Origin of the sequence: Micromonospora sp. 067-2 (assembly GCF_046549295.1) — a bacterium.
GTDB lineage: Bacteria > Actinomycetota > Actinomycetes > Mycobacteriales > Micromonosporaceae > Micromonospora.
Genome location: NZ_JAJPWB010000004.1, coordinates 115,344 through 173,014 on the forward strand (window position 1 = coordinate 115,344; position 57,671 = coordinate 173,014).

Here is a 57,671-nt window from a genome sequence, read left to right on the forward strand (position 1 = left end):
TCGCCTTTCGTTCGCGACTGCGGGGCTCCGCTTCGCTGCACTCCTCGCGCTCACCGGTCCACCTCGATCTCCAGGCCCGACGGCAGCGGGGCGACCTCGTCCTCGTACGGCTGCTCCTGTGCGCGGTCGACCTCGGCCTGCTCGTAGGCGGTGACCAGGTCGACGTAGCCGGGCACGGTCGCCAGCAGCTCCGTGTGCGTGCCCCGGGCCACGACCCGCCCCTGCTCCACGTAGATGACCTCGTCGGCCAGCGCGATGGTGGCCCGGCGGTACGCCACCACCAGGATCGACGCGGCCGGCACCCCCGACTCGGACGCCGACGAGCGGAGCCCGGCCAGGATGGCCGCCTCCACCCGGGGGTCCACCGCGCTGGTCGCGTCGTCGAGCACCAGCAGGCGCGGCCGGCCGGCCAGCGCGCGGGCCAGGGTGAGCCGCTGCCGCTGCCCGCCCGACAGCGAGGTGCCCCGCTCACCGACCATGGTGTCGAGTCCGTCGGGTAGCGCCGCGACGAACCCGTCGGCCTCGGCCAGCCGCAGTGCCGCCCAGACGTCCTCGTCGTCGATGCCCGGCCGGTCGAGGGCGATGTTGGCCCGGACCGTGTCGTCGAAGACGAACGGCACCTGGGCGACCAGAGCGACGGTGCCGGCGAGCGACGCGGCGGTCAACTCTCGCACGTCCACCCCGTCCAGCTCGACCCTGCCGTCGTCCGGGTCGACCAGGCGCACGGCCAGCGAGGTGATGGTCGACTTACCCGCGCCGGTCGGCCCGACCAGGGCCACCGTGCGTCCGGCCGGCACCGTGAAGCCGACCGCGCCGAGCACCTGCGCGCCGCTCTGGTGCGCCTCGGCGGGCGGGTAGGAGAAGTGCACGTCCGTGAAGGTGATGGTGGCCGGCGCCCCGGTGGCCGGGTCGAGCACCCGCCGCCCGTACGGCATCTCGCCGGTGGCGTCGAGGACCCGGCGCACCCGGTCCCAGCCGGCGACGCTGCGGGGCAGCTCGGCCAGCACCCAGCCGATGGCGCGCACCGGAAAGGCCAGCACGGTGAAGAGAAAGGCGACACTGACCAGCTCCGTGACGCTGATGGCGCCCTGCCGCAGCCGGAACGCCCCGACCACCAGCACAGCCAGGGTGCCGAGGCTGGGCAACGTCTCCAGCAGCGGGTCGAAGACGCCCCGCAGCCGGCCGACCGCGATCAGGGCGTCGCGCAGCTCACCGGCGCGCCCGGAGAACCGCGCCGTCTCCTGCGCCTCGCGACCCATCGTCTTGACCACGAGGGCGCCGTCGAAGCTCTCGTGGGCGATCCCGCTGACCTCGGCGCGCAGCCGCTGGGCCCGGGCCTGCCGGGGTGCCATCCGGCGGGAGTAGACCACGTTGAGGGCGAACAGCGCCGGAAAGACCGCGAGGCCGACCAGCGCGAGGGCCCAGTCGGTGGCGAAGAGCGAGATGATCGCGCCGACCAGCATCACCAGCGTGCCGACGGCGAAGGGCAGTGGCGCGATCGGGTACCAGGCCGCCTCGACGTCGGAGTTGGCGTTGGAGAGCAGGGTGCCGGTGGCGTTGCGGTGGTGCCAGGACAGCGGCAGGTCCAGGTAGCGGCGGGTGACCCGGCGACGGTAGGCGGCCTGGAGGCGGAACTGCATGTAGCCGGCGCCGAGCCGGCGGCCGAAGATGCCCACCACCCGCACCACGCTGATCCCGAACAACGCGACCGCGGCCAGCGCCAGGGTGCCGGTGGCCACCTGGCCGCGGGCGATGGCGGGCACCACCACGTCGCCGACGACCCCGCCGACCACGTACGCGCTGACGATGACCATGGAGCCGAACAGCACACTGCCGACCACCGCCACCGCGAAGATCCGCGGCTGCTCCCGGATCGCCTGCCGGAGGACCCCCAGCCCTCGACCCAGTACGTCCCGACTTGTCCTGCTCGCCACGCTCTCCCCCGCCGTAAGCCACAATTATCTCCCTCATCCTTACCCGTCCGAACCACCCCCGCCGATTCGGACCGGATATGTCAACCGTCACCCGTTCCGAGGTCGCACCGTGCCGCCACCGCGCCTCGACGTCCGCTGCCGCGCGCCGGAAGGCGACCGGGCCTACCATCGGGGCCATGCCGCGGTACGCCCGAGCCGAGCGCGAGGCGCTCGCCGATCTCCTGCTGGCCCTCGGGCCGGATGCTCCGACGATCAACGAGGGCTGGGCCACCCGTGACCTCGCCGCGCACCTGGTGCTGCGGGAGCGCCGCCCGGACGCGGCGGGTGGGCTCGTGCTGGCGCCGCTGCGCGGGTACGCCGAGCGGGTCCGCCGGCGGCTCGCCGCCCGGCCCTATCCCGAGCTGGTGGCACAGGTGCGTCGCGCGCCGGTGTGGAGCCCGGTCAGCAACCCGTTGACCGACGAGCTGGCCAACACCCTGGAGTTCTTCATCCACCACGAGGACGTACGGCGGGCCAGCTCGGGGTGGCTGCCGCGGGAGCTGCCGCACGGCCTTCAGGCCACGCTCTGGAAGCGGGCCGCTCCGCTGGCCCGGTTGACGCTGCGCCGCTTTCCGGCGGATCTCTACGTGCAGGCACCCGGGTACGGCGAGATCTCCGTCGGCCGCGGCGGCGAGCCGCTGCGGGTGGTCGGCGCACCGGCCGAGCTGGTCCTGTTCCTCTCCGGCAGGCAGCGGGTGGCCCGGGTCCAGGTGGACGGTCCGGAGTCGTCCGCCCGGCAGCTGCGCAGCGCCAGCCTGGGCTTGTAACTTTCTGTGCTTATTCGGTCACGATCCGGGTGTGGGGTGCGCCACACCCAGCGATGCGGGCCGATCCTTACTCCCGTACGCTTCACCGCGCCGTTCCGCGCCGGGGCGGCACGAGTGGGGGCGGACCATGCGGAGTTTCGCGATCTCGGCGCTGGTGGAGCCCCCTTTCTCGCCGGGGCGCCATGCGGCCACGGATCGGGTGGCGAGCGAGAGCGTCGAGTGGGCGCGGGCGTTCGGACTGGTCGATTCCGGACATCAGGTATGGCGGCTGCTGATGGCGGATGCCGCCGGCCTGGCCGGACGGGCCTGCCCGGACGGGCCGGTCGACGGGCTGCAGCTGCTCACCGACATGATCTCGTGGCTCTTCGTCATGGACGACGCCTGCGACGAGGACGGCCTCGGCGCTGATCCGGGCCGACTGGCTCCGGCGATCGCCACCCTGCTCGACGTGCTGGACCGGTGCGGGGACCCGGACGTCGTTCCGTCCGCCGCGGGGCCACTGGGTGACGCGCTGCACGACCTGTGCCGCCGTACCCGGGCGCGCGGCCGGCCGGCCCTGCTGCTGCGTTTCGTCAGCCAGGTGCGCGAGTACCTGCTCGCACTGCTCTGGGAGGCGACCAACCGGGAGCGCCGGCGGGTGCCCCCGGTGGCGGAGTACGTCCAGCTGCGCCGACACATCGGCGGCGTACACCCCTGTCTCACCCTGACCGACCTGGCGTCCGAGGAGCCGTCCGGGCCGGCCGGCCGTGCCGAGCCGGCGATGGTCACCCTGGAGATGCTGGCCGTCGACCTGGTCTGCTGGTGCAACGACCTTTTCTCCTACGGCAAGGAGAGCCGGGCCGATCCGGACGCGCACAACCTGGTGACGGTGATCGCCCAGGAGAGCGGCACGGACGAGGCGGTCGCACTGCGGGCGGTGGCGGACCGGTTCAACCGTGGCCTGGCGGCGTACCTGGTCGCGGAGGGGGCGCTGCTGGCCGACGGGGACGACGGCTTGCGGCCGGCGCTGACGGCCCGGCGCAACTGGGTCCGGGCCACCTACGACTGGTCACTGGTGGCCGCCCGGTACGCCTGATCCAGCCGTACCGGTCGGCGGGACGGGGGCGCCGGACGATCACCGGGGCTAGCCGATGCCCGTGGCAGGCAATACCCTTCGGTAACCACCATGACGTGACGATCGTCACGCCACCACCCCCGAAGGCGGCTACAGAGATGGCTCTCGATGTCCCGTACCGCTCCATCCCGGACATGTTCCTCAAGCGCGTGGCGGCCACCCCCGACCGGCACGCGTTCGCCTCCCCGAACTCCGACGACTCGGGTCCGGTATGGCTGACCTGGGACCAGGTCGGCCAGCGCGCCAAGGCGGTCGCCGCCGGCCTGCACGGCCTGGGCGTCGGCCAGGAGGATCCGGTCGCGATCCTCGCCAACACCCGGCTGGAGTGGGTGATCGCCGACCTCGGCATCATGTGCGCCGGCGGAGCCACCACCACGGTCTACCCGACCACCGAGCCGGCGGACGCGACCTACATCATCGCCGACTCCGCCTCGCGGGTGCTGTTCGCCGAGGACCCGGCCCAGGCCGCCAAGATCGCCGGTGCCGACCTGCCCGCGCTGACCCACATCGTGCTCCTCGACGGCGTCGCCGACGACACCGCCGGCGTTCCCCAGCTCACGCTGGCCGAGCTGGAGCGGCGGGGCGCCGACGCGCTGGCCGCGGAGCCGGATCTCATCGACATGCTGGTCGCCGGCATCGGCCCGGAGCACCTGGCCACCCTGATCTACACCTCCGGCACCACCGGCCGTCCCAAGGGCGTCGAGTTGCTGCACGGCGGCTGGTGCTGGGAGGCCGTGGCGCAGGCCGAGGTCGGGCTGCTGCGCGACGACGACCTGCAGTACCTGTGGCTGCCGCTGGCCCACTCCTTCGGCAAGACGCTGCTCTGTGGCGCCATCCACGTCGGCCTGCCCACCTACGTCGACGGGCGGGTGGAGAAGCTGGTCGACCTGCTCTCGGTCATCCGGCCGTCGCTGATGTGCGGCGCGCCACGGGTGTTCGAGAAGGTCTACAACCGCGCGGTCACCACCGCTCAGGACGCCGGCGGCGCGAAGGCGAAGATCTTCGCCTGGGGCGTCCGGGTCGGCAAGGCGAAGGTTGCCCTGGAGCAGGCCGGCAAGCCGGTGCCCGGCGGGCTCAGGCTGCGCTACGGGGTGGCCGAGAAGCTGGTGTTCAGCAAGCTCCAGGCCCGCCTGGGCGGCCGGATGCGGGTGCTGGTCTCCGGCGCCGCTCCGCTCAGCCCGGAGATCGCCACCTTCTTCGCCGCCGCCAACCTGCCGATCTCCGAGGGCTACGGCCTCACCGAGACCAGCGCCGGCAACTTCGTCAACCCGCCGTCGGGGCTGCGGATCGGCACCGTCGGCCGGGCGATGGGTGACCTGGAGTGCCGGATCGACACCGACGGGGAGATCCTGGTCCGCGGCCGGCCGGTCATGCGGGGCTACCACAACCTGCCGGAGGAGACCGCCGCCGCGTTCACCGAGGACGGCTTCTTCCGTACCGGCGACATCGGCAGCCTCGACGCCGACGGCTACCTGCAGATCACCGATCGTAAGAAGGACCTGGTCAAGACCTCGGGCGGTAAGTACATCGCGCCCTCGCACATCGAGGGGATGTTCAAGGCGATCTGCCCGTACACCTCGCAGGCGATCGTGATCGGCCAGGCCCGCAACTTCTGCACGATGCTGGTCACCCTGGACCCGGACGCGATCCAGGGTTGGGCGGCCGGCGGGCCGCTGGAGGGCCGCGACTACACCGCCATCGCCGCCTCGCCCGAGGCGCAGGCGATGGTCGAGGAGTACGTCGCCCAACTCAATGCCAAGCTCAACCGCTGGGAGACGATCAAGAAGGTGGCGATCCTGCCGCGGGACCTGACCATCGAACACGGCGAGATCACGCCCTCCATGAAGATCAAGCGACGCGGTGTGGAGGGCAACTTCGCCGCCGAGATCGACCGGATGTACGCCGGCACCCTCGCCGAGCTCTGAGCTCGACCCGCCGGTGGCCCCGTAAACCCGTCCGAGGGGCGGGGCCACCGGCGTTTCCAGGACTGCTCAGGCGATGACGGCGGGCTCCCGCCACCTCTGCCGGCCAGCCCGGTCCAGGTCGTAACGAACCGCGGCGATCCGCCCGACGGCCTCCACCAGATCGGCCGCGGGAAGGGTGAACGGCAGCCGCAGGAAGCGCTCGAGCGTGCCGTCGAGGCCGAACCGGGGGCCGGGCGCCAGCCGGACGCCGACCTCCTCGGCGGCCCGGGCCAAGGCGGTGGAGACCGGACCGTCCAACTCGGCCCAGAGCGTCACGCCGCCGCGCGGCACGGTGATCCGCCAGTCCGGCAACCGCTGCTCCAGCGCGCCGAGCAACGCGTCGCGCTGTGCGGTGAGTTGGACGCGGCGGTCCGCGACGATGGCCGGCGCATCGGCCAGCAGATGCACCGCGACCAGTTGGTCCAGCACCGGGCTGGCCATGTCCATACCGACCCGGACGGCGGCCAGACGCTGGACCTGCGGCGCGGAGGCGCGTACCCAGCCGATCCGCAGGCCACCCCAGTACGGCTTGCTCATTCCACCGATGCTGACCACCCGGGAGTGCCGGTCGAAGGTCGCCATCGGTGGGGGCAGCTCGGTGCCGTCCAGAGGAAGGTCCACGAAGGACTCGTCGATGATCAGGTCGGTGCCGACGGCGTGGGCGGCGGCGACGACCCGCTCGCGCAGCGATGCCGGCATCAGATGACCGGTCGGGTTCTGGAACTCCGGGATCAGGTAGGCCAGCTTGGGCCGGGTCTGCCGGAGGCTTCCCAGCAGCAGGTCGGACTCCCAGCCGCCGGCATCGGCGGCCAGGCCGTGGGTGGTGATCCGGGCTCGCCGGCTGGCCAGCGCGGCGAGCGCGTTCGGGTAGGTCGGGGACTCGACCAGCACGCTCCCGCCGGGGGCCAGTGCGAGCCGCAGCACCAGGTCCAGGGCGTGCTGGGTGCCGCTGGTGACCATGATCTGGTCGGCCGAGGTGGGCAGGCCACGGGCGGTGTACCCGTCGGCCACCGCCTCGCGCAGCTCGATGACACCGGTCGGGTGGTAGCCGGCCCCGCCCAGGTAACGCGGCAGATCCTCGGCGGCGGCGCGGGCAGCGGCGAGCAGTTGCGGCGGAGCGGCCAGCGCGGCGACGCCGAGGTCGATCATCTCCCGGTCGTCGAGGGGGGTCCACAGGCCGGTGCTGGCCACCCGATGGTTGCCGGGCAGCATGGTCCAGCTGCCCGCGCCCCGCCGGCTGGCCAGGTGCCCGGTCTCGCGCAGTTGCCGGTAGGCGGCGGTGACCGTGGTGCGGCTGATCCGCAGCGCCTCGGCCAACTCCCGTTCGGCGGGCAGGCGGACACCCAGCGGCAGGCGGCCGTCAGCGAGCAACCCCCGTACGGTGCCGGCCAGGGCAGCGTAGTCGGGGCTCCGCCGTCGACCCGGAAGTGCGTGCCACTGGCCGAGCAGCCGGGCCAATTGGACGCCCCGTACTTCATTGGCCATGCCACTCCTCGAATATTGGCTTCTTCGTTCGCCGCGATTGGCCCCTAGAGTGGCACGCATGGCATTGATTGGCAATCTGCGTCATCGGCCGGTGCGACGGCTGACCCAGCTCTACGTCGGGCTGGCCCTCTACGGGATCGGCATGGCCCTCATGATCCATTCCGATCTGGGCCTCAACCCGTGGGACGTGTTCCACCAGGGCCTGGCCAAGCTGACCGGGCTCTCCTTCGGCACCGTCACCATCGCGCTGGGCGCGCTGGTGCTGCTGCTCTGGATCCCGCTGCGACAGCGGCCCGGCCTCGGCACCGTCAGCAACGTGGTGGTGATCGGACTGGTGGTGGACGCGACACTGGCTCTGCTACCGGCCGGCGGCCCGCTCGGCGTCCGGATCGCGCTGCTGGTCACCGGGATCCTCGCCATCGCCGCCGCCACCGGCCTGTATCTCGGCGCCCAGTTGGGCCCCGGCCCTCGCGACGGGCTGATGACCGGCATCGTGGCCCGCCGGCCCGGCTGGTCGATCCGGCTGGTGCGCACGGTCATCGAGGTCACCGTGCTGGCGCTGGGCTGGCTGCTCGGTGGCACGGTCGGCTGGGGCACCGTCGCGTTCGCGCTGGCCATCGGCCCGCTGGCGCAACTCTTCATTCCGCTGTTCGCGGTGCCCGAACCGGGCGACGCCGCACCCGCGACCGGGGCCGTCGCGCCGGCCACTCCGGCCTGCTGAGTCCTCACCGCCCGTTCGTGCACCGGCACACGGTGGTGGTGCGGTGGGCCGGTTTGGTGGGTGGGTGTTCCCTTCCACGACGCTCGCCGTCATCATCTCTGCATGGGGGAGAACGGTTGGCGCTGGACGGACGCCTGGATCTTCGTGTCGCTGGTCATCGCGAGCGGGGCGGGGCGGCACCGCCGGTCGGCGACCAGCCGCCGGCCGGAGGGCGTCCGGCTGACCGACGTGCTCTCCACCGCCGATCACCTCAACCGGGCGATCCCGCAGCGCCACGAGGTCGAGGCAGCAGTCCAGCGGCTGGTCGGCGCGGGGTTGGTCAGCGTCACCGACGGCTGGTTCGGGATCACCGCCGATGGCGAGCAACTCTGGCGCAGCCGGCCACGCGCCGGGGTGGCAACCATGGTGGACACCGTGCAGGGGGTGCTGAGCCGCCGGCACGCGCCGGTCAGCGCCGACTGGAGCCTGGACGAGGCCGACCACGCGGCGGCCGTCCAGGAGTATGCCGTCCGTTCGATCCCCACGCCCCGGCGTTCGCCGGAGGGTCACTCCGGCGGGCACTGAGCCAGCTCAGCGAACCGGGTGGCCGCTGCGGCGCAACGCGTCCTTGACCTGCGTCACGGTCAGCTCGCCGAAGTGGAAGACGCTGGCGGCGAGGACCGCGTCCGCGCCGGCGCCGATCGCCGGCGGGAAGTGCGCCACCGCACCGGCCCCACCGCTTGCCACCACCGGCACGTCCACCACTGCCCGGACCGCCGCGATCAGCTCCAGGTCGAAGCCCGCCTTGGTGCCGTCGGCATCCATCGAGTTGAGCAGGATCTCCCCCGCCCCCAGCTCGGCACCCCGCTGCGCCCAGTGCACCGCGTCGATTCCGGTGCCGCGCCGACCGCCGTGGGTCGTCACCTCGAAGCCGCTGGGCGTGCCGCCGGTCGGGGCGCGGCGCACGTCGAGGGAGAGCACGAGCACCTGCCGGCCGAAGCGCTCGGCGATCTCGGCGATCAGCTCCGGGCGGGCGATGGCGGCGGTGTTCACGCCCACCTTGTCCGCGCCGGCGCGCAGCAGGGTGTCCACGTCGGCGACCTGCCGGACCCCGCCGCCGACGGTCAGCGGGATGAACACCGACTCGGCGGTGCGGCGCACCACGTCGAGCATGGTGCCGCGGTCGCTGGAGGACGCCGTCACATCGAGGAAGGTCAGCTCGTCCGCGCCGGCCCGATCGTAGGCGGCGGCCAGCTCCACCGGATCGCCGGCATCGCGGAGGTCCAGGAAGTTGACCCCCTTGACCACCCGCCCGGCGTCCACGTCCAGACAGGGGATCACCCGTACCGCCACCGTCATGCCGCGAGCCTATCCTCCGCACACGGCACGGCGGCCGGCCCGTTCGGGCCGACCGCCGGAAACGAGGTTCGGGTCACACCCGGACGAGCATCTTGCCCAGGTTCTCGCCGCGCAGCAGACCGAGGAACGCCGCCGGCGCGTTCTCGATGCCGTCCACGATCGTCTCGTCGTAGCTGAGCCGGCCCTCGCGCAGCCAGCCGGCGACGTCACGGACGAACGCCTCACGCACGTGGCCGTGGTCACCGACCAGGAAGCCACGCAGGGTGAGCCGCTTGCCGATGACCAGCGCCAGGTTGCGCGGCCCGGCCGGCGGCTCGGTGTCGTTGTACTGCGCGATCATCCCGCAGATGGCGGCCCGGCCGTGCAGGTTCATGGCCGAGATCGCCGCCTCCAGGTGGTCGCCCCCGACGTTGTCGAAGTAGACGTCGACGCCGTCTGGGGCCGCCGTCCGCAACGAGTCACGGACCGAGCCGTCGTGGTAGTCGAAGGCGGCGTCGAAACCCAGCGCCCGCAGCCGCTCCACCTTGGCCGCCGAGCCGGCGCTGCCGACCACGCGACCGGCGCCCTTGAGCTTGGCGATCTGGCCGACGAGGCTACCCACCGAGCCGGCCGCCGCGGAGACGAAGACCGTCTCGCCGGGCTTCATGGCGGCCACGTCGAGCAAACCGGCGTACGCGGTCAGCCCGGGCATCCCCAGCACGCTGAGGTACGCGCTGACCGGGGCCAGACCCGGGTCGACCTTGCGGGCGCCGGTGGCGTCGAGCACGGCGTACTCCCGCCAGCCCAACCCGTGCAGCACGGTGTCGCCGACGGTGACGCCCTCGGCCTCACTGGCGACCACCTCGCCGACGGCGCCGCCGTCCAGCGGGGCGTCGAGAGCGAACGGCGGCACGTACGACTTCACGTCGTTCATCCGGCCCCGCATGTACGGGTCGACCGACATGTACGAGTTGCGGACCACGATCTGGCCCGGTCCGGGCGTCGGGACGTCGGTCTCGACGAGCCGGAAGTTGTCCTCGGTGGGCCAGCCGTCGGGGCGGCTGGCCAGGTGGATCACACGGTTGCTGGTCACGGGGTGGTCGTCCTCTCGTCCGCGGTGGGTGGCCTGGGCGGGCGACGTCACGCCGCCAGGGTCTCGCGGACGGTCAGCGTGACGTCGATGTTGCCGCGGGTGGCGTTGGAGTAGGGGCAGACCTGATGGGCCTGCTCGACGATCTGCTCGGCGGTCTGCCGGGGCACGGCGGGGAGATCGACGACGAGCTGCACGGTGAGCCCGAACCCGCCGCTGCCGTTCGGGCCGATGCCCACCTCTGCGGCGACGATCGAGCCGGTCACGTCGGCCTTGGCCCTGCGGCCGACCAGCCTCAGCGCGGAGTGGAAGCAGGCCGCGTAGCCGGCGGCGAAGAGCTGCTCCGGGTTGGCGCCGCCGCCGGTGCCACCCATCTCCTTCGGCACGGCCAGGTCGAGGACGACGGTGCCGTCGGAGGTCTCGACGCGGCCGTCCCGGCCGTCGCCGCTGGCGGTGGCGGACGCGGTGTAGACAACCTGCATGATGGTCACTGCTCCTTCTGTCGGGTGATGGTGTCGGTGACCCGGGTGAGGGTGTCGCGCAACGCGACGAGCTCGGCGACACCCAGACCGGTGGCCCGGGCGATCCGCAGCGGGACGTCGTCCACCTGCTGCCGCAGCGCCCGGCCCTGCTCGGTGAGGCTCACCTCGACCCGTCGCTCGTCGCGCGCCGACCGCCGCCGCACCACCAGGCCCGCCCCCTCCAGCCGCTTGAGCAGCGGGGAGAGCGTGCCGGAGTCCAGCAGCAGCTCGCCGCCCAACTCGGAGACCGTGGGGGCGTCGTCGGGGCGCTCCCACAGCACCAGCAGCACCAGGTACTGCGGGTAGGTCAGCCCGAGCGCGTCGAGGATCGGCCGGTAGACGTCGGTCAGGGCGCGCGACGCGGCGTAGAGCGCGAAGCACACCTGCCGGCGCAGCACCAGGTCATCGGTCACCGGTGAACCGTAGCCCGCAATTAGATTGTGCACAACCTATCGGGCCGGAGGGCAGCCATGACGACGGTCACCGACGAAGCCGCCCCACCGCCTCAGCGGTCGGCGAGATACGCCTCCAGCTCCACCTCGACCAGGTGCTCCGGATCCAACAGACCGGCCACCACCACCAACGTCGCCACCGGCCGGACCGCACCGAACACCACGTTGTGCGCCCGGCCCACCTCGTCGGCGTGCAGCCGATCGGTCACGTACATCCTGGTCCGGATCACGTCGCCCGGCCCCGCGCCCACCTCGGCGAGCGCGGCCAACCCGATCCGCAACGCCTGGGCGGTCTGCGCCGCCGCATCCCCGACGTGCACCACCCGGCCGTCGACCGTGGCCGTGCAGCCGGCCGTCCAGGCCAGGTCACCGGCTCGGACCACCCGGGAGTACCCGTACCGCTGCTCCCACGGCCCGCCCGAGCCGAGGCGGGTGACCGTCACGCCTCGGCCAGCGTCCGCAGCGCCTCGGCCACCGTGAACGCGCCCGCGTAGAGCGCCTTTCCGGCGATCACGCCCTCCACCCCGATCGGCTCCAGGGTGGCCAGGGCCCGCAGGTCGTTCAGGGTGGACACACCACCGGAGGCGATCACCGGGGCGTCCGTACGGCCACACACCTCCCGCAGCAGATCCAGGCTCGGCCCCCGCATGGTGCCGTCCTTGGTGATGTCGGTGACCACGTACCGGCTGGCACCCGCCTTGTCCAGCCGCTCCAGCACCTCGTACAGGTCACCGCCGTCGCGGGTCCAGCCACGAGCGGAGAGGGTACGACCACGCACGTCCAGCCCGATGGCGACCCGGTCGCCGTACTCCCCGACCACCCGGTCACACCAGACCGGATCCTCCAGCGCGGCGGTGCCGATGTTGACCCGGGCCGCCCCGGTGCCCAGCGCCGCGCGCAACGACTCGTCGTCGCGGATGCCCCCGGACAGCTCCACCTTCACGTCGAGCTGACGCACCACCTCGGCGAGCAGGTGCGCGTTGGTGCCCCGGCCGAACGCCGCGTCCAGGTCGACCAGGTGGATCCACTCGGCGCCGTCACGCTGCCAGGCCAGCGCGGCGTCCAGCGGGTCACCGTAGATGCTCTCGCTACCGACTTCGCCCTGCACGAGCCGGACGGCCCGGCCGTCAGCGACGTCCACGGCGGGTAACAGGGTGATGCTCAACGTCTTCTCCTCGGTCAGGTACGACGGTCCAGGGCGATCACGACGATCGCGGGCAGTGCGAGCAGCAGCAGGACGATCAGCGCGACACGCAACGCCAGATCGTCGACGAACGTCCAGAGCAGGATCAGTGCCGCACCGGTGAGCAGCACGATCGCGGCTCGCTCGCCCCGGGTGTGCCGGGCGAGCCGGCCCGACCGGCCCCACCGGATCCGCGGCGTCAACCGGCGGACCAGCGCCCGGCGGCGCTGCCGGCGGGACACCCTCCGCTGCCGGGCCGCGCGCCCCCGCGCCAGCTCCGCCTCCCGTTCCGCCCGACGGCGGGCCCGCTCCCGGCTCACCGCGACCCCCGCCGGGCGGGCAGCGGGAGGCAGCGACGCTCAGTCACCGCTGCGCAGTGTGGCAAGCCAGTTGCGCAACAGCGCGGCACCGGTGTCGGCAGACTTCTCCGGATGGAACTGGGCCGCCGAGAGCGCACCGCGCTCGACACCGGCGACGAAGTCGGTCTCGTGGTGAGCCGTGGTCACCGTGGCGCCGGCAGCGGCGAGCGCGGCCGGCTCACCCATGGCGTACGAGTGGACGAAGTAGAACCGGCTCTGCGCCGGCAGGCCGGCGAAGAGCACCGACTCCCGGGGCGACCGAACCGTGTTCCAGCCCATGTGCGGCAACCGGGTGGCGGCCAGCCGGGTCACCCCGCCGGGCAGCAGACCGAGCCCCTTGGTCACCACACCGTGCTCGTCCCCGTGCTCGAAGAGCACCTGCATGCCCACGCAGATGCCGAGCACCGGCCGGCCGGCGGCCACCCGCTCCGCGATCACCGGGCCGGCACCGAGCGCCTCGATCCCGGCCATGCACGCGGCGAAGGCACCCACCCCCGGCACCACCAGACCATCCGCGGCGGCCGCCGCGGCAAGGTCGTCGGTCACCCGCACGTCCGCGCCAGCGGCGGCCAGCGCCCGCTCGGCCGACCGCAGATTGCCCGAGCCGTAGTCGAGCACCACGACGTCGCTCACGAGTTCTCCCCCGGCAGCAGCCAGAGCACCCCGCCGACCGTGGCGAGCACGGCGAGCACGGCGGTGACCACGAGGGCGCCCCTCGGCGCGCCCTGGCGGTACAGCGACCACGCGCCCCCCACCAGCACCCCGGCCAGGATCAGCAACAACGTCGGCAACGCGGCCCCCATCAGTGCCCCCTTCCATTCGCGACTGCGGGGCTCCGCTGCGCTGCACTCCTCGCGCTCATCAGTGCCCCCTTCCATTCGCGACTGCGGGGCTCCGCTGCGCTGCACTCCTCGCGCTCATCAGTGCCCCCTTCCATTCGCGACTGCGGGGCTCCGCTGCGCTGCACTCCTCGCGCTCATCAGAGAGCACCCTTCGTGCTCGGGATCGCACCGGCCGCACGCGGGTCGATCGCGGTGGCCTCGCGCAGCGCCCGGGAGACCGCCTTGAACTGGGCCTCCACCACGTGGTGGGCGTCCGGGTGACCGCCCGGCCGGGCCGCCCGCAGAACGTCGACGTGCAGCGTGATCCGGGCCGCCTGGCCGAAGGACTCCCAGATGTGCCGGGTCATGCTGGTCGGGTAGACCGGGCCGATGTACGGCGCCAGCGCGGGCTCGTCGTGCACCACGTACGGCCGGCCGGACAGGTCCACCGCGGCCCGGACCAGCACCTCGTCCATCGGAACGGTCGCCGAGCCGTACCGTCGGATGCCCGCCTTGTCGCCCAGCGCCTGGTCGAACGCGGCACCCAGGGCGAGCGCCGTGTCCTCCATGGTGTGATGCGCGTCGATCTCCAGGTCACCCACCGTGCGCACGGTCAGGTCGTAGCCGCCGTGCCGGGCGATCTGGTGCAGCATGTGGTCGTAGAAACCGACGCCCGTGCTGATCTCGGCCGTGCCGGTACCGTCGAGGTCGATCTCGACGAGGACCTTGGTCTCCTTGGTGATCCGCTCCACCCGGGCGGTCCGGCTCATCGCACAGTCTCCATTGCAGATAGGAAGGCGTCGGTCTCGGCGGCGGTGCCCGCGGTCACCCGCAGCCAGCCGGGTAGGCCGACGTCACGGACCAGCACGCCCTGTGCCAGCAGAGCGTTCCAGACCGTGGTCTGGTCGCCGCCCGGCTCGAAGAGCACGAAGTTGGCGTCGCTGTCGGCCACCCGCAACCCGCGCTCGCGCAGTGTCGCCACGATCCGGTCCCGCTGCACCATGATCGCGCTCACCGTACCGAGCAGGGCGTCGCGGTGGGCCAGCGCCGCGCGGGCGGCGGCCTGGGTCAGCGCCGACAGGTGGTACGGCAGCCGGACCAGCTGCACCGCCTGCACCACCGCCGCGTCGGCGGCGAGGTAGCCCAGCCGCCCGCCGGCGAAGCCGAACGCCTTGCTCATCGTCCGGGTGACGACCAGCCGCGGGTGCCCGGGCAGCACCGCGAGCGCACTGACCGTGCCCGGCCGGGCGAACTCGGCGTACGCCTCGTCGACGACCACCATGCCGGGCGCGGCGTCGAGCACCGCGGTGATCACCGCCGGGTCCAGTGCGGTGCCGGTGGGGTTGTTCGGCGAGCACAGGAAGACCACGTCTGGCCGGTGCTCGCGGACCTGGGCCGCCGCCTCGGCCGCGGTCAACCCGAAGTCGACGCCGCGCCGCGCGGGCACCCACCGGGTTCCGGTGCCGAGCGCCAGCAGGGGATGCATCGAGTACGCCGGAACGAAGCCGAGCGCGCTGCGCCCCGGACCGCCGAAGGCCTGTAACAGTTGCTGCTGGATCTCGTTGGAGCCGTTGGCCGCCCACACCTGCCGGGCGGTGAGCCCGTGCCCGAGGTATCCGGCCAGGTCCGCCCGCAGCGCCACGGCGTCCCGGTCCGGATAGCGGTTCAAATCGCGCAGCTCGGCCGCGAGTGCCTTGCCGATCGCCTCGACCACGGGCTCCGGCACCGGGTAGGAGTTCTCGTTGGTGTTCAGCCGCACCGGCACGTCCAGCTGCGGCGCCCCGTACGGCGACAGCCCCCGCAGGTCGTCGCGAATCGGCAGGTCATCCAGCGTGCTCACGGCATCACCTCTGTTCGCGACTGCGGGGCTCGCAAACCCGACTCACTCCTCGCGCTCACGGCGCCACCTCTGTTCGCGACTGCGGGGCTCGCAAACCCGGCTCACTCCTCGCGCTCACGGCGCCCCTCCGGAAAAGCGGGCCTGGACCGCCTGACCGTGCGCCGGCAGATCCTCCACGTTCGCGAGGGTGACCACGTGCGGAGCCACCTCGCGCAGCGCGTCCTCCGTGTACTCGATCAGGTGCACACCACGCAGGAAGGACTGCACGGACAGACCGGAGGAGTGCCGGGCGCAGCCGCCGGTGGGCAGCACGTGGTTGGAGCCGGCGCAGTAGTCACCGAGCGACACCGGCGACCAGGCACCAACGAAGATCGCTCCGGCGTTGCGTACCCGCAGCGCCCACTCCCGGGCGTCGACCGTCTGGATCTCCAGGTGCTCGGCGGCGTACGCGTCGACCACCCGCAGCCCTGCCTCCAGATCGTCGACCAGGACCACGCCGCTCTGCTCGCCGGTCAGGGCGGTGGTCACCCGCTCGGTGTGTTTGGTGGCCGGCACCTGCCGGGTCAGCTCCCGCTCGACCGCCTCGACCAGGGCCACCGACGGGGTGACCAGCACGCTCGCGGCGAGCGGGTCGTGCTCGGCCTGGCTGATCAGGTCGGCGGCGACGTGCACCGGGTCGGCGGTGTCGTCGGCCAGGATGGCGATCTCGGTGGGCCCCGCCTCGGCGTCGATGCCGACCACGCCGCGCAGCAGCCGCTTGGCGGCGGTCACCCAGATGTTGCCCGGGCCGGTGACCAGGTCGACAGGCTCGCAGCGGGCGTGACCCGTCGGGTCCACGGCGGCGCCGTACGCCAGCATCGCCACCGCCTGGGCGCCACCCACGGCGTAGACCTCGTCGACGCCGAGCAGCGCGCACGCGGCCAGCACCCGGGGGTCGGGCAGGCCGCCGTTGTCCTTCTGTGGCGGGCTGACCACCACCAGTGAGCGCACCCCGGCCGCCTGGGCCGGGACCACGTTCATCACCACGGTCGACGGGTACATGGCCAGCCCACCGGGGACGTAGAGGCCCACCCGGTCGACCGGCAGCCACCGTTCGGTGACGGTGCCGCCGGGCACCACCTGGGTGGTGTGCTCGGTGCGCCGCTGGTCGTCGTGCACCCGACGGGCGCGGGTGATCGACTCCAGCAGCGCGGCGCGCACCGACGGCTCGAGCACCCCCTCGGCCTCGGCGATCGCCTCGACCGGCACCCGCAGCACCTCCGGGGAGACCCCGTCGAACCGCTCGCTGGCCTCCCGGATCGCCGGGTACCCATGCTCCCGGACCGCCTCCACGAGCGGCCGGATCCGCTCGACGGCCACCGACACGTCGAGCTGGGCACGGGGCAGCAGGCGGCGTGGGTCACCGAGACCATCGCGCAGGTCGATCCGATTCAGCACCCTTGCGAGTCTAGGCGGCCGGTCGGGAGCCTCTCCGGCCCGCCCGCCGGTCGGGGCGGTGAGCCGGGCCGGAGCCACCCGCGTTCCGGGCGGCGGGCGAGGATCGGCGTGCCCGGGGCGAGCGCGTCCCCACAACACGCCCGGACACCCGGTGAACGTTCGTCGACGCCGCACTAGGCTCGACCACGTGACCGTACGGCTGCCGGTGTTCCCACTCGCAACGGTGCTCTTTCCCGGGTTGGTGCTGCCGCTGCACATCTTCGAGGAGCGCTACCAGGCGCTGATCCGACACCTCGTCGACCTGCCCGAGGGTGCCCCCCGCGAGTTCGGGGTGGTGGCCATCCAGAGCGGCTGGGAGGTCGCGCCCGCCGGGTCCGGCGGGCGGTCGACGTCCGGCGGTGGCGATGTCACCCTGCACGAGGTGGGCTGCACCGCCGAGTTGCGCCAGGTGACTCCGCTGGCCGAGGGCGGCTTCGACATCGTCACGGTCGGCCGGCGCCGGTTCCGGATCGAGGATGTGGACGAGCGCTCCGAGCCGTACCTGACCGCCGAGGTCGAGTGGCTGCCCGAACCGTCCGGGCCCGACGAGGTGGCCGAGCTGCTGGCCGCCCGTGTGATCGCGGTGTTCCGGCAGTACCTCGGCCTGATCCGGTCCGATCCGGAGGAGATCTCCGAGCAGCTGCCGGAGGACCCGACCGTGCTCTCGCACCTGGTGGCGGCGACCGCCGTGTTGACCGTCGACGACCGGCAGCGGCTGCTGGCGATCGACGGCACCGCCGCCCGGCTGCGGGCCGAGCTGCGGTTGCTCAACCGCGAGGCGACTCTGCTGCGCCAGGTGCGGGCGGTCCCGGTGCCGCTGGCGGATCTGGGGTCCCCGCCGACGCCCAACTGAACGCCGCCGGGTCGGGCTCCGGGCGCAGGGACGGCCAGCGCGACCAGCCGGCCAGCAGCGTGTACGTGATGGCGGCGCCGAACGCCGGCAGGAGCAGGTCGCCGTGCGGCACCGGCAGCACGCCGAGCAGCCAGTCGACCCCACCGGCCCGCAGGTCGGCGGGTTTGGTGAAGGCCTGGCCGGGCGGGGCGTCACGCAGCAGCCGGTCGAAGGTGGCCAGGCCGACCCGCCGCCCCACCTGCCAGGCCACCGGCGCGGCGGCCAGCGCGCCCAGCACGGCGGCGAGCAGCCCGACCGGGCCGCGCCACCTGCGCAGCACGAACCACAGGACCAACGCCGCGAGCACCCCGAAGGCGAGGCCGAGGAGGCTGAACCAGCCGTCGGCGGCGATCGGCTGCTCCGGCTGCGGGTCGGCGTAGATCGCCCCCTCGGCGGTCTTGAGCACCGGGGTGTCCGGCGCGAGCGCGGCCCAGAGCAGCCCGAGCAGCGCACCCACCACGGCCAGCGCGAGCACCGCGCCGAGCACCGTCGCCGCGGCGCGCAGCCGGCGACGCGGCTGCTCGGCGGTCAACTCCAGCGAGCTCTGGTACGCCGTCGAGGGCGGGAAGGCAGCGGGGTCGAACCCGGCCGGTGGCAGCGGTCGGCCTGGCGGCGACACGGCCGGCGGCTCGACGGACGACGGCGTCGCCTCCGACGCCCCGGCCGGCGTAGGCCGACCGGTCTCGTCGACGGGCCGCTCAGGGTCGGGGGTGTCCGGGCTCACCCGATGATCCTCTCAGGCCCGGTGCCCGGCCGGGGCGCCGGTGCCGGCAGACCAGCTCACCGGGCGAACGGCTCCACCATCATGGCCGCGGCGCGCAGCCACGCCTGCCGGGTCTCCGGCTGGAGCTGGTGGTACTCGATCGACGAGCCGGTCTCCAGCGCCGGGTCGTACGGCACCACGGCCACCCCGCGCGTGCGGGTGGCGAAGTGCCGCTCCAGGTCGTCCTGCAACTCCAGGCGGCCCGGCGTCGGGCAGGAGATGAGGGTGATGGCGTTGTCGGCCAACTCCCCCATTCCCTCCTCGTGCAGCAGATCGAGCATCCAGTCGGCGCTGAACGCCGCGTCCTCACGGGGGACGGTGGTCACCACCAGCTGGTCGGCAGCCTGCATCACCGTGCGCCAGTTGGCGCTCTCCACGTTGTTGCCGGTGTCCACGCAGACCACATCGTGCGTACGCCGCAGCAGCTCCAACACGCGTCGGACGGTGAACTGGTCCAGGCGCTGGGCGAAGCGCGGGCTCTCCTCGCCGGCCAGCACGTCGTACGAGCCGTCGGAGGCGTGCCGCAGGTAGTCGTCGAGCCGCTCCAGCAGGGTCGCACCCTCCAGGATCTCGATCTGGGCCAGGTCGCTGATCAGGTGACGGATGGTCCGGGCGTGCCGGGCGCTGCCGGCGCGCAGCCCGAGGGTGCCGCGCAGCTCGTTGTCGTCCCAGGCCAGCACGCCCTGCCCACGGACGCTGCCGACGGTCGCCGCCGCCAGCACGGTCGCGGTGGTCTTGTGCACCCCGCCCTTGGGGTTGGCGAACGCGAACACCCGGGGCGTGCCCAGGTCCCGGCGGAGCACCCCGCTGGCCCGCTCCAGCTCCGGGTCGGCGCTCTGCGGGCGCCACTCGATGCGGGCCGGGTAGCCGCGCTCCGCGATCGCCGAGCCGACCGCCGGAGCGGGTGGCGGCGGAATCGCAGCCGGGGGCGTGACCGGAGGCGAGGGCGGTGCGGGCACCGGATAGCCGATCTCCGGCTGGTAGCCGGTCTCCAGCAGCGCGTACCGGGACTCCGCAGGCGGGTTGCCGTTGCGGAAGCCGTTGTCCAGCAGCGCGTAGCGCGACTCGACCGGCTCCGCCCCACGCGGCGGTGGCTCGGGTTCGGCACGGTACGTCGGCTCGGCCGCCGGCTCCGACCGGTAGGCGGGATCAGCCCGGTAGGCGGGATCGGCCCGGTAGGCGGGATCGGCCCGGTAGGCGGGGTCGGCCCGATGGTCCGGATCGGCCCGGTACGCCGGCGCCTCCCGGTACGTCGGATCCGCCCGATAGTCCGGCTCGGTCCGGTACGCCGGGCCGGCCCGGTAGTCCGGCTCAGTCCGGTATGCCGGCTCCGCCCGGTAGTCCGGCTCGGCCGGGTACGCCGGCTCCGCCCGGTAGTCCGGCTCGGCCCGGTACGCCGGCTCCGCCCGATAGTCCGGCTCGGCCCGGTAGTCCGGGTCCGCCCGGTAGGCGGGGTCGACGCGGTAGGTGCCCTCGGCCCGGTAGGCCGGCTCGGCACCGTACGACAGCTCGGCCGGATGCCCGATGGCCGATGCCCGCCCGGCGTAGCTGTTGGGGGCCGCGCGCCGCGGCAGGGTCTCCGGTGGTGGTTCGTCGGCCCGCCGCTCGGGCTCGGCCTGCTCCGCGGCGCGGCCGCCGAGCCGGGCGCGGTCCAGCAACGCCCGCCACCTCGGTGCTGGTTCGGCCGGCCGGCCCCAGCCGGTCTCACTGCCCTCCACGGCCCGCCCTCCCAGCGCCATCGATCTCCGTCTGACAGGCTACGAAGGAAACACTATTCGGACCACACCACTCCAGTGCACACCACCCGGCGCAGATCACGACGGGGCCGGCGCCAACGGCACGGGACCGTCGGCGTCCGGGGAGGTGGTGACGGGCGGCGGGGCGGGCTCACTGGGCTCCGCCGACGACGGCTCAGGTGACGAATTCGTCACGACCGGCGCGGGTTCCGACGATTCGCCCACCGACGCCGAGGGCACCGGCGTCGACGTCGCCAGCTCATCGCGCCCGTCCGGGGTCGCCTCCGGGGTCGGCCCGTTGTCGGCCGGCGGACGGACCACGTCGCGCTGCTCAGGCAACGGCGGTGTGAAGACGGTGCGCTCCAGCCGGTACACCTCGGGGGCCGGGTCGACCGCCCGAACGTCCGGCCGGGCCGCCACACCGCGTAGCTCCCCCGGCGTCGCCCGCACCACGGCCGCGTAGACGCAGGCGCAGCCGGTGCGGTACGCCGCCGCCTCGGCCGCCGCCACGGCCGCGCCGCTCACGTACCGTTCGCGCAACTCCCGCTCGGCAGCGCCGTCACCGCTCACCGAGGCGGCCCTGGCCCGGTAGTCGGCGGCCTCGGTGTCCTTGCGGACGGCCACCTGTGCCATCCCGGCGACCACGTCCTCCGGCACTCGCAGCGCGGGGACCTTCACGATCTCGGTCTGCCGGCCGGGCAGCGGCACCCGACCGAAGACCGTCGAGACCGACACGTCGCCGAGCACCGCCGCCAGTCGCTGCGGTGGCAGGTACGCCTCGAGCGTGACCAGGGCGTAGGTCCCGTCTCCGCTGGTCGGGACCGCGGTGGGCAGCGCCGCCAGGTCAGCGGCGGCGGACCGCAGGTAGCCGGGGACGGAGTCCCCGTCGACCACCCCGACCCGGGTCACCTCGCCCACCGTCCGGTCGCCGACCGGAGCGTCGCCGGATGCCCAGACCGCGGTGGCCAGCACCGCCGCCGAGGAGACCAGAGCGGCCCAGGAGAGCACCCCGGACCGCGACGACGAGTCGCCCAGCCGGGCCACGGCCCGGGTCAGCGGCGGCAGCAGCCGTTGGTCCAGCTGCCGCAGCAGGTCGCCGGAGCGCACGGGCGGGATCCCCTCGTCGGATCGGTGTCGGATGGCCGCCGCTCAGTCACGCAGAACCTGGAGCGCACGTTCCAGATCGTCAGGGTAGTCGCTGACGAATCGGACCTCGTCCCCCGTTCGGGGGTGCACGAAGCTCAGTTCGCGGGCGTGCAGCCACTGTCGGGCCAGCCCGAGCCGGGCCGAGAGGGTGGGGTCGGCACCGTAGGTGAGGTCGCCCACACAGGGGTGCCGCAGCGTGGAGAAGTGCACCCGGATCTGGTGGGTCCGGCCTGTCTCCAGCCGTACGTCGACCAGGCTGGCCGCCGGAAACGCCTCGAGGGTGTCGTAGTGGGTGATGCTGGGCTTGCCGCCGGAGACCACGGCCCAGCGGTAGTCGTGGGTCGGGTGCCGGTCGATCGGCGCGTCGACGGTGCCGCGCAGCGGGTCCAGGTGTCCCTGCACCACCGCGTGGTAACCCTTGTCCACCTCGCGGTACTTGAAGGCCCGCTTCAACGCGGTGTACGCCTGCTCGCTCTTGGCCACCACCATGATCCCGGTGGTGCCCACATCGAGGCGGTGCACCACGCCCTGCCGCTCGGCGGCGCCGCTGGTGGAGATGCGGTGCCCGATCGCGGCGAGCGCGCCGATCACCGACGGGCCGGTCCAGCCCGGGCTGGGGTGCGCGGCCACGCCCACCGGCTTGTCCACGACCACGATGTCGTCGTCGGCGTACACGACCCGCAGGCCGGGCACCGCCTGCGGCACGACGGTCGGCGGCGCGACCGGCGCGGGCAGTGTGACGTCCAACCAGGAGCCGGCCTTGACCTTGTGGGAGTTGGGCCGGGCGCTGCCGTCGACCAGCGCGTTCCCGGCGTCGACCAGGGCAGCGGCGGTGGTGCGGGAGAGCCCGAACAGCCGGGACACCGCCTGGTCCAGTCGCATCCCGTCGAGGCCGTCCGGAACGGGCAGCGAGCGGTGGTCGCCGCCTGCGGCGAACGCGGAGGTCATGCCCGCTCCCGCTGGTCGGCGCCCTGGCTGGCGTTGGTGTCGGTCGGGTTCTCGTCGCGGCCGGCGCGCCGGCCGTCGCGCTGACGGCCGGTCAGCTCCAACAGCACCGCCAGCAGCACGCCGCAGACCAGCGAGCTGTCGGCCAGGTTGAACACCGGCCACACCTGGCCGTACGGGTCGAACAGGCTGATCATGTCGACGACGTGCCCGTGAAAGGGGGAGGGTGCCCGGAAGATCCGGTCGACGAGGTTGCCGAGTGCCCCACCGAGCACCAGGCCGAGGGAGACCGCCCACGGCAGCGAGCGCAGCCGCAGCGCCATCCAGACGATCCAGCCGACCACACCGATGGTGATCAACGGGAAGACCCAGGTGTGGTCGGCGCCGATGCTCCACGCCGCACCGCTGTTGCGGGTCAGGCTGAGATAGATCAGCCCGCCGAGCAGCCGGGCCGGCTCCCGGTCGGTCAGCGCGGCCAGCGCGAGGTGCTTGGTGACCAGATCGGCCAGCAGGGCCACCAGGGCCACCCCGGCGAGGATGGCGACGGCCCTGGGCCGGGGTCTACCTCCGCCCGGATCGGTGCGGCCGGGTTCGGCGGACGGTGCTGCGGTCATGCGCTCCCCATCGAGGTGTCTCGGCGGTGATCACTCACCGTCTTCTCGCCGCCGGGGAGCGGACCTCAGCGCCGCTCCTCCAGCTGCTTGCACGTCACGCAGAGGGTGGCCGACGGGAAGGCGGCGAGGCGCTCAACCGGGATCGGGTTGCCGCACCGCTCGCACCAACCGTAACCACCCTCGTCGAGGCGCTCCAGAGCGCGCTCGACCTGCGTGATCCGTTCCAGAATGCTGTTGGCGAGAGAGATCTCCTGCTCCCGCTCGAGCGTCTTGGTGCCCGTGTCGGCCTGGTCGTCCCCGGCCGAGTCGGTCAGCCGATCGCGCTGCAACTCGGTGATCTCACTCAGCGTCTGATCGTACTCGGCGCGAAGCTCGTCCCGCCGCGCCGCCAGCGCCGCCCGGATCTTCTCGGTCTCGGCCGCGCTGCGGGTGGCCTTCGCCACCGGCTTGCGGCCGGCGGTCCTGGTGTCGGCTGGCTTCGCCATGGGTCGCTCCCTCGGCCGCGGCGCCGCATGGTCCGCGGCACCTGGTCAGGGGGCGCCAGCCAGGGCGCCCCTCTGTACGAAAAGGGGCGCACGGCGAGATGGGCCGTGCACTCCGGAGGTTGGCAAGAATACGGAACGTACCGGCGTCCGACAACGTGCCGCACCGTCGCACCGCTTAACAGCCCCGAGCCCTGCCTAACTGGGCAAAGGGAACGCTAGCAGATCAACCGTGCGGCTCATCCCCGTACTCACCAAACCACCGGGCCAGCCGTCCCCTGCGGCTGACCGCCCGCAACCGCCGCTCGGCGGCGTCCCGCACCCCGGCGGTTGCCACGATCAACAAGCTGTCACCGGTCTTCAGCCGGGTGTCGGGACCGGGCACGAAGCCCACGCCGTCGCGCAGCACCAGGGTGACCGATGCGCCCAGCGGCAACCGGAGCTCGTCGACGTGCACACCGGCCAGCCGGGAGCCCGGTGGCACCTCCAGCTGGAGCAGGTCAGCCCGCATCCGCTCCAACGGTGCGGTCTCCACGTGGATCTCGGTGGCCTCGGCAGGCGCGGTCATTCCCAGGCGGCGGGCCAGTGGCCCGAGCGTCCCCGTCTGCACCAGCGTGAAGATCACCACCAGCACGAAGACCGCGTCGAAGAGTCGCTCCGCACCGGGCACCCGCTCGGAGAGCGGAATGGTGGCCAACACGATCGGCACCGCCCCCCGCAGCCCCGCCCAGGACAGGAACGCCTGCTCGCGCAGGCGGACCCGGAACGGCAGCGCCGAGACGAACACCGACAGCGGCCGGGCCAGCAGCACCAGCGCCAGCCCGGCGACCACGGCCGGCAGCACCGCCGCGTCCAGCCGGCCCGGCGAGGCCAGCAACCCGAGCAGCACGAACAGACCGATCTGCGCGAGCCAGGCCAGCCCGTCGGCGAAGCCCAGGATCGCCTGCCGATGCGGCAACCGGGCATTGCCCAGCAGCACCCCGGCCACGTAGACGGCGAGGAACCCCGAGGCGTGCAGCACCGCCCCCGCGGCGTACGCCAGCACGGTGATTCCCACCGCGGCGATCGGGTACAGCCCGGAGGACGGCAGCGCCGCCCGCCGCAGCGCCCACGTGCCGGCCAGGCCGACACCCACGCCCACCGCGGCCCCGACACCCAGCTCGTAGGCGACCAACCCGGCCTCGAACCACCACGGGTGCGACCAGCCCTCGTGGGAGAGGAGTACCACCAGCAGCACCACCGGCGCGTCGTTGATGCCCGACTCGGCCTCCAGCGTGGCCACCGGTCGGGGCGGCAGGCGCAGCCGGCGCAGGGTGGCGAAGACCGCGGCCGCGTCGGTGGACGAGAGCACCGCGCCGTAGAGCAGCGCCAACCGCCAGTCCAGCCCGAGCGACAGGTGCAGGGTGACGCCGACCACCCCGATGCTGACCACCACGCCGACGGTGGAGAGGGCGGCGGCCAGGCCGAGCACCGGACGCAACGTGGTCCACCGGGCCGTCAGGCCGCCCTCGGCGATGATCACGATCAGCGCGCAGAAGCCGAGGGTCCGGGTCAGCTCGACGTCGTCGAAGCGGATGCCCAGCCCGGACTCGCCGATCGCCACACCCAGCGCCAGGTAGACCAGGAGGCTGGGCACACCGAGGCGGGTGGAGAGCCGGACCGCGCCGACCGCCACCAGGAGCACGGCAGCGCCCAGGAGCAGCGCGACATCCAGCCCGGGCGTCACGGTTGCCGGGCCCGGGCGGTCCTCACCCGGGCGGCCTCAGATCGGCCGGGCGTCGGCGAGCAGGACGGTGGCCGGCGCGCAGTCCCCGCACGGGGTGAAACCGAGCTCGACGGCCTCGGCGACCGGCAGCGTCTCGGGCATCTGATCGACCAGGTGGGGACAGTCGGCGAGGTGATAGCGGGGCCGACCGTCCACGACCTCGACGGGATCGGGCAACCGTGCCACCCGGGCCGCCTCGGCGGGAGTGAGCAGTTGCGCGGTCGGCTCGTCGGCCGTCGGGGCACCGGGGCGTGCGTCCCCGTCCGTCGGCGGCTCGTCGGCCGTCGGAGCACCGAGGCGTACGTCCCCGTCCGTCGGCGCCGCCGCGAAGGGCGGCGCCGGGCTGACGGGCGGCACGTGGTCGACCGGCGGCTCGGGTGGTTGCCGCCACCCGGTGCCGCCGGTTCCGACCGTCGTGGGCACATGCTGGACCGGCACGCCCGGCGGTGGCCCGTACGCGACGCCCGGGTCGGCCTGGGCGGCCGAGCGGGGCGTCGCGGACTGCCGCCGGCCGGTCCGACCGGGTTCCGCCGTCGCGCGGTTGGCGGCTGCCTGGCGGGCGCCCACCACCAACGCCACGGCGGCCAGCAGACTGGCCGCGATGGAGATGATCAACATGAAGCTGGAGCCACCGGCCAGGCCGAGCACCAGCAGCACCACCGCGACGAGGATGAGCAGAAGACTTGCGACTATCACGGCTCACCCCCGCCGCGTCGTACCGTCCAGGTTGGGCCGGCGACCGTCACCATCGGCGGACGCGATCGCCGGCCGGTGCTCAGCGGCCGGCTTCGAGGGCGCCGGAGCGCCCGCCGCCGTACGAACCGGCGAGACCCGCGGTGGCCAGCCCGTTGCCGCCGGCGACCCGGCCTGCCTCGGAGCGGGTCATCTCGGCCTCGAGGCCCTGGCCGCGACCGTCGAGGTCACGCAGCTGGCTCTCCAGGTACGCCTTGAGGCGGGTGCGGTACTCGCGCTCGAACTGCTTGAGCTCCTCGATGTGCTTCTGCAGCGCCGTGCGCTTGGCGTCCAGGCCGCCCATGGCCTCCTGGTGCCGCTGGCGGGCGTCCCGCTCGAGGGCGTCGGCCTTCGCGCGAGCCTCGCGGGTCACCTCCTCGGCCTTGCCACGCGCCTCGGACAGGAGCTGGTCGGCCTCGCGGCGGGCGTCGGACACGTGGTCGTCGGCGGTGCGCTGGGCCATCATCAGCACCCGGAGGGCCTGCTGCTCGCCGTCACCGGTGACCGCCGGGCCGCCGGTCGCGCGGACCTGCTCCAGCTCGGCCTGCATGGCGCGGGCGGCCTGCTCGGCGGACGCCTTGTCACGCTGCACCCGGTCCAGTTGGGCCTTGACATCGTTGAGCTCCGCCGCAAGTCGGGCGTCGCCGCCGGGGCCGGCGGGGGCACCGCCACGGCCGCCGCGCTCCACCTGGGCGCGCAGCTCGTTGTTCTCCTCGATGAGACGGGCGAGCTCGCGCTCGACCTCGTCCAGGAAGGCGTCGACCTCTTCCTCGTCATACCCCCGCTTGCCGATCGGCGGCTTTTTGAAGGCGACGTTGTGGACGTCGGCCGGGGTCAGCGGCATCGAAACTCCTCGGGTCAGTTGCGGCCGCGAAAGCGCGTCGGTCATCAGGCAGATGCCCTGATCGACGGCCCTAACACGAACTCCATCAGCACGAACAGGATAACCAGGAGCACAAGGGAGGCCAGGTCGATGCTCACGGTACCAATTCGCAGCGGAGGGATCACACGCCTCAACGCGTTGAGAGGGGGATCAGTGACGCTCCACACGGATTCCAGTCCTGCCGATGCTCCGCGCCCCGGCTGCCACCGGCGGCCGTACTGCAGGACGGCGCTCAGCACAAACCTGGACAGAAGAAGGAGAAGGAAGACATAGAGGACCAGGTACAACACTTGCAGCAAGATCGACAACACGGTCAGCGACGTCCCTCGGATCGGACGGGATCAACTCAGACTGAAAAAGCCGCCCTCAGCGATCTTGGCCTTGTCCTCAGCGGTGACCTGGACATTGGCCGGTGAGAGCAGGAACACCCGATTGGTCACGCGCTCGATCGTACCGCGCAGTCCGAAAGCCAGACCGGCGGCAAAGTCAACCAGACGGCGGGCATCGGCCTCATCCATCTCGGTGAGGTTGATGATCACCGGAACACCGTCGCGGAAGTGCTCACCGATGGTGCGCGCCTCCCGGTAGGTCGTCGGGTGCAACGTGGTGATCTGGTAGCGCTGCTCCTCCTCGGGCATCGCCCGTTCACGGGCGGTGGCCTGCGGCGCGAGGGCCAGGTTGTCCCTGGTGTGGTAGGTCAGCGCGCCGGAGGTCTCGCCGGCCGACGACCGGGTGATCGACCGGACGCTGGACCGCTCCGCCCGCTCCGGCCGCTCGCCGTCGCCCCGGTCGGAGTCGCTGACCCGCCCGTTCGCCCGCTCGGAGAGCCGGCCCCGCTCGCTGCCCCGCGCCCGGGGAGCCGGCGGCTCCTCGGTGTCGTCGTCATCCTCGTCAGCGAACTCCTCGGCGTACCTGCTCTGCCGGTACCGCGAGTCACGGTAGCCACCCTTGTCGTAGCCACCGTCGTCGTAGGCCCGCTCGTCGTCCTCTTCGACCAGACCGAGCCAGACCCCCGCCTTGCGCAGTGCACCCATCCCCGCGCCCTTCCGTCCGCCGTGCGGCACGCGCCCCCGTGCCATGTCGCCCGTCGCGAGTGGACAACCATGCCCATCGGACCAGAACGGCAATCCCCCTGGCGCGCGATTCGCGTCGCACGCCACGACCCCCGACAAGGGAACGCCGCCCCCGAAACAACACTGATGTAATTTGCTTCTTTCGCGGTCAGGCTACCGCAGCGTGGGGCGCATTCCGAGTAACGCGCTACCGACGCGGACATGTGTCGCGCCGTATCGGATCGCGATTTCCAGGTCCCCACTCATTCCGGCGGACAACGCGCTCGCTCCCGGATGGACCCGGCGGAACGCCTCGGCCACCTCGGCCAGCCGGGCGAAGGCCCGCTCCGGTGCCCAGCCCAACGGCGCCACCGCCATCAGGCCGGCCAGGCGCAGCGTCGGCGCCTCGGCCACCGCCTCGGCCACCGGCTCCAACCCGACGCCCGGGTCGGCCGAGTCCGGCAGCGCGCCACCCCGGGCCGGGTCACCGTCGATGCTCACCTGCAGCAGGGCGGCCAACGGTCGCTCCCGGTCGGCGGCCGCGGTCGCCAACGCCCGGGCCAGCCGGACGCTGTCGACGGAGTGCACCACGTCGGCGTAACGGGTCACCGAGCGGGCCTTGTTGCGCTGCAGCTGGCCGATGAAGTGCCAGCGCGGGCTCACCCCGGCCCCGGCCACCTCGGCGGCCTTGCCGGCCGCCTCCTGGTCGCGGTTCTCCCCCATGTCGGTAACCCCGAGCCCGGCCAGCGCCAGTACGTCGCCGGCCGGGTAGGTCTTGGTCACCGCGATCATCGTGACCTCGGCAGGGTCCCGGCCGGCGTCGGCGCACGCGTCGGCGATGCGGGCCCGGACCAGGGCCAGGCTGGCCGCGAGTTCGACCCGCCGATCCGGTCGTACCGTGGCTGAGCTGTCGGTCATCGGCGGTGCTCAGGACCCGTTCTTGAGGAAGTCGGGCACGTCCACGTCGTCGAAGAGCACCCGGCGCGGCGACTGGGTCGGCGGCGGCGTGGTGAGCGGCGTCGGGACCGGAGCGCTCGGCGGTGCCGGCTGGTTGGTGTTGGTCTTGCGTCCCGGCTCGGCCGCCTTGTACGCCGGCGTGCCCCCGTCGAAGCCCGCCGCGATGACCGTCACCCGCACCTCGTCGCCGAGCGCGTCGTCGATGACGGCACCGAAGATGATGTTCGCGTCCGGGTGGGCCGCGTCGGTGACCAGCTGGGCCGCGTCGTTGATCTCGAACAGACCCAGGTCGGAACCGCCGGCGATGGAGAGCAGCACGCCGCGCGCGCCGTCCATGCTCTGCTCCAGCAGCGGGCTGGAGATGGCCGCCTCGGCCGCCTCGACCGCGCGGTTCTCGCCACGGGCGCTACCGATGCCCATCAGTGCGCTGCCGGCACCGCTCATGACGCTCTTGACGTCGGCGAAGTCCAGGTTGATCAGACCCGGGGTGGTGATCAGGTCGGTGATGCCCTGCACTCCGGAGAGGAGCACCTGGTCGGCGGTGCGGAACGCGTCCATCATGCTGATGTTGCGGTCGCCCAGCGCCAGCAGCCGGTCGTTCGGGATGACGATCAGGGTGTCGCACTGGTTGCGTAGCTCGTCTATTCCCGTCTCTGCCTGCACCTGGCGGCGCTTGCCCTCGAAGGAGAACGGTCGGGTCACCACGCCGATGGTCAGCGCGCCGAGCTTGCGGGCGATGTTCGCCACCACGGGCGCGCCGCCGGTGCCGGTGCCGCCGCCCTCACCGCAGGTCACGAAGACCATGTCGGCGCCCTTGAGCACCTCTTCGATCTCGTCGCGGTGGTCCTCGGCGGCGTTCTTACCGACGTCCGGGTTGGCCCCGGCGCCCAGCCCGCGGGTCAACTCGCGGCCGACGTCGAGCTTCACGTCGGCGTCACTCATCAGCAGCGCCTGGGCATCGGTGTTGATCGCGATGAACTCGACGCCCTTGAGCCCAACCTCGATCATCCGGTTGACGGCGTTGACGCCGCCACCCCCGATGCCGACGACCTTGATGACCGCCAGGTAGTTGTGCGGAGGTGTCATCTCCGGTCCTTTCCCTTCGAGATTGGCTTCGGCCGACCAGGTACGGCGTGGCCTGCCCAGCGGCCGACGACAGCTGTAACCGCGAGGATCAGAGCTGAACCCTCACCCTCTACTAGAGGCTTACAGTTATGTCAACCACTGATCCTCTTCGGGGCAACGTAAGCGCCGCCGCGCGATGAGCCAAGGACCTGCCCGGCGTGTCGCCGACCGGAGCGCGATGAGTGAGGTGCGGCACGTTCTCCGGTCAGCGGAACGTCACCACGTCCGGCGCGCTCACGTCGATCCGGTCGGTGTCCTCACCGAGCAGGGCCGTGGCCACCTTGGCCTTGTCCGTACCCCGGGTCGCGTCACCCCAGACGACCGTCCGGTCCCCGCGCAACAGCAGGCTGATCCGCGCCAGCCCCTCCACGCTCACCTCCACCAACTCGGCGCGCAGCTGCGGGGTCAGCGCGACGAGCACCTCCAGGGCGGCCCGGGTGCCCGGGTCGTCGGCGGCCGGCTGACCCACCCGCACCAACGGCAGCTCGGCGGGCCGCCGGGGCACCGTCTGGAAGGCCACCCCGGTCCGGTCGACCAGCACGAACGTCTCCCCCTGCGGCACCGCGGCCACCGGGGCCCGCTCGGTCACCCGAACCACAAGTGCGCCGGGCCAGTCCCGGGACACCGTGGCCCGCTCCACCGGCGCCAGCGTGCCGACCCGGCGGGCGGCGGCGGCCAGATCGACCCGGGCCAGCGGCACACCGTCGGCCACTGCGACCGCGTCGCGCACCTGCACCGGGGTGACCAGACCGGCACCCTCCACCCGCACCTCGCGGACCCCGAACAACCCGGTGCCCAGCACCGACCAGGCGACCAGCCCGGCCAGGGCGAGCACCCCGGCGGCCACCGCCCACGGCAGGGCCGCGCGCATCCGGCGCTGCCGGGCGCGGGCCATGAACCGGCGGGTCGACGGCGGCACCGCGTCGCTGCCCGCCCGGACCAACTGCCAGCGCCGGACCGGACCGCGTCGCGCGGCGCCGCCGTCGGCCGCGCTGGTCCGCCCTCGGGCCGGGCCGGGGCTCATCCGGCGGTGGGCGCCGCGCCGTCCGGTGCGGCGGCGCCACCGAGGGCCGCGCCGTCGCCACCGGCGGTGGCGCCTCCGGCCACCGGGCCGCCGATCGCCGAGGTGGTGGTCACCGGGTCGACGGTCGTCGTCGGCGCGGAGCCGGCGGAACGTGCGAGAAGTGCGGCCAGCAGCTCGTCACCCATCAGCGAGATCGGCGGGGCGCCCATGGTCACCACCACGTCCCCGGCACGGGCCCGGCGTGCCACCTCGACCGGCGCGTCCTCCCACGAGTCGACGAAGACCTTCCGCTCCGCGGGCAGCGCCACCGCCTCGATGAGCGCCGCCGAGCCCTCGCCCGGCTGACGCAGCTCACCCGGCCCGAAGACCTCCAGCAGCACCACCTCGTCTGCGATGGCAAGCGCCGCGGCGATCTCCGCCTGCGAATCGCGGGTGCGGTACAGCCGGTACGGCTGGAAGACGACGATCAGTCGCCCGTCCCCGGCCACCTCGCGCAACGTCTGGATGGCGAGGGTCATCGAGGTCGGGTGGTAGGCGTACTCGTCGTAGACCAACACGCCGTCCGCGACGCCCTTGCGCTCGAAGCGCCGCCGCACACCGGGAAAGACCGCCAGTGCGGCCTCCGCCGCCGGCAGGGGCAGGTCCAGCAGGTACGCGGCCAGCACCGCGGAGGCGCTGTTGAGGCCCATGTGCCGCCCCGGAACCGGCAGCCGGAACTCGCCCAGCGACCGACCGTCGATCGCGGCCAGGTAGCGCACCCCGCGCGCGGACGAGACCACCTCGGTCAACCGCAGGTCGGCGTCGGCCGCCTCGCCGTACGTGTGGACCCGCCGCCCCTCGGCGCGCAGGGTCTCCGCGAGCCGCCGGCCGCCCGGGTCGTCGGCGCAGGTGATGATGAACCCGTCCGGGTCGGTGAGCCGGGCGAACTCGACGAACGCCGCCTCCAGCGTCGCGTAGTCGCCGTACGTGTTGAGGTGGTCCGCCTCGACGTTCGTGATGATCGAGACGTACGGGCGGTAGATGAGGAACGAGCGGTCACTCTCGTCGGCCTCGACCACGAAGTGCTCGCCGGTGCCGTGGTGGGCGCCCGAGCCGACCTCGGAGATCTCCCCACCGATCACGAAGGACGGGTCCACCCCGGCCTGCTGCAGCACCATGGTCACCATCGAGGTGGTGGTGGTCTTGCCGTGGGTGCCGGCGACCGCCAGCGCCCGGCGGCCGGTCATCGCCGCGGCGAGCGCCTCCGAGCGGTGCATCACCCGCAGGCCGCGCCGGCGCGCCTCGACCATCTCCAGGTGGTCCTGCCCGATGGCGGACGAGTAGACGACGGTGTCCACGCCGTCGAGGTTGGTCGCCTCGTGGCTCATGTGGATCGTCCCGCCGAGCGCCCGCAGGCCGGCCAGCGACGGCCACTCCCGCAGCTCGCTGCCGGAGAGCGGGATGCCCCGGGTGAGGAAGAGCCGGGCGAGCCCGCTCATGCCGACCCCGCCCACCCCGATGAGGTGGATGGTGCCCAGGTCCTCCGCGGTGAGCGTGCCGGCCGGGGTGAACTGGGCGGTCATCGGGCCACCGCCTCGAGAACGAACGACCGCAGTGCCTCGTCGCCGTCGCGCCGCCCGTACGCGGCAGCTGCCGCGCCCATGCCGTACAGCCGCTGCGGGTCACGGATCAGCGGGATGACGGTGCGCTCCAGCCAGTCCGGGGTCAGCTCCGCGTCGTCGACCAGCAGCCCACCGCCGGCCTCCACGACGGGCAGCGCGTTGCGCTTCTGTTCCTGGTTGCTGTGCGGGTACGGCACGAAGATCGTGGGCAGCCCGATCGCGGCCACCTCGGCGACGGTCATCGCCCCACCCCGGGCCAGCATCAGGTCGGCGGCGGCGTAGCCCAGCTCCATCTCGGACAGGTAGGGCAGCGTCACGTACGGCACGGGCAGGTCGGTCGGGATCGGCACCGGCTCGTTGCGGGCGCCCATCACGTGCAGCACCTGCACGCCGTTGCGGGCCAGCTCCTTGGCCGCCCCGGAGACCGCCAGGTTGATCGAGCGGGCACCCGACGAGCCTCCGGCGACGAAGAGCACCGGCAGGTCGGGGCGAAGCCCGAGGTGGGCGCGGGCGGCGGCGCGCAGCGCGTACCGGTCCAGCGAGGCGATGGTGCGGCGCAGCGGCACCCCGACCACGGTGGCGTCGCGCAGCGACTCGGCCTGGCTCGGCTGGTGCGGGAAGCCGACCGCGATGTTCTTGGTGAACCTCATGCCCAGCCGGTTGGCAACCCCCGGCGGCACGTTCACCTCGTGGATCACCATGGGCAGCTCGCGGCGCCAGGCGGCCAGGTAGGCCGGCACCGAGACGTACCCGCCGAAGCCGACCACGGCGTCGGCGCGTACCTCGTCGATCACCTTGCCCGCGGCGCGGGCCGCGGTCCACATCCGGCCCGGGGTGCGGACCAGGTTGAGGTTCACCGACCGGGGCAGCTGGTAGGCCGGGATCTGCCGCAGGTCGTAGCCGTGCGGCGGGATCAGCTCGTTCTCCATGCCCTTGGGTGTGCCGAGGCAGGTGATCCGGACGCCGGGGTCGTGTCGGCGCAGGCAGTCGGCGAAGGCGAGCAACGGGTAGATGTGCCCCCCGGTGCCACCTCCCGCGAGTACCACCGAACGCAGCGGACCCATCAGCGTCTCCTCTCACTCGCCGTACCCGCGCGACTCCGGCCCTGCCGGACGCCGCGCGGCGCGGCCTGGTCGTCCTGTCGCCGCTCGCGGGACCGGGGCACGGACCCTCGGCCAGTCGGCGGCGTCGCCGGGCGGCGACGCCGGCCGGGAAGCGGCGGCAACGGGGCCCAGAGTAGTCGGACCCACCGGGCCGGCGGACGGGCATGCAGTGCTCTGGCCGCATCGGGTTCGGCGCGCGCGAAGGACGCCAGCATGCCGATCGCTGCCAGCGTCACGACCAGGGCACTTCCGCCGTCGGAGATGAACGGCAGCGGGACGCCGGTCAGCGGCACCAGGCCGGTGACCCCGCCGATGTTGATCACGGCCTGACCGACCAGCCACGCGGTCGCCGCAGCCGCGGCGAGCCGGCGGAACGGGTCCTCGACCCGCTGGGCGATGCGCAGCCCGGTGTACGCGAGCACCGCGAACAGGGTCACCACCACGGTGCAGCCGATCACGCCCAACTCCTCGGCGATGATGGCGAAGATGAAGTCGTTGTGCGCCTCGGGCAGCCAGTCCCACTTGAGGCTGCCCTTGCCGAGCCCGACGCCGAACCAGCCGCCGTGCTCGATGGCGTTGCGGGCCTGGACGAGCTGGTAGCAGTTGCCCTCGATGCACTTGGCCGGGTTGGACTGGTTGACGTAGGCGGTGAACCGGCCCAGCCGGTAGTTCTCGGCGTCTTTCGAGCCGGAGCCGGCGCCCAGGGACGCGGCGGCGACCAGCAGACCGACGCCGGCCAGGCCGACCACGGTGAGCACCGAGAAGACCCGCAGCCGTACGCCGGCCGCCCACAGCAGTCCGACGAGCAGCGCGAGCAGACAGAGCATGCTGCCCAGGTCGTTGTAGCCGACGAGCACGAACAGGAGCCCCACCACCGGGAACAGCGGTGTGGCCAGTTCCTTCCACCAGCCCAGCGCGGCGCCCTTGCGGGCCAGCACGTGCGCGCCCCACAGCACGAGCGCGAACTTCGCCACCTCGGCGGGCTGGATCTGGACCGGCCCGACGTAGAGCCACAGCAGCTTGGCGCGCAACGGGCCGAGCGATGTGACCTGGAACAGCGCATTCAACGCGACCAACGCGTTGAGGACGAGCAGCAACACCACGGCCACGCCCAGCGCGGGCCGGCCCAGCTGTCGGTAGGTGCTGGCGGGCAGCCGCTGACACGCCCAGAACGCCACGATGCCGATCCCGGCGAAGATGGCCTGCTTGGTCACCGAGGCGGAGGCGTTGCCGTCCTCGGCGTAGTCCTTGATGCTGGTGGCCGAATAGACCATCGTCAGCCCGATCAGCAGCAGCAGGCCGGCACTCGACAGCAGCAGGTAGTAGGAGGCCAGCGGCCGGTCCAGCAGGCCGCGCAGCGCGGCCAGCCCGCTGGCGGCGTCCAGCCCGCGCGCGGAGGCCAGCCCGCCGGGCGGGCTGCCGGCCGTGGACCCCCGCGACGGTGGTTCGGCCGCCGCCGGTTGGGTCGACCCGCCGGGTCGCGGCCCGGTGCCGCCGGACCCGGCTCCGGCGGCCGGACCACGCCTGGAACCAGGGCCCCGCACCTTCGCCGATCGCGTCCCGCCGGCCCCGTCGGTGTGCTGTTCCTCCCCCATCCGCCCATCATCACCGCTGGACGCGCAGGTGCCCGCCGCGACACTCCCCTCGGCGTGTCGTCCCGGCCCCCACCACACCCCCGCCCCGCCCCAACCGCAAGATCCGCGCAACAGCAGGGATGGTGCCGCCTCGGAACGAGGCGAGGCAGCAGTGGCCCTGACGTTGCGCGGATCTTGTTGCCGGCGTGCGCCGGTCAGGTCATGTTGGCGAGGAACTCGCTGTAGAACAGGCCCAGCGCGATGGCCACGCCGATGCCAGCGATGATCCAGAACCGGACCACGATGTTGACCTCGCTCCAGCCGGCCAGCTCGAAGTGGTGCTGCAGCGGCGACATCCGGAAGACACGTTTGCCGGTGGTCCGGAAGGAGATGATCTGGATCACCACCGACATCGTGATGATCACGAAGAGCCCGCCGATGATCGGCAGCAGCAGGATGGTGCGGGTGGACATCGCCATGCCGGCGATCAGGCCGCCCAGCCCCAGAGCGCCGGTGTCACCCATGAAGATCCGCGCCGGGGACGTGTTCCACCACAGGAAGCCCACACAGGCCCCCGCCGCCGCCCCGGCTATCAGCGCGATCTCCAAGGGGTCGCGGACCGAGTAGCAGTAGGACTGGTGCTGCGCGTAGCTCGGGTCGGCGCACCAGTGCCGGTACTGCCAGAACGCGATCAACGCGTACGCGGCGAGCACCATCACCGAGGCACCGGTGGCCAGACCGTCCAGGCCGTCGGTGAGGTTGACGCCGTTCGTCGCGCCCATCACCACGAAGATGAAGATGATCACCGCGCCGACCTTGCTGACCTGCAGGGCGTCGATGTCCCGGATGAAGCTCAGCGTGGTGCTGCCCACCGTCTCGGTGTTGGTCACCGCGCCCGACGCGTCGGTCATCGTGCTCGGGAAGTACAGCGCGACCACTCCGAACACCGCGCCGACCAGGATCTGGCCGAGCAGCTTGCCGCGCTTGTTCAGCCCCGCGCTGTTGCGCTTGCGGACCTTGAGGAAGTCGTCGATGAAGCCCACCGCGCCGGAGAACACCATCAGCCCCAGCAGCACCAGCGCGGTGATGGTCGGCTCCACCTGGGCGATCTGCAGGTCCGGCAGGGTGGTCAGCGCCAGGTGCCCGGCCACGTACGCGATCACCGTGGCCAGGATGAAGACCACGCCGCCCATCGTGGGCGTGCCCTTCTTGGTCTGGTGCATGGTCGGGCCGTCGGTCCGGATCGGCTGGCCGGCCTTGAGCTTGGTGAACACCTTGATCGCGATCGGGGTGCAGAAGAGCGAGACGAGGAAGGCCACCCCGACGGCGACGATGACCGCCCTCACGCGGTGGCTCCGTTCCCGGAACTGGCGTCGGCGCGCAGGGCGTCGGCCACCTCCCACGTCCGGTACCGGGAGCCCTTCACCAGGACGACATCGCCCGGCCGTAGCTCGCCCCGCAGCACCTCGATGGCCGCCGCCTGATCGGTGAGCAGCACCGACTCTCCTCCCCAGTTCCCTACCGCTGTCGCGCCTTCGTGGATCGGCGCGGCCGGCTCGCCCACCACGAGCAGCCGGTCGACACCCAGCTCGGCCGCGAGTTGGCCGACCTCGGCGTGGCCGTCGGACTCGAACGGGCCCAGCTCGGCCATGTAACCGAGCACCGCGACGGTACGCCGGCCCCGGCCGAGCGCGGCGAGCGCCTTAAGGGCGACCGACATCGAGGCCGGGTTGGCGTTGTAGGAGTCGTCGATGACGGTCACCCCGTCGGGGCGGTCGAAGACGTCCATCCGTCGGGTGGAGACCAGCCCCAGCGCGCCGAGCGCCGTGGCCAGATCGGCCAGCGGCATGCCCAGCTCCCGGGCGACCGCCGCCGCGGCGAGGGTGTTCCCGACCTGGTGACGGCCGGTCAGCCCGAGCCGCACCGGCGCACTGCCCTCCGGGGTGACCAGGGTGTACGACGGGCGCCCCCGATCGTCGAGCGTCACGTCCTCGGCCCGCACGTCGGCGTCCGGTGCCTCGCCGTAGCGGACCACCCGGGCCCTGGTGCGGCTCGCCATCGCGTCCACCCGCGGGTCGTCGGCGTTCAGCACGGCCAGGCCGTCGGGCGGCAACGCCTCGACCAGCTCCCCCTTGGCCAGGGCGATGATCTCCTGCGAGCCGAACTCACCGATGTGTGACGTCCCGACGTTGAGCACCACGGAGATCGTCGGCGGCACCACCTCGCACAGGTAGCGCACGTGCCCCACCCCGCGCGCGCCCTTCTCCAGCACCAGGTACCGGGTGTCCGGGCCGGCCTGCAACGCCGTGTACGGATGCCCCAACTCGTTGTTGAACGAGCCGGGCGGCGCCACCGTCGCGCCGAGCCGTGCGGTGAGCTGGCCGATCAGGTCCTTCGTGGTGGTCTTGCCGGAGGAGCCGGTCAACCCGACCACGGTCAGCCCGGGCAACCGGTCCACCACCGCGCGTGCCAGCCGGCCCATCGCGGTCAGCGCGTCGGCGACCAGCACCATCGGCACCCCGGGCACCTCACGGGTGCCGAGCACCGCCACCGCGCCGGACGCGATCGCCGTCGCCGCGTAGTCGTGCCCGTCGACCTTCTCCCCGGGGAACGCCACGAAGAGCGCGCCGGGCGCCACCTTGCGCGAGTCGAACTCGACCGGGCCGGTGACGGAAACGGTCGGATCGACGGCGACCAGCCGGCCGTCGACCGCCTCGGCCACCTCGGCCAGGGTCAGCGCGATCACCGCTGACCCGCCAGGTCCCCGAAGCGGGCCCGCAACGCGCCGGCCAGTTCGGTTCTGTCGTCGAACGGGAACACCTCGCCGTCCACCTCCTGGCCACGCTCGTGGCCCTTGCCGAGCAGCGCGATCACGTCGCCCGGCTCGCTCAGGCGGACCGCCTCGTCGATCGCGGCCCGCCGGCCGTCCACCTCGATGATCCGGGCGGCCGCGCCGGCCCGGTACGCCCCGGCGAGCACCTCGGCGCGGATCTCCGCCGGATCCTCGGTGCGCGGGTTGTCGTCGGTCACCACCACCACGTCGGCTCCCTGCGCCGCGGCGGCGCCCATCACCGGCCGCTTGCCCCGGTCCCGGTCCCCGCCGGCGCCGATCACACAGATCAACCGGCCGGCGCTCAGCTCGCGCAGCGCGGCCAACGCGGCCACGATCGCGTCCGACTTGTGCGCGTAGTCGACCACCCCGCGTACCGGCCCGACGACGTCGACAAGCTCGAGCCGGCCGGGTACGCCGCCGCAGGCGGCCACGCCGCTCGCCGCGGTCGCCGGGTCGACCCCGACGCCGACCAGCGCGGCGATGGCCAGCAGCGCGTTGGCGACGTTGTGCCGCCCGGGCAGCGCCACCCCGGCGGGCAGCGCCAGCCCGTCCGGGCCGTGCGCGACGAACCGCTGGGCGTACCCCTCGCCGTCCACGCCGTCGGCCCACCACGTCGCGTCCTGGTCGCCGGCCGCCGAGTAGCTGACCGTCGCCGGCTTGTACAGCGCCTTCAGCGCCGGATCGTCGTGGTTGAGCACCTCGACCGCACAGCGGCCGTCGAAGAGCTGCGCCTTGGCGGCGAAGTAGTCGGCGCTGTCGGCGTGGAAGTCCAGGTGGTCGGAGCCGAAGTTGGTGTAGCCGCCGACGGCGAAACGGACGCCCCCCACCCGGCCCATGGCCAGCGCGTGGCTGGAGACCTCCATGACCACCGCGGTGACCCCGCGCTCCCGGGCGGTCGCCAACATGGCGTGCAGGTCGGTCGCCTCGGGGGTCGTACGCACGCTGTCGACCACCAGGTCACCGAGCCGGGTCTCCACGGTGCCGATCAGCCCGGTGGTGTGCCCGGCGGCGCGCAGCCCCGACTCGATCAGGTACGCGGTGGAGGTCTTTCCGGCGGTGCCGGTCACGCCGATCACCGTGAGCCCCGCGGTCGGGTCGCCGTACACGGCCGAGGCCACCTCGCCGAGGACCGCGCGAGGGTCGGGCACCACCAGGGCGGGCAGACCGGTGCCCGCCGCCAGGTCGGCGCCGGCCGGGTCGGTCAGCACCGCCACCGCGCCGGCCGCTGCGGCGCCGATCGCGAACTCCGCGCCGTGCCGGCGGGCACCGGGCAGGGCCGCGTACAGGTCGCCGGGAAGGACCTCCTGGCTGGCGTGGGTGGCCCCGGTGACGACCACGTCGGCGGCGTCCGCCGGAAGGTCGGCGGCGAGCCGGACGGCGATATCGCCGAGCCGGACTCCGGTCACGGTACGTGGACGTGGATTGCCGGGCACGGCGTCAGACCCTACCCGGTCGTCCGGTTCCGGCCGTACAGCCGCCCCGGTGGTTCGTCGGCACTCACCGATGATGTCCCGCCGTTGCTGGTCAGCGCGGAAACACCACGAACTTGGGCGACCCAGTCGTCGACGGCGGTACACGGTAGTGACGCAGCGTGAACTGCATCATGTCGCGGAACGCCGGCCCCGCGACGGCGCTGCCTCCACCGTCCGGCGCGTACACGAAGACCGCGATCACGTAGCGGGGCTTCTCGGCGGGGGCCATCCCGATGAAGGAGGACACCTCGGCGGGCTGCTTCTTGCCGTTCACCAGCCGCCAGCCGGTGCCGGTCTTGCCGGCGACCCGGTAGCCGGGGACCGCGGCGGTCAGGCCGGTGGCGTGGTCGACGGTGGTGACCGCCTCCAGCATGGTGCGCAGTGCCGCCGCGTTCTGCGGACTGAGCACCGAGCGGGTCACCGGGGCCGGCGCGGGAGTCACCCGCCCGTCCGGGCCGATCGTCTCCTTCACCAGGTGCGGCTGGACGTAGGTGCCGTTGTTGGCGATGGCGTTGTAGGCGGCGGCCATCTGCAGTGGGGTCGCGTCGACGCTGTGCCCGATGGGCACCGACCCGTGCGAGGAGTCACTCCACTCGTCGGCCGGCAGCAACCGGCCGCTTGCCTCACCGGGCATGCCCTCGCCGGTGGGCTGGCCCAGGCCGAACCGTTTCTGGTAGTCGATCAACCGATCCGGGCCGAGCTTGTCGGCGATGGTGATGGTGCCGACGTTCGACGAGTAGGCGAGCATCCCGGGCACGCTCATCCGCCTGCCGTCCGCCGGATGGGTGTCGGAGAACCAGGTGTCACCCATCTTGATGGTGTTCGCGATGGGCAGCGTGGTGTCCGGGGTGATCACCCCTTCCTGCAGCGCCGCGCCGAAGGTGATGGCCTTGTGCACCGAGCCGGGTTCGACCACGAAGCTGGTCGCTGCGTCCTCTCGGGCGACCGGGTCGCTCGAGACCGGCTTCGCCGCGTCGTAGGTGGGATTGCTGGCCTGTGCCAGCACCTCACCGGTGGGCACGTCGATGATCACCGCCGCCCCGGTGCTGCCCGGGTGCGGCGCCAACGCCACACTGAGGATCTTCTGGCAGCGGTACTGCAGGTCGCGGTCGATGGTGAGCGTCATCGAGCTGCCCGGCTTGGCCGGCGTGGTCTTGCTGTAGCCACCCGGGATCGGCGCCGCGAGGTCACGGCGGCCGGCCTCGTACACCCACCTGCCGTCCTGCCCGGCGAGCAGGTCGTCGTAGCGGGCCTCCAGCCCCTCCAAACCGTCCATGTCCTGGCTGGTGAAGCCGATCAGGTTGGCTGCGAGGTCGCCGCCGGGCACCTCGCGCCGCTCGTCCCGGTGCACCCCGATGCCGGGCAGATCCAGGGCCATCACCTGCTTGGCGGTCGGGATCTCCACCCCCCGCGCCAGATAGGCGAACGTCGACCAGTTGCCGGTCTCCAGCCTGCGCGGCTTCATGAGCTCGCTGAGCTTCGACGCCGGAATGCCGAGCAGCGGGGAGAGCGCCTTGGCGGTGCCGGCCTGGTCCTTGATCAGGGTCGGGTCGGCGAACACGTACCGCGCCTCGATGCTGTGTGCCAGCGGGGCTCCGGTGCGGTCGTAGATCGCGCCGCGCGGCGCCGGCAGCTCGACCTTGCGGGTCCGGTCGGCGACGCCGCCTCCGGCGTACGCCGGGGTGTCCACGGCCTGGAGGAAGATCAGTCGCCCGCCGATGGTGGCGAACAGCGCCAGGGTGAGCACGGTGGCCAGGCGCAGACGCAGCCGCGGGTCGGCCAGCTTCGGCGGGCGTGGCGGCTTGCGGGACGGTCGCCGGGCTGCCGGTCGGGCCGCACGGCCGGGCGCGCGGGGCGTGGTCCGGCGGCGTGGCGGCGGCTCGTCGCCGGCCGGGCCGCGCGGGGTTCGCGGCGCGACGGTGCGCACGACCCCGCCGCGTCCCGCCGCCGGAGCGTCCCGCCGGCCGGAGCGGGCGGCGGCCCGACCACCGTCGAGGACCTGCAACGCCGGCCGGAACGGGTCGCCGGACCGGGTGCTGCGCGGGGTACGTCGCTGCTCGGCACCCCCGCTGCGCGCCGGAGTGCCCTCCCGGATGGTCCGGCCCCGAGGGGTGTACGCCCGCGCGCCGGAGATCCCTCCCATGCCCGGTTCCCCGGTACGTGGATCCGCGTCCGTGGCGCCATCGTCACGTGCAGAGCCGCGCCGGGACCCCGCGGGGTCCCGGCGCGGCTCGTCCGACCTCGGTGGCACCGGTCAGCCTCCCGCGCCCTGCTGGCTGGTCACCGACGGCTCACCGGTCGCCGGCTTCGGCACGCCGATGGTCTTGCCGTCGGGCAGCCGGACGTACCCCGGCTCGCCGGCGTCGACCAGGCCCAGCCGACGCGCCTCGGCGGTCAGGTTGCCCGGTGCCTCGAAATCGGCGATCTGCTTGTCCAGCTGCTGCTTCTCCAGGTCCAGACGGCTCTGCTGCTGCTGCAGCTTCTCCAACCGGAAGGCGTTCTCATTGATCTTGGTGTTGACCGCCAGAATGCCCAGCACCCCACCGACCACCAGCAGCACGATCAGCGCCGCGAACGGCGCCCGCGGCACCGAGACCGGCGGCGGCGGCGCAACCCGCAGCTGGGGCGGACGAGCGGTCGCGGCGACGGCGGCCTTCTCGGCCGGCCGCAGCGCGGCACTGCCCTGCGTCGGGAACTCGCGCGCCCCCCGGGCGCGAGTCTCCCCCTGCCGGTTTCCTCGATCGATGCGTGGCGTACCGTTCCCCACGCGCGTCGCCCGCTCCGCCGCGGTCCGGCCCCCCGACCGCGGTGCGCGCTGCCCGCCGCCGGTGACGTCCCGGCGGTCGCGCTTGTCATTGTTCATGTCCCCTCCCCCTCAACGTCCGTCCCTCTGCCGGCCCGACGCCCGTTGATCCCCCACGGATCACGCAGCCCCGGTGCCCGGTTGGTGCATCCCCTTCACCCTTCGGCGAGACCGTTCGCGGTCGGTCCGCCCGTGCTCCTCCGCGTTCGGGTCGAGTCGCTCCGCGGCCCGCAGCCGCACCGAAGCGGCCCGCGGGTTCGCGGCGACCTCCACCTCCCCGGCCAGTTCGGCGCCCCGGCTGAGCAGCCGGAACGTCGGACCGGACCCGGGCAACTCGACCGGGAGGTCGACCGGGCCCTTACTGCGGACCCGGTCCGCGAGCGCCACCTTGGTGAGCCGGTCCTCCAGCGAGTGGTAGGACAGGACCACCATGCGACCGCCCACGGTCAGTGCGTCGAGCGCAGACGGCAGCGCCGTCTCCAGCGCTGCCAGCTCTTTGTTTACCTCGATCCGTAAAGCCTGAAACGTTCTCTTTGCCGGGTGCCCGCCCGTTCGTCGGGCTGGTGCCGGAATCGAGTCGCGGACCAGCTCCGCCAACCGCGCCGACGAGGTGATCCGGGTGCGTTCCCGCTCCCGGATGATCGCCGAGGCGATCCGGCCGGCGAACTTCTCCTCGCCGTAGACCCGCAACACCCGGGCCAGGTCCGGATGCCCATAGGTGTTGACCACCTCCTCGGCGGTCACCCCCCGGGTCTGGTCCATCCGCATGTCCAGTGGCGCGTCCTGGGCGTACGCGAACCCGCGGTCGGGCGCGTCCAACTGCAGCGACGAGACACCCAGGTCGAACAGGATCCCGTCGATGCCCGGATAGCCCAGCCGGACCAGCACCTCGGGCAGCTCGTCGTAGACGGCGTGCTCCAGGTGGATCCGATCGGCGAACCGGGCCAGCCGGACCCGCGCGTGGGCGAGCGCCTCGGTGTCCCGGTCCAGCCCGATCAGGACCGTTTCCGGGTGCGCCTGCAGCACCGCCTCCGCGTGCCCGCCCAGGCCGAGCGTCGCGTCGACGTGCACCGTCCGGCCGTCTCGACCCAGCGCGGGGGCCAGCAGCTCGAGACAGCGCTCGAGCAACACCGGCACATGCGTGCCTCGTAGCTCCCCCATGATGACCCCCACTGGTTGAAACGTCCGTTCTTCTCGTGCGCCTGTCGTGGAGACGGCGCTGCCGTCGTACCGCCAGATCCCCATCCGCTCCCGCCAGGCACCGGGCTCGCCCGATGACTGGATCGTGCGCCTGGCACCGGGGAAGGGGTGCCAGGAACTCGAAAGCGGCTGGAGATCTCGCAGTACGTCGGGCGCCGTTCCGCCCTACAGATCGCCGGGCAGCACCCCCTCGGAGATGTCGGCGAAGTCGTCTTCGCTCTCGGCGAGGTAGGTCTCCCAGGCGGCCCGGTCCCAGATCTCCACCCGCGTGCTCGCGCCGATGACCACGAGATCGCGGTCCAGGGCGGCGTACGCCCGCAGGTGAGCCGGGATGGTGACCCGGCCCTGCTTGTCCGGAACCTCGTCGTGGGCGCTGGCGAAGAAGACCCGGCTGTAGGCCCGGGCCGCCTTGTGCGTCATCGGCTGCGCGCGCAACTGCTCCGCGATCCGCTGGAACTCGGGCGTCGGAAAGACGTAGAGGCAGCGCTCCTGCCCTTTGGTGACCACGACACCCCCCGCCAGCTCGTCCCGGAACTTGGCCGGAAGGATCAACCGGCCTTTGTCGTCCAGGCGTGGAGTGTGGGTGCCGAGAAACACCGGCCCAACCCCCTCGCCCTTGAACGGCGTTCGCGGCGCCGCTGACCCCCCGGGCCGGTGAGCCCTCCCGGCCTCACCATTGGCCCCCACTCTACTCCACTTCCCTCCACCCGCAACCAGATTCGCCCGCGTGGCGCGCCCGATCCAGGGCCAAAACCGCACGTCACGAGGGGTGGAGTGGAGTGGAGGGCCTCCGGGCCCACCCGGCGTGGTCCGCTTTCCGACATAGATCGACAGCGTCCGGAGGACGTCGACCTGGCCGCCCGCGCGGGCACCACGGCCGAACGGTTCGCCGTCGGCGGCGATCTGGTGGGGTGCCGGGTCCGGTAACCTCGCTCGCGTGACGGACGCGAAAATGCCCCTACGGGCCAAGGTGGCCAGCTCCGTGTCACGGACCGCCGCAGCGCTCTCCCGGGCGGCCGGCCGTGGCGACGGTTCGGTGATCGGCGGGTGGATCGGCCTGAAGATCGACCCGGAACTGCTGGCCCACCTGTCGGCCGGGCGCGCCATCGCGCTCGTCTCCGGCACCAACGGCAAGACCACCACGACCCGGTTGACCGCCGCCGCGGTCGGCGTCCTCGGCCGGGTCGCCACCAACTCCTTCGGCGCCAACATGCCCTCCGGGCACACCTCGGCGCTGGCCAAGGCCGGCAGCACCCCGTACGCCGTGCTGGAGGTCGACGAGCACTACCTCGCCCAGGTGCTCGAGGCGACCGAGCCGCACGTGGTCGCCCTGCTGAACCTCTCCCGCGACCAGCTCGACCGAGCCAAGGAGGTCGCCATGATGGCGCAGCTCTGGCGCGCGGCGCTGGTCCGGCACACCGACGTACGGGTGGTGGCCAACGCCGACGATCCGATGGTGGTCTGGGCCGCCACCCCACCGGCCGATCCCGCCCGTGGCATCAACCCGCCGCACGTGACCTGGTTCAGCGCGGGTCAGCGCTGGCACGACGACTCCTGGGTCTGCCCCGAGTGCGGCTCCACCATCCAGCGCAACGGTGATCAGTGGTGGTGCACCGGCTGCTCGCTGCGCCGACCAGAGCCGCAGTGGGTCGTCGAGGACGAGGGTGTGCTGGACCCGACCGGTGCCTGGCACAAGGTCTCCCTCCAACTGCCCGGCAAGGTCAACCTGGGCAACGCGGCGACCGCGCTGGCCGTGGCCGCCGAGTTCGGCGTCCGCCCCGTCGACGCGGTGTCCCGCCTCGGCATCGTCACCTCGGTGGCCGGCCGCTACGCACAGGTGGACAAGGACGGGCGCAACATCCGGCTCCTGCTGGCCAAGAACCCGGCCAGCTGGCTGGAGGCCTTCGACATGGCCGACGACGCGCCGACCCTGCTCTCCATCAACGCCCGCGACCCCGACGGGCTGGACACCTCCTGGCTCTTCGACGTCGACTTCGCCCCGTTGCGGGGCCGACAGGTGTTGATCACCGGAGACCGGGCATACGACCTCGCGGTCCGCCTGGACGTCAACGGCGTGCCGTTCCAGCACGTCCGCACATTCTCCGACGCGATCCAGTCGGTCCCGCCCGGGCGGCTGGAGGTCATCGCGAACTACACCGCGTTCCAGGACATCCGAGCGGAGTTGGACCGTGTCAACTGAAAGCCTGCGCATCGTCTGGATCTACCCCGACCTGCTCTCCACCTACGGCGACCGGGGCAACGCTCTGATCCTCGCCCGGCGGGCCCGCCAGCGCGGCATGCCGGTCGAGGTTCTGGAGGTCCGCTCCGACCAGCAGCTGCCCGCGACCGCCGACATCTACCTCGTCGGCGGCGGCGAGGACGGTCCGCAGGCGCTGGGCGCGCAGCGGCTGATCGCCGACGGCGGCCTGCACCGCGCTGTCGCCCAGGGTTCGGTGGTGTTCGGCGTCTGCGCCGGCTACCAACTGCTCGGCATGTCCTTCTTCGCCAAGGGAGTGCAGTGCCGCGGCCTGGAACTGCTCGACCTGCAGTCCGACCGCGGTGCCAGCCGGGCCGTCGGCGAGCTGGCCGGCGAGATCGACCCCCGACTGGGCCTGCCCGCGCTGACCGGCTTCGAGAACCACGGCGGCCGCACCCACCTCGGCCCCGAGGTCTCCCCGCTGGCGCGGGTCAGCACCGGGGTGGGCAACGACGGCACCACCGAGGGCGCCTGGCGGGGCAAGCTGCTCGGCACCTACTCGCACGGCCCGGCGCTGGCCCGTAACCCGGCCCTGGCCGATCTTCTGCTGCGCTGGGCCACCGGGGCGCACCAGCTGCCGCCGCTGGACGACACCTGGTCCGACCGGCTCCGGAGTGAGCGTCGCGCCGCGGTGGCCGTCGCCCGCCCGTGATCCCCGCCGTCCGGCGGCTGCTCCGGCAGCCGTCGGCCGCCCGGTTCGCCCTGCTCGTGCTGCTGATCGGTGGCTGCGCGTTGCTGCTGCTGCTGGTCCCTCGACCGGACCCGGCGCAGCTGCCGCGGCTGGCCGACGAGCTGGGTGACCTCGCCCCGGTGGCGGCGATCCTGGGCGGTGCGTTGCTGCTGGTCGCACTGGTCCCCCGAACCTTCATCACGCTCGCCTCGGGTGCGATCTTCGGCCCGCTGGAGGGCGCCGCGTACGCCCTGGGTGCCGCGCTGGTGGCCGCGGCGATCGGGTTCGCGGTCGGCCGCCTGCTCGGCCGGGAGTTCGTGGCCGAGCGGGTCCGCGGCCGCCTGGCCCGCCTCGACGGCTGGTTCGCCCGGCAGAGTGTGCTCGGCGTGGTAACCGTCCGGTTGCTCCCGATCGCCGGTTTCGGCCTGGTCAGCTACGGCTACGGCACCACCGCTGCCCGGGTGCTGCCGTTCCTGGCCGGCAGCGTGATCGCCTCCGCGCCGACCGCCTTCGGTTACGCCGCGATCGGGGCGGCCGTCAGCTCGCCGGGCCACGTCAACTGGTACGCCGCCGCCCCCGCCAGCCTCGGCCTGATCGCCAGCGTCGTGCTGATCCTCCAGTGGTGGCGCGCCGAACGGCGCCGACGGTCGATGCCGGTCTGAGCGTGCCTGACCCGATCGACCCGCTGGGCGGGCAGCGACTGGCTGGTGGCTTCGTCAACGACGTGGTCAGAATCGGCGACACGGTGCGCCGTACGCCACCGGCCAACCTGGACTTCGTCGGCGCGCTACTGGGCCACCTGGCCGAGGTCGGCGCGGACCTCGCCCCTCGGCACCTGGGTGTCGACGCCCTCGGCCGACAGGTGCTCAGCCACCTCGAGGGCCGGGTGCCGTGGCGGGACCAGGAGGACCAGGTCTTCTTCGCCGATCCGGCGCTGGTGCGGCTGGCCGAGCTGATCCGGCGCCTGCACGACACCTGTGCGGGCACGGCGCTGGCCGGCGACGCCGAAACGGTCTGCCACCGCGACCTGTCACCGAAGAACACCGTCTACCGGGACCTTCCCGCCGGTCCCCTGCCGGTGGCCTTCCTCGACTGGGACCTGGCCGCGCCCGGCCGCCGGATCGAGGACGTCGCGTTCGCCGGGTGGCACTGGGCCGCGCTGGGCGAGGGCGGCGACCCAGCCGAGCTGGGTCGCCGCTGCCGCCTGCTCTGCGACGCCTACGACGCCGCGGCGCCGACCGCAACGGCATCCGCCACCCTGGCGCGGGATGAGCTGGTGGGCGTGATGCTCGACCAGATCGAGAGCACCTGGCGGGGTATCGACGCCGGCGCCGACCGCGACGAGCCGGGTATGCGCCGGCTACGCGACGCGGGCGCGGTCGAGGGAGTACGCCGCTGGCACAACTGGCTGCACATCCACCGCGCCGGGGTCGAGGCGGTGCTCGACCTCTGACCGACACCGGTTCGCAACCGACCCGGCGGAACGACGCAGGGCCGGTTGCGTTCCCGGGAACCTACTTCGGTGCCGGTGACGTGTAGCCGACCACGGCCGACTCCCAGTTGGAGTGCAACACGTGGGAGACGATGTCCGACTGGTTGCCCCCGACCACGTAGTGATTGCCGTCGGTGCTGGTGTCGTAGTACGACGTCACGATGGCCACGTGGTCGATGACCCCGTCACGCTCCCAGTCGTAGACAGCGGCGTCACCCTTGCGCGGGACGTAGCCGCTGCCCCGGGCGTGCCAGGTGCCGTTGTTGATGCCGTAGGTCCGGAAACTCGACGCGGCGGCGTTGAGCCCGGTGTACTTCGCGCCGCCCCAGTAGAAGGCGAACTTCGCGAAGTCGGCGCACCACGCCCGGGCCCGCCACCTCACGTCGTCCCAGGTCTTCGACCCGTTCCGATACATGTAGCCGGGGCTCACCGGACCGCAGGTGCCGGTCCCCGAGCTGTCGTAGCGGTCGTTGTTCGGGTCGGCCCAGAAGCCGGTGTAGAAGTTGCAGTTCTGGCTGGTGCGCTCCCTCAGTCGGTACTGGACATCGGCGTTCTCTGATTTGAGCTGTTCCCAGGCGATGTTGCCGACGTCGATGCCCAGTTGCGTGTCGGCGGCGTGCGCGATCCCCGGCACGACGAAGATGCTCGAGGTGGCGGCGACCACGGCCACCACGGCCATGCGGAATGCTTTCAACGGTTTTCTCCTGTCCGGGGCGATCAGAGCCACCCACCGCAGCGGCGGTTGGTGTTGGCGTCACTGGTGCAGACCTTGAGGTAGACGCCGGAGCTGAAAGGGCCGTACCACTCGTCCTCGGCCCAGTCACCGGCGCCTCCGGTCGCCTCGTCGAGCTTCACGCCGGCCGTCGAGGTGTTCGGCGTCCTGATCCAGACCTCGGCGCGGCGACCGTCCTTGGCCGTGTCTTCCAGGAAGTAGCTGAGGCCGGTGGTGAATGCCTCAGGGCAGATCTGGTAGGTCAGATCGGCTCCGGAGATGCTGGCCGTACTGCCGCGGCACGCGGCTGCCGACGCGGCCGTGGGTGACAGGACCACCGCGGCGGTCCCGACGAGGCCGGTGGCTACGGCTGCTCGCAGGCCACGCTGCCAAGCTTGGTTCATGTGCCCTCCTCATCGTGCCCGGGCGCCCGCTGTGTCGACGCCCGGTGGAGGCGCTTCGACGCCCCCCGTTGCGCACACTCTCCCGGCGCGTGGTGGAAGCGGAGTGGAAGTCGGGTGCGAATCCGGTGCACCACGAGATCCGTCAGAATCGATACAATGCGTCGAGCAGCCCGCGACGAGCACGGGGGGATCTCGGATGGGGCAACTGCGGCTCGCCGTGCTCGGTCCATTGGAGGCCGAACGGGCCGGCGCCGCGATCCGGCTCGGTCCGCGGCAGGTGGAGCTGCTCTCCGTGCTCGTCATCGAACTCGGCCGCCCGGTGCTGGCCCGCCGCCTGGTGGATCTCCTCTGGGGTACCACCGCGGGCGACGGCGCGGCGACGACGCTCCGCAGCCATGTCTCGCACCTGCGGCGTGCCCTCGGGCCCGGCCGGTCCGCGCCCGCGGAGGCCTCGATCGTCGCCACCGTCGGCACCGGCCCCGGCCTGGCGTACCGGCTGGATCTGCCCCACGACTGTGTGGACGCCCGCCTCTTCGAACAGGAGGCCGCGCAGGGGCGGCAGCTGCTCGACGGCAGCGACCCGGCGGTGATCCCACGCGCCGCCGAGCTCTTCGGCGCCGCACTGGCCCGCTGGCGCGGGCCGGCCCTCGCGGACGTCGCCAACCGGCCGTTCGCCCTGCCGGAGGTGGCCCGTCTCGACGCGTTGCGCCGCACCGCCCGACGCGGTCACGCCGAGGCGCTGATCGCGCTCGGGCGGGCCGCCGCCGCCGTCGGCGTGCTCACCGGCGCGGTTCTCGACGACCCGTACGACGAGGGCGTCCGTCACCTGCTCACGCTCGCGCTCTACGCCGAGCAGCGGGTGGACGAGGCCGCCGAGGTCTGCCGACGGGGCATCGCCCTGCTGCGGGAACGAGGCATGGACGCACCGCAGCTCCACCGTCTGCACGCCGCTGTCCTGCGGCGCGACGAGCTGCCGATCCCGGCACCCGCGGCGGTGGTCGCCGGACTCGCGCCGGTGGCGCCGGCGAGCCTGCTGCCACCGGACCCGCCGCACTTCGTCGGCCGGGGCGTCGAACTCGATGCGGCTCGGCGGCAGTGCCTGGCGCCCGAGCGGCGGCAGATCCTGCTCGTCACGGGTGCGGCCGGCGTGGGCAAGACCAGCTTTGCCATCCGTCTGGCGCACCTGCTCGCCGAGGGCTTCCCGGACGGATGCCTCTACGTCAACCTGCGCGGCTTCGATCCGGGCGGTGCGGCGATCGCCGGGGACGAGGTGGTGCGACTCTTCCTCGACGCGTTGCAGGTGTCACCGGAGCAGATGCCGGCGAGCGAGGAGAGTCGGGCCGCCCACTACCGGAGGCTGCTGTCGGAACGCCGCATGCTGATCGTGCTCGACAACGCCCGGGACGCCGGTCAGGTGCGCCCGGTCCTGCCCGGTGCCGCGGGCTGCGCGGTGGTGGTGACCAGCCGGCAGCAACTGCCCGGCCTGGTGACCGTCGAGGGCGCCCATCCGGTCACTCTCGACCTGCTCACTGCTGTCGAGGCCCGCGAGTTGCTGGCGAGCCGGCTGGGCGACGACCGGGTGGCGACGGAGCCGGGGCCGGTGGCCGGGATCATCGAGCGGTGTGACCGTCTGCCGCTGGCCCTGGCGATCGTGGCGGCCCGCGCGGCGACCCATCCCCGGTTCCCGCTCGCCGTGTTGGCCCGGGAACTGACCGAACTCCGAGGCAGCCTCGACGGCTTCGCAGCCGGCGATCCGGCCACCGACCTCCGGTCGGTCTTCTCCTGGTCGTACCGGGCCCTCGGCGGTGCGGCGGCGCGGCTGTTCCGCCTACTCGGGCTGTATCCCGGGCAGGATATCTCGGTGCGGGCCGCCGCAAGCCTCGCCGCACTGGCCGAGCGGCAGGTCCGCCCCGTCCTCGCCGAACTGGCCCGTGCGCAACTCGTGACGGAGCGGGCACCGGGCAGATACACCTGCCACGATCTGCTCCGGGCGTACGCGGCGGAGCTGGTCGAGTCGGAGTCCGCGGAGGTGGGCCACGCGGCCCGGCGCCGGATTGTCGATCACTATCTGCGCAGCGCCTGGATGGCCGACGCGCGACTGTCCCCGCTGCGTGAGCCGATCACGCCGCCGCCGATCGAGACGGGCGTGATCCCGGAGGAGCCGGCGGACAGCGCCTCGGCGTTGACCTGGCTCGCCCAGGAGCACGGCGTGCTCATCCGGGTGGTCGAGCTGGCTGCTCGGCACGGCTTCGACCGGCACGTGTGGCAGTTGGCCTGGGCGGTGACCACCTTCCTGTCCCGCCGGGGCTGCTGGGAGGACCTGATCGCCGTACAGCACCGCGCGCTGGTCGCGGCCGAGCGCCGCGGCGACGGGGCCGCAGCGGCGCAGGCACACCGGGACGTCGTCGCGGCCTTCTCGGAGACCGGCCGCCTCCGGCTGGCCCGTGAGCACCTGGAGTCTGCGCTGGCGCTGCTCGGGGATCTCGGCGACCGGACCAGCCAGGCGCAGACGCTGCTGACCCTCGGCTGGATCAACGAGAAGGAGGGTGACCAGGCGACCGCGCTGCACCACGACGAGCAGGCGCTGGCCCTCTTCCGCGCCGACGGGCACCGGGCGGGGGAGGCCCGAGCGCTCAACGCGATCGGCTGGGACCATGCCGTGCTCGGCGCGTACCGGGAGGCGGTCGGCTACTGCCAGCGGGCACTGGTCCTGCAACGCCGGCTCGGTGACGGGGTCGGGGAGGCGAGCAGTTGGGACACCTTGGGCTACGCCCACCACCATCTCGGCCACCACCGCCGGGCAGCTCGCTGCTTCCGACGGTCACTGGCGCTCAGTCGAGAACTGGGACACCGCTACAACGAGGCGGAGGCGCTGCACCACCTGGGCGACAACCACGAAGCCCTCGGCGACCTGACTGCCGCACACGACTGCTGGCTGGGCGCTCTCGAGATCCTCACCGACATGCGGCACCCAGCGGCCGCGCAGGTGCGCGACAAGCTTTCGGCGGGCCACGGCCCTCCCGGTCGCCGGCCGGAGGTCGCGGCCGTCGTCCACTGAGTGCACGGCATCCCGTACCGGCACGGTGGACAAACGCACCGGCCGGTACGGGACGCACGGACGAGCACCATCACATGACGACGGAGACCATCCGGCCCTTCACCACGATCACCTTGCGGGGCTCCTTACCGGCCAGGGTCTCGGCCACCGCCTCCAGGGCGGCGGCACGTACGGTCTCCTCGGACGCGTCGGCGGGGACCTCGACGCGCCCCCGGACCTTGCCGTTGATCTGCACCGGGTAGGTCACCGTCTCCGACACCAACAGCGCCGGGTCGGCGGTCGGGAAGTCCGCGTACGTCAGGGAGGCCGTGTGGCCCAACCGGCGCCACAGTTCCTCGGCCAGGTGCGGTGCGAACGGCGCCACCATCAGCACCAGCGGCTCGGCCACCTCCCGCGGCGTCGCCGACAGGCGGGTCAACCCGTTGGTCAGCTCGATCAGCTTGGCGATGGCCGTGTTGAACCGGATACCGTCCATGTCGCCACGGACCCCGTCGATCACCTTGTGCAGCAGCTTGCGGGTCGCCACGTCGGCCGGCTCCTCGCCGACCCGCAGCGCGCCGGTCTGCTCGTCGACCACGGCACGCCAGACCCGCTGCAGGAACCGGTACGAGCCGACGACCGCCCGGGTCTCCCACGGACGGGACACCTCCAGCGGCCCCATCGACATCTCGTACACCCGGAAGGTGTCGGCGCCGTACGCGGCGCACATGTCGTCGGGGGTCACCACGTTCCTCAGGGACTTGCCCATCTTGCCGTACTCGCGGCGCACCTCGTCCTCACCCAGGAAGAAGGAGCCGGACCGCTCGACGACCTCCTCGGCCTGCACGTAGCTGCCGCGGGAGTCGGTGTAGGCGTACGCCTGGATCATGCCCTGGTTGAACAGCTTGCGGAACGGCTCGAACGACGACACGTGACCCAGGTCGAACAGCACCTTGTGCCAGAACCGCGCGTACAGCAGGTGCAGCACCGCGTGTTCGGCACCGCCGACGTACAGGTCGGTGCCGCCGCAGTCGCCCTCGCCGCGCGGGCCCATCCAGTACCGCTCGTTCTCCGCGTCGACGAACCGGTCGCCGTTGGTCGGGTCCAGGTAGCGCAGCTCGTACCAGCAGGAGCCGGCCCACTGCGGCATCACGTTGGTCTCCCGGGTGTACCGCTGGGGCCCGTCGCCCAGGTCCAGTTCCACCTCGACCCAGTCGCGGCGGCGCGACAGCGGGGTCTCCGGGTTCGAGTCGGCGTCGTTCGGGTCGAACGTCTTCGGCGAGAAGTCGTCCACCTCGGGCAGCTCGACCGGCAGCATCTCCTCCGGCAGCGCGATGGCCGCGCCGGTGGAGTCGTAGACGATCGGGAACGGCTCGCCCCAGTAGCGCTGCCGGGAGAACAGCCAGTCGCGCAGCCGGTAGGTCACCGCGCCGGAGCCGTGCCCGTTCGTCTCCAGCCAGGCGATGATCGCCGCCTTGGCGTCGGCGATCCCCAGGCCGTCCAGGTCCAGGCCGCGCTCGGGCGCGGCGCTGTTGATCGCCGGGCCGTCCCCGGTGTACGCCGTGCCGTCGAAGCCGTCGGCCGGCCGCACGGTCCGCACGATGGGCAGCTCGAACACCTCGGCGAACGCCCAGTCCCGCTCGTCCTGCGCCGGCACCGCCATGATGGCGCCGGTGCCGTAGCCGGCCAGCACGTAGTCGGCGATGAAGATCGGGATCTGCCCGCCGGTGACCGGGTTGGTGGCGTACGCGCCGATGAAGACGCCGGTCTTCTCCCTGCTGTCGGACTGCCGCTCGACGTCGGTCTTGGCCGCCGCCGCCTTGCGGTACGCCTCGACCGCGGCGCGCGGGTTGGCGTGGCCGCCGGTCCAGACGTCCCGCGTGTCGCCCGGCCAGGCCGCCGGCACCAGCGTGTCGACCAGCTCGTGCTCGGGCGCCAACACCATGTAGGTGGCCCCGAAGATGGTGTCCGGTCGGGTCGTGAACACCCGCACGGGCGCGGCGGAGGTCGGGAAGTCGATGTGCGCGCCGGTGGAGCGACCGATCCAGTTGCGCTGCATCAGCTTGATCGGCTCGGGCCAGTCCAGGCTGTCCAGGTCCTCGATCAGCCGGTCGCCGTACGCGGTGATCCGCATCATCCACTGCTTCAGGTTGCGCTTGAAGACCGGGAAGTTACCGCGGTCGGAGCGACCGTCGGCGGTGACCTCCTCGTTGGCCAGCACGGTGCCCAGTCCGGGGCACCAGTTCACCGGGGCCTGCGAGACGTACGCCAGCCGGTGGTCGTCGACGACCTGGCGGCGCTCGGCGACGCTCAGCCCGGCCCAGGCCCGGCCATCCGGGGTCGCCCGGTTACCGCCCTCGAACTCGGCGATCAGCTCGGCAATGGGCCGGGCCCGACCGGCGTCGCGGTCGTACCAGGAGTTGAAGATCTGCAGGAAGATCCACTGGGTCCACCGGTAGAAGTCGGTGTCGATGGTCGCCACCGAGCGGCGCTCGTCGTGCGCCAGACCCAGCCTGCGCAACTGCGCCTTGTACCGCTCGACGTTCGCCACCGTCGTGGTCCGCGGGTGGGTGCCGGTCTGCACGGCGTACTGCTCGGCGGGCAGGCCGAACGCGTCGAAGCCCATGGCGTGCAGCACGTTGCGCCCCGCCATCCGCTGGTAGCGGGCGTAACAGTCGGTGCCGATGTAGCCCAGCGGGTGGCCGACGTGCAGGCCGGCGCCGGACGGATAGGGGAACATATCCAGCACGTACAGCTTCTCCGCACCGGCCCGGGGGTGGGCCGGGTCGGCCAGCGGGCCGGTCGGGTTCGGTGCGTGGAAGGTGCCCTCGCGCGCCCAGATGTCCTGCCAACGGTGTTCGATCTCGTCGGCCAGGGCCGCGTTGTACCGGAACGGGGGAATGTCGCCCGCCGGTGCGGCTGCCTCACTCATCGTCTCTCCTCGCTGTGCTTCGCTTCGTCTCGGCATCGCCGGGCCGGGCCGGCGACGGGCACAAAAATGCCCCTCACGCAGGAGGGGCCGCCGTGCTGTCGCGCGTTCAACGCATCAGCACGGCCCGATAAGAAGCAGGAAGACTCCGGCCATGTCCGGCAGTGTACCTTGCCACCGGTTGATGCCGCGGTCGCCGGGGCCGTTCCCCCAACCCGGCGAATATCGGTGCGTAACCGACGGACTACCTGCGGGGGTCGGCGATAACGACAAACATGGTTAGCCTGAGAGGCCAGTGAGAATCCTGCGGCAGACGAGGCTCGACGTCGCGAACCCAACGGCGGGTCCAGGTGCTCTCTCAACAGAGCTGCCGTGACGGCGACGAGGAGGAGGCCCGTGACACAACAGACCTGGGACGAGGTCGGTGGCCTACTGCCGCACGACGAGTTCCGCGCCGCCAGTGAGGCCATCGTAACCAACATCGAGCAGGTCATCGAGGGTAAGACCGCCACCGTGCGGCTCGCCCTGGCCGTCCTGCTCGCCGAGGGTCACCTCCTCATCGAGGACGTTCCCGGCGTCGGCAAGACCAAGCTGGCCAAGGCCCTGGCGCGGTCCATCGACTGCACGGTGCGGCGGATCCAGTTCACCCCCGACCTGCTGCCCAGCGATGTCACGGGGGTCAGCGTCTACAACCAGGAGACGCACGACTTCGAGTTCCGCCCCGGCGCCGTCTTCGCCAACCTGGTCGTCGGCGACGAGATCAACCGCGCCTCGCCGAAGACCCAGTCGGCGTTGCTCGAGTGCATGGAGGAGCGGCAGGTCACGGTCGACGGGGTGACGTACCAGCTGCAGACCCCGTTCATGGTCATCGCCACCCAGAACCCGATCGAGATGGAGGGGACGTACCCGCTGCCCGAGGCGCAGCGCGACCGGTTCACCGCCCGGATCGCGATGGGTTACCCGGACGCCGGCGCCGAGCTGGCGATGCTGGACGGGCACGGCGGCACCGACCCGCTCAACGAGTTGCGCCCGGTCTCCGACGCGGACATCGTCCGGCAGCTCATCGCGACCGTCCGGCAGGTGCACGTCGCGGACGCGGTCAAGCAGTACGCCATCGACCTCGTCACCGCCACCCGCGAGGCCCCCGACCTGCGCCTGGGCGCCTCCCCCCGGGCGACTCTGCAGCTGCTGCGCACCGCCCGGGCGGTTGCCGCCCTGGAGGGGCGCGACTACGTCCTCCCCGACGACCTGCAGGCCCTCGCGGTGCCGGTGTTGGCGCACCGGATCATCCCGACCGCCGACGCGCAGCTCGCCCGGCGCACCACCGACGCGATCGTCTCCGAGCTGGTGCATCGACTGCCGTTGCCGCACGACCGGCAGCGATCCCCGTACAACACCCGGCCCGCCACCGGCAACGGTCGCGCGCCCTACGAGCCGCGGAGGCCGTGACGTGCGTGCCGGGCTGCGCGGGCTGACCACCCGCGGGCGCTCGTTCCTGGCTGCCGCGGTCGCGGCGGCGATCTCGGCCGGCATCCTCGGCGAACGGGACCTGCTCCGGGTCGCCGTGCTGCTGGCCGTGCTGCCGCTGCTGGCCGCCGCCTACGTCGGGCGCAGCCGCTACAAGCTGGCCTGCAACCGTTCGCTGGACCCGCACCGGGTCCCGGTCGGGGCCAACTCGCGGGTGGTGCTGCGCCTGCAGAACCTGTCCCGGCTGCCGACCGGCACCCTGTTGTTGGAAGACAGGCTGCCCTACGCGTTGGGCAGCAGGCCCCGGGTGGTGCTGGAGCGGCTCGGCGCGCAGCAGGCCAGCTCCGTGGCGTACACCGTCCGGGCCGACGTGCGGGGACGCTACGACGTCGGCCCGCTGGTGGTCCGGATGAGCGACCCGTTCGGTCTGTGCGAGCTCAGCCGGGCCTTCCCCACCACCGACCACCTGACGGTCATCCCGCAGGTCACCCCGCTGCCGTCGGTCCGGCTCCCCGGGGAGTACGCGGGCAGCGGCGACAGCCGGGCCCGCTCGGTGGCGGTGCACGGCGAGGACGACGCGGCGACCCGGGAGTACCGGCGCGGCGACGACCTGCGCCGGGTGCACTGGAAGTCCACCGCCCGCACCGGTGAGCTGATGGTGCGCCGCGAGGAGCAGCCGTGGGAGAGCCGTGCCACGGTCCTCCTGGACACCCGCGCCTACGGCCACCGCGGCGACGGGCCGACGGCGAGTTTCGAGTGGGCGGTCTCCGCCGCCGCGAGCATCGCCGTGCACCTGCGCCAAGCCGGCTACAAGCTACGCCTGGTAACCGGCTCGGGCGTCGACGTGGACGCCTCGGAGGCCGGCGGCGACGGGGCGCTGCTCGACCATCTCGCCGAGGTCCGGCTGGATCAGCGGGC

At 72.7% G+C, this 57,671-nt stretch carries 53 protein-coding genes and 1 pseudogene (1 of these 54 only partly in view); 13 read left to right on the forward strand and 41 right to left on the reverse strand.

Features of this window, described 5'->3' with window-relative positions:
* Positions 1-50 precede the first annotated feature (50 nt).
* Entirely contained in the window at positions 51-1,934 is a 1,884-nt protein-coding gene (locus ACLJN9_RS10305; protein ID WP_410810918.1) for an ABC transporter ATP-binding protein, read from the reverse strand.
* Between the two features lie 176 nt (positions 1,935-2,110).
* On the opposite strand from ACLJN9_RS10305, the gene ACLJN9_RS10310 reads away from it, so the two are divergent.
* The 3 genes from ACLJN9_RS10310 to ACLJN9_RS10320 all read left to right on the forward strand — a co-directional run bounded on the left by ACLJN9_RS10310 (position 2,111) and on the right by ACLJN9_RS10320 (position 5,779).
* Positions 2,111-2,740 carry a TIGR03085 family metal-binding protein gene (locus ACLJN9_RS10310; RefSeq protein WP_410810919.1) on the forward strand — a complete coding sequence of 210 codons (630 nt, stop codon included), beginning with the start codon at positions 2,111-2,113 and terminating at the stop codon, positions 2,738-2,740.
* A 199-nt stretch (positions 2,741-2,939) separates the two neighbouring features.
* Positions 2,940-3,815, forward strand: coding sequence for a terpene synthase family protein (locus ACLJN9_RS10315; protein WP_410810920.1), 876 nt, complete (start codon positions 2,940-2,942; stop codon positions 3,813-3,815).
* Positions 3,816-3,952: 137 nt separating this feature from the next.
* Positions 3,953-5,779 carry an AMP-dependent synthetase/ligase gene (locus tag ACLJN9_RS10320; protein WP_410810921.1) on the forward strand — a complete coding sequence of 609 codons (1,827 nt, stop codon included), beginning with the start codon at positions 3,953-3,955 and terminating at the stop codon, positions 5,777-5,779.
* 66 nt (positions 5,780-5,845) lie between these two features.
* Here the strand turns inward: ACLJN9_RS10320 and ACLJN9_RS10325 are convergent, their stop codons facing one another.
* On the reverse strand, positions 5,846-7,303 hold the full coding sequence (locus ACLJN9_RS10325) for a PLP-dependent aminotransferase family protein (protein ID WP_410810922.1): 1,458 nt from the start codon (positions 7,301-7,303) through the stop codon (positions 5,846-5,848).
* Positions 7,304-7,361: 58 nt separating this feature from the next.
* Here ACLJN9_RS10325 and ACLJN9_RS10330 point away from each other — a divergent pair, with 58 nt between their 5' ends.
* Positions 7,362-8,024 (forward strand): YczE/YyaS/YitT family protein, encoded by a 663-nt coding sequence (locus ACLJN9_RS10330; protein WP_410810924.1) that lies wholly within the window; start codon positions 7,362-7,364, stop codon positions 8,022-8,024.
* 102 nt (positions 8,025-8,126) lie between these two features.
* Positions 8,127-8,588 (forward strand): hypothetical protein, encoded by a 462-nt coding sequence (locus ACLJN9_RS10335; RefSeq protein WP_410810925.1) that lies wholly within the window; start codon positions 8,127-8,129, stop codon positions 8,586-8,588.
* A gap of 6 nt (positions 8,589-8,594) precedes the next feature.
* Here ACLJN9_RS10335 and hisF read toward each other — a convergent pair whose 3' ends face one another.
* The 12 genes from hisF to hisD form a co-directional block, all read right to left on the reverse strand.
* A complete protein-coding gene (gene hisF, locus ACLJN9_RS10340) occupies positions 8,595-9,362 on the reverse strand; it encodes an imidazole glycerol phosphate synthase subunit HisF (RefSeq protein WP_410810926.1) in 768 nt (255 codons plus the stop codon).
* A gap of 73 nt (positions 9,363-9,435) precedes the next feature.
* Entirely contained in the window at positions 9,436-10,434 is a 999-nt protein-coding gene (locus ACLJN9_RS10345) for an NADP-dependent oxidoreductase (RefSeq protein ID WP_410810927.1), read from the reverse strand.
* 47 nt (positions 10,435-10,481) lie between these two features.
* Positions 10,482-10,913: an organic hydroperoxide resistance protein gene (locus ACLJN9_RS10350; RefSeq protein ID WP_410810928.1), complete on the reverse strand. Its 432-nt coding sequence runs from the start codon at positions 10,911-10,913 to the stop codon at positions 10,482-10,484.
* A gap of 5 nt (positions 10,914-10,918) precedes the next feature.
* Positions 10,919-11,365, reverse strand: coding sequence for a MarR family winged helix-turn-helix transcriptional regulator (locus tag ACLJN9_RS10355; protein ID WP_410810929.1), 447 nt, complete (start codon positions 11,363-11,365; stop codon positions 10,919-10,921).
* A gap of 92 nt (positions 11,366-11,457) precedes the next feature.
* Positions 11,458-11,847, reverse strand: coding sequence for a RidA family protein (locus ACLJN9_RS10360; RefSeq protein ID WP_410810931.1), 390 nt, complete (start codon positions 11,845-11,847; stop codon positions 11,458-11,460).
* Entirely contained in the window at positions 11,844-12,569 is a 726-nt protein-coding gene (gene priA, locus ACLJN9_RS10365; protein WP_410810932.1) for a bifunctional 1-(5-phosphoribosyl)-5-((5-phosphoribosylamino)methylideneamino)imidazole-4-carboxamide isomerase/phosphoribosylanthranilate isomerase PriA, read from the reverse strand. Before priA ends, ACLJN9_RS10360 begins: the two co-directional genes overlap by 4 nt.
* A 14-nt stretch (positions 12,570-12,583) precedes the next feature.
* Entirely contained in the window at positions 12,584-12,907 is a 324-nt protein-coding gene (locus ACLJN9_RS10370; RefSeq protein ID WP_410810933.1) for a hypothetical protein, read from the reverse strand.
* A 39-nt stretch (positions 12,908-12,946) separates the two neighbouring features.
* Positions 12,947-13,579 carry an imidazole glycerol phosphate synthase subunit HisH gene (gene hisH / locus ACLJN9_RS10375; RefSeq protein WP_410810934.1) on the reverse strand — a complete coding sequence of 211 codons (633 nt, stop codon included), beginning with the start codon at positions 13,577-13,579 and terminating at the stop codon, positions 12,947-12,949.
* Positions 13,576-13,749, reverse strand: coding sequence for a hypothetical protein (locus ACLJN9_RS10380; RefSeq protein WP_410810935.1), 174 nt, complete (start codon positions 13,747-13,749; stop codon positions 13,576-13,578). The genes hisH and ACLJN9_RS10380 overlap by 4 nt, the downstream gene beginning before the upstream one ends.
* 176 nt (positions 13,750-13,925) lie before the next feature.
* On the reverse strand, positions 13,926-14,537 hold the full coding sequence (gene hisB, locus ACLJN9_RS10385) for an imidazoleglycerol-phosphate dehydratase HisB (protein ID WP_109820540.1): 612 nt from the start codon (positions 14,535-14,537) through the stop codon (positions 13,926-13,928).
* Complete coding sequence (locus ACLJN9_RS10390) at positions 14,534-15,607, reverse strand: histidinol-phosphate transaminase (protein ID WP_410810937.1); 1,074 nt, start codon at positions 15,605-15,607, stop codon at positions 14,534-14,536. Before ACLJN9_RS10390 ends, hisB begins: the two co-directional genes overlap by 4 nt.
* Positions 15,608-15,721: 114 nt before the next feature.
* A complete protein-coding gene (gene hisD / locus ACLJN9_RS10395; protein WP_410810939.1) occupies positions 15,722-17,044 on the reverse strand; it encodes a histidinol dehydrogenase in 1,323 nt (440 codons plus the stop codon).
* Between the two features lie 187 nt (positions 17,045-17,231).
* Here hisD and ACLJN9_RS10400 point away from each other — a divergent pair, with 187 nt between their 5' ends.
* Positions 17,232-17,936 carry an LON peptidase substrate-binding domain-containing protein gene (locus ACLJN9_RS10400; RefSeq protein ID WP_410810941.1) on the forward strand — a complete coding sequence of 235 codons (705 nt, stop codon included), beginning with the start codon at positions 17,232-17,234 and terminating at the stop codon, positions 17,934-17,936.
* Here ACLJN9_RS10400 and ACLJN9_RS10405 read toward each other — a convergent pair.
* The 24 genes and pseudogenes from ACLJN9_RS10405 to mraZ all read right to left on the reverse strand — a co-directional run bounded on the left by ACLJN9_RS10405 (position 17,851) and on the right by mraZ (position 44,382).
* Entirely contained in the window at positions 17,851-18,699 is an 849-nt protein-coding gene (locus tag ACLJN9_RS10405; protein WP_410810943.1) for a DUF2567 domain-containing protein, read from the reverse strand. The genes ACLJN9_RS10400 and ACLJN9_RS10405 overlap by 86 nt on opposite strands.
* A 56-nt stretch (positions 18,700-18,755) precedes the next feature.
* On the reverse strand, positions 18,756-20,456 hold the full coding sequence (locus ACLJN9_RS10410; protein WP_410810945.1) for an AAA family ATPase: 1,701 nt from the start codon (positions 20,454-20,456) through the stop codon (positions 18,756-18,758).
* Between the two features lie 96 nt (positions 20,457-20,552).
* Positions 20,553-21,581: a hypothetical protein gene (locus tag ACLJN9_RS10415; protein ID WP_410810946.1), complete on the reverse strand. Its 1,029-nt coding sequence runs from the start codon at positions 21,579-21,581 to the stop codon at positions 20,553-20,555.
* 42 nt (positions 21,582-21,623) lie between these two features.
* Positions 21,624-22,568, reverse strand: a complete 945-nt coding sequence (locus ACLJN9_RS10420; RefSeq protein ID WP_410810948.1) for an RluA family pseudouridine synthase — start codon at positions 22,566-22,568, stop codon at positions 21,624-21,626.
* Positions 22,565-23,179, reverse strand: a complete 615-nt coding sequence (lspA, locus tag ACLJN9_RS10425; RefSeq protein ID WP_410810950.1) for a signal peptidase II — start codon at positions 23,177-23,179, stop codon at positions 22,565-22,567. The genes ACLJN9_RS10420 and lspA overlap by 4 nt, the downstream gene beginning before the upstream one ends.
* Positions 23,180-23,244: 65 nt before the next feature.
* Positions 23,245-23,664 (reverse strand): TraR/DksA family transcriptional regulator, encoded by a 420-nt coding sequence (locus ACLJN9_RS10430; protein WP_074313014.1) that lies wholly within the window; start codon positions 23,662-23,664, stop codon positions 23,245-23,247.
* A 223-nt stretch (positions 23,665-23,887) separates the two neighbouring features.
* Complete coding sequence (locus ACLJN9_RS10435; RefSeq protein ID WP_410810951.1) at positions 23,888-25,387, reverse strand: potassium/proton antiporter; 1,500 nt, start codon at positions 25,385-25,387, stop codon at positions 23,888-23,890.
* A gap of 36 nt (positions 25,388-25,423) precedes the next feature.
* A complete protein-coding gene (locus ACLJN9_RS10440) occupies positions 25,424-26,122 on the reverse strand; it encodes a hypothetical protein (protein ID WP_410810952.1) in 699 nt (232 codons plus the stop codon).
* A gap of 79 nt (positions 26,123-26,201) precedes the next feature.
* The gene (locus tag ACLJN9_RS10445) at positions 26,202-27,002 is read right to left on the reverse strand and encodes a DivIVA domain-containing protein (RefSeq protein ID WP_410810953.1); all 801 of its coding nucleotides are present in this window, start codon (positions 27,000-27,002) and stop codon (positions 26,202-26,204) included.
* A gap of 44 nt (positions 27,003-27,046) precedes the next feature.
* Positions 27,047-27,352, reverse strand: coding sequence for a YggT family protein (locus ACLJN9_RS10450; RefSeq protein WP_088949372.1), 306 nt, complete (start codon positions 27,350-27,352; stop codon positions 27,047-27,049).
* A 30-nt stretch (positions 27,353-27,382) separates the two neighbouring features.
* Positions 27,383-28,075, reverse strand: coding sequence for a cell division protein SepF (locus ACLJN9_RS10455; RefSeq protein WP_410810954.1), 693 nt, complete (start codon positions 28,073-28,075; stop codon positions 27,383-27,385).
* A 192-nt stretch (positions 28,076-28,267) separates the two neighbouring features.
* A complete protein-coding gene (locus ACLJN9_RS10460; RefSeq protein ID WP_410810955.1) occupies positions 28,268-29,011 on the reverse strand; it encodes a YggS family pyridoxal phosphate-dependent enzyme in 744 nt (247 codons plus the stop codon).
* Positions 29,012-29,020: 9 nt separating this feature from the next.
* Positions 29,021-30,136, reverse strand: a complete 1,116-nt coding sequence (ftsZ, locus tag ACLJN9_RS10465) for a cell division protein FtsZ (RefSeq protein WP_410810956.1) — start codon at positions 30,134-30,136, stop codon at positions 29,021-29,023.
* A gap of 244 nt (positions 30,137-30,380) precedes the next feature.
* The gene (locus tag ACLJN9_RS10470) at positions 30,381-31,199 is read right to left on the reverse strand and encodes a cell division protein FtsQ/DivIB (RefSeq protein ID WP_410810957.1); all 819 of its coding nucleotides are present in this window, start codon (positions 31,197-31,199) and stop codon (positions 30,381-30,383) included.
* Positions 31,196-32,761, reverse strand: a complete 1,566-nt coding sequence (gene murC, locus ACLJN9_RS10475; protein ID WP_410810958.1) for a UDP-N-acetylmuramate--L-alanine ligase — start codon at positions 32,759-32,761, stop codon at positions 31,196-31,198. The genes ACLJN9_RS10470 and murC overlap by 4 nt, the downstream gene beginning before the upstream one ends.
* Positions 32,758-33,864, reverse strand: coding sequence for an undecaprenyldiphospho-muramoylpentapeptide beta-N-acetylglucosaminyltransferase (murG, locus tag ACLJN9_RS10480; RefSeq protein ID WP_410810959.1), 1,107 nt, complete (start codon positions 33,862-33,864; stop codon positions 32,758-32,760). The genes murC and murG overlap by 4 nt, the downstream gene beginning before the upstream one ends.
* Complete coding sequence (locus ACLJN9_RS10485) at positions 33,864-35,270, reverse strand: FtsW/RodA/SpoVE family cell cycle protein (RefSeq protein ID WP_410811435.1); 1,407 nt, start codon at positions 35,268-35,270, stop codon at positions 33,864-33,866. The genes murG and ACLJN9_RS10485 overlap by 1 nt, the downstream gene beginning before the upstream one ends.
* A 422-nt stretch (positions 35,271-35,692) precedes the next feature.
* The gene (gene mraY / locus ACLJN9_RS10490; RefSeq protein WP_410810960.1) at positions 35,693-36,823 is read right to left on the reverse strand and encodes a phospho-N-acetylmuramoyl-pentapeptide-transferase; all 1,131 of its coding nucleotides are present in this window, start codon (positions 36,821-36,823) and stop codon (positions 35,693-35,695) included.
* Positions 36,820-38,223 carry a UDP-N-acetylmuramoyl-tripeptide--D-alanyl-D-alanine ligase gene (locus ACLJN9_RS10495; protein ID WP_410810961.1) on the reverse strand — a complete coding sequence of 468 codons (1,404 nt, stop codon included), beginning with the start codon at positions 38,221-38,223 and terminating at the stop codon, positions 36,820-36,822. Before ACLJN9_RS10495 ends, mraY begins: the two co-directional genes overlap by 4 nt.
* Entirely contained in the window at positions 38,220-39,743 is a 1,524-nt protein-coding gene (locus tag ACLJN9_RS10500; RefSeq protein WP_410810962.1) for a UDP-N-acetylmuramoyl-L-alanyl-D-glutamate--2,6-diaminopimelate ligase, read from the reverse strand. Before ACLJN9_RS10500 ends, ACLJN9_RS10495 begins: the two co-directional genes overlap by 4 nt.
* Positions 39,744-39,834: 91 nt before the next feature.
* Complete coding sequence (locus ACLJN9_RS10505; RefSeq protein WP_410810963.1) at positions 39,835-42,033, reverse strand: peptidoglycan D,D-transpeptidase FtsI family protein; 2,199 nt, start codon at positions 42,031-42,033, stop codon at positions 39,835-39,837.
* Positions 42,034-42,036: 3 nt separating this feature from the next.
* The gene (locus ACLJN9_RS10510; RefSeq protein ID WP_410810964.1) at positions 42,037-42,645 is read right to left on the reverse strand and encodes a hypothetical protein; all 609 of its coding nucleotides are present in this window, start codon (positions 42,643-42,645) and stop codon (positions 42,037-42,039) included.
* A pseudogene (rsmH, locus tag ACLJN9_RS10515) lies at positions 42,642-43,746 on the reverse strand (16S rRNA (cytosine(1402)-N(4))-methyltransferase RsmH). The gene ACLJN9_RS10510 and the pseudogene rsmH overlap by 4 nt, the downstream one beginning before the upstream one ends.
* Before the next feature lie 204 nt (positions 43,747-43,950).
* Entirely contained in the window at positions 43,951-44,382 is a 432-nt protein-coding gene (mraZ, locus tag ACLJN9_RS10520; RefSeq protein WP_410810965.1) for a division/cell wall cluster transcriptional repressor MraZ, read from the reverse strand.
* A gap of 355 nt (positions 44,383-44,737) precedes the next feature.
* Here mraZ and ACLJN9_RS10525 point away from each other — a divergent pair, with 355 nt between their 5' ends.
* From ACLJN9_RS10525 to ACLJN9_RS10540, 4 genes are read left to right on the forward strand one after another with little or no spacing between them, the layout of a single operon-like run.
* Positions 44,738-45,985, forward strand: coding sequence for a MurT ligase domain-containing protein (locus ACLJN9_RS10525; RefSeq protein WP_410811436.1), 1,248 nt, complete (start codon positions 44,738-44,740; stop codon positions 45,983-45,985).
* On the forward strand, positions 45,975-46,694 hold the full coding sequence (locus ACLJN9_RS10530; RefSeq protein WP_410810966.1) for a type 1 glutamine amidotransferase: 720 nt from the start codon (positions 45,975-45,977) through the stop codon (positions 46,692-46,694). The genes ACLJN9_RS10525 and ACLJN9_RS10530 overlap by 11 nt, the downstream gene beginning before the upstream one ends.
* Positions 46,691-47,374, forward strand: a complete 684-nt coding sequence (locus tag ACLJN9_RS10535; RefSeq protein ID WP_410810967.1) for a TVP38/TMEM64 family protein — start codon at positions 46,691-46,693, stop codon at positions 47,372-47,374. Before ACLJN9_RS10530 ends, ACLJN9_RS10535 begins: the two co-directional genes overlap by 4 nt.
* A 2-nt stretch (positions 47,375-47,376) precedes the next feature.
* Positions 47,377-48,165, forward strand: a complete 789-nt coding sequence (locus ACLJN9_RS10540) for a phosphotransferase (RefSeq protein WP_410810968.1) — start codon at positions 47,377-47,379, stop codon at positions 48,163-48,165.
* A 61-nt stretch (positions 48,166-48,226) separates the two neighbouring features.
* Here the strand turns inward: ACLJN9_RS10540 and ACLJN9_RS10545 are convergent, their stop codons facing one another.
* Both ACLJN9_RS10545 and ACLJN9_RS10550 read right to left on the reverse strand, forming a co-directional pair.
* Entirely contained in the window at positions 48,227-48,898 is a 672-nt protein-coding gene (locus tag ACLJN9_RS10545) for a hypothetical protein (RefSeq protein WP_410810969.1), read from the reverse strand.
* A gap of 23 nt (positions 48,899-48,921) precedes the next feature.
* The gene (locus ACLJN9_RS10550; protein ID WP_410810970.1) at positions 48,922-49,320 is read right to left on the reverse strand and encodes a hypothetical protein; all 399 of its coding nucleotides are present in this window, start codon (positions 49,318-49,320) and stop codon (positions 48,922-48,924) included.
* A gap of 196 nt (positions 49,321-49,516) precedes the next feature.
* Here ACLJN9_RS10550 and ACLJN9_RS10555 point away from each other — a divergent pair, with 196 nt between their 5' ends.
* Positions 49,517-52,378 (forward strand): BTAD domain-containing putative transcriptional regulator, encoded by a 2,862-nt coding sequence (locus tag ACLJN9_RS10555; protein WP_410810971.1) that lies wholly within the window; start codon positions 49,517-49,519, stop codon positions 52,376-52,378.
* A gap of 70 nt (positions 52,379-52,448) precedes the next feature.
* Here the strand turns inward: ACLJN9_RS10555 and leuS are convergent, their stop codons facing one another.
* The gene (gene leuS / locus ACLJN9_RS10560; RefSeq protein ID WP_410810972.1) at positions 52,449-55,289 is read right to left on the reverse strand and encodes a leucine--tRNA ligase; all 2,841 of its coding nucleotides are present in this window, start codon (positions 55,287-55,289) and stop codon (positions 52,449-52,451) included.
* Between the two features lie 393 nt (positions 55,290-55,682).
* Here leuS and ACLJN9_RS10565 point away from each other — a divergent pair, with 393 nt between their 5' ends.
* Both ACLJN9_RS10565 and ACLJN9_RS10570 read left to right on the forward strand, forming a co-directional pair.
* Positions 55,683-56,735, forward strand: coding sequence for an AAA family ATPase (locus ACLJN9_RS10565; RefSeq protein WP_410810973.1), 1,053 nt, complete (start codon positions 55,683-55,685; stop codon positions 56,733-56,735).
* A 1-nt stretch (position 56,736) separates the two neighbouring features.
* Positions 56,737-57,671: the 5' portion of a DUF58 domain-containing protein gene (locus tag ACLJN9_RS10570; protein WP_410810974.1), read on the forward strand. 364 nt of this gene lie beyond the right edge of the window; the window shows 935 of its 1,299 coding nt (coding positions 1-935); the start codon lies at positions 56,737-56,739; its stop codon lies beyond the right edge, outside the window.

Bases quoted from the DNA above. Each gene is read 5' to 3' on its own strand.
- ACLJN9_RS10310 (WP_410810919.1), top strand. From the start codon at position 2,111: ATGCCGCGGTACGCCCGAGCCGAGCGCGAGGCGCTCGCCGATCTCCTG.
- ACLJN9_RS10320 (WP_410810921.1), top strand. From the start codon at position 3,953: ATGGCTCTCGATGTCCCGTACCGCTCCATCCCGGACATGTTCCTCAAG.
- ACLJN9_RS10325 (WP_410810922.1), bottom strand. From the start codon at position 7,303: ATGGCCAATGAAGTACGGGGCGTCCAATTGGCCCGGCTGCTCGGCCAG.
- ACLJN9_RS10330 (WP_410810924.1), top strand. From the start codon at position 7,362: ATGGCATTGATTGGCAATCTGCGTCATCGGCCGGTGCGACGGCTGACC.
- ACLJN9_RS10335 (WP_410810925.1), top strand. From the start codon at position 8,127: ATGGGGGAGAACGGTTGGCGCTGGACGGACGCCTGGATCTTCGTGTCG.
- hisF (WP_410810926.1), bottom strand. From the start codon at position 9,362: ATGACGGTGGCGGTACGGGTGATCCCCTGTCTGGACGTGGACGCCGGG.
- ACLJN9_RS10350 (WP_410810928.1), bottom strand. From the start codon at position 10,913: ATGCAGGTTGTCTACACCGCGTCCGCCACCGCCAGCGGCGACGGCCGG.
- ACLJN9_RS10380 (WP_410810935.1), bottom strand. From the start codon at position 13,749: ATGGGGGCCGCGTTGCCGACGTTGTTGCTGATCCTGGCCGGGGTGCTG.
- hisB (WP_109820540.1), bottom strand. From the start codon at position 14,537: ATGAGCCGGACCGCCCGGGTGGAGCGGATCACCAAGGAGACCAAGGTC.
- ACLJN9_RS10420 (WP_410810948.1), bottom strand. From the start codon at position 22,568: ATGACCTCCGCGTTCGCCGCAGGCGGCGACCACCGCTCGCTGCCCGTT.
- lspA (WP_410810950.1), bottom strand. From the start codon at position 23,179: ATGACCGCAGCACCGTCCGCCGAACCCGGCCGCACCGATCCGGGCGGA.
- ACLJN9_RS10430 (WP_074313014.1), bottom strand. From the start codon at position 23,664: ATGGCGAAGCCAGCCGACACCAGGACCGCCGGCCGCAAGCCGGTGGCG.
- ACLJN9_RS10445 (WP_410810953.1), bottom strand. From the start codon at position 27,002: ATGCCGCTGACCCCGGCCGACGTCCACAACGTCGCCTTCAAAAAGCCG.
- ACLJN9_RS10455 (WP_410810954.1), bottom strand. From the start codon at position 28,075: ATGGGTGCACTGCGCAAGGCGGGGGTCTGGCTCGGTCTGGTCGAAGAG.
- ACLJN9_RS10460 (WP_410810955.1), bottom strand. From the start codon at position 29,011: ATGACCGACAGCTCAGCCACGGTACGACCGGATCGGCGGGTCGAACTC.
- ftsZ (WP_410810956.1), bottom strand. From the start codon at position 30,136: ATGACACCTCCGCACAACTACCTGGCGGTCATCAAGGTCGTCGGCATC.
- ACLJN9_RS10470 (WP_410810957.1), bottom strand. From the start codon at position 31,199: ATGAGCCCCGGCCCGGCCCGAGGGCGGACCAGCGCGGCCGACGGCGGC.
- murC (WP_410810958.1), bottom strand. From the start codon at position 32,761: ATGACCGCCCAGTTCACCCCGGCCGGCACGCTCACCGCGGAGGACCTG.
- murG (WP_410810959.1), bottom strand. From the start codon at position 33,864: ATGGGTCCGCTGCGTTCGGTGGTACTCGCGGGAGGTGGCACCGGGGGG.
- ACLJN9_RS10510 (WP_410810964.1), bottom strand. From the start codon at position 42,645: ATGAACAATGACAAGCGCGACCGCCGGGACGTCACCGGCGGCGGGCAG.
- ACLJN9_RS10525 (WP_410811436.1), top strand. From the start codon at position 44,738: ATGCCCCTACGGGCCAAGGTGGCCAGCTCCGTGTCACGGACCGCCGCA.
- ACLJN9_RS10550 (WP_410810970.1), bottom strand. From the start codon at position 49,320: ATGAACCAAGCTTGGCAGCGTGGCCTGCGAGCAGCCGTAGCCACCGGC.
- ACLJN9_RS10555 (WP_410810971.1), top strand. From the start codon at position 49,517: ATGGGGCAACTGCGGCTCGCCGTGCTCGGTCCATTGGAGGCCGAACGG.
- leuS (WP_410810972.1), bottom strand. From the start codon at position 55,289: ATGAGTGAGGCAGCCGCACCGGCGGGCGACATTCCCCCGTTCCGGTAC.